This is a genomic window from Brevibacillus jepli (assembly GCF_047229145.1).
GTDB lineage: Bacteria > Bacillota > Bacilli > Brevibacillales > Brevibacillaceae > Brevibacillus.
In genome coordinates, this window is sequence record NZ_JBFEFW010000010.1 from 1 (window position 1) to 56,841 (window position 56,841).

Genomic DNA, 56,841 nt, shown 5'->3' on the forward strand with positions numbered 1-56,841 from the left:
TCTTAAGGATAGGTATTTTCTTTTACGTCAAACTTAGATGAACCGCCGTATACCGAACGGTACGTACGGTGGTGTGAGAGGACGGGGGTTAGTCACCCCCTCCTACTCGATTATTCCCAACAAATCGATTGCAAGCATTTGAAACGAAAGGCGTGTATCAGAAAGGTTTCCATCATGTTGTGCCGGACGTGCACTTCGAAGGAACCGTCTTCCTGTGAAAAAAACAGGACATCTGTATAGTCTTTGTTCCCCTCAAAATAACGGCGAACCTCTTTGACGCGTTCTCGCATGGAATCCGATTTGACAATAATCTGGTAGGTAGCACCTTGCTCAGCAATGCGTTCCTTTATGGCGATTTCTTTTTCATCATAGGTGTAATGGAACAAGAAGGATTCCTCCTCACCAAATAAAATAGCGTAGATATACGTATACATGAGCAATCATGATAGAGAGGATCATCAACGGGAAAGCGACTTTCATAAAGCTGAAAAAGCCGATATGATGTCCTTCTTTTGCAGCCAAACCAGCGACAATCACATTGGCACTGGCACCAATCAAAGTACCGTTCCCGCCTAAACACGCACCTAGTGCGAGGCTCCACCAGAGAGGCTCCAGGTTGGTGATCCCGAGGGCTCCCATTTCCTTGATCATCGGAATCATGGTGGCAACGAACGGGATATTGTCAACAAAGGCAGATGCGATCGCACTCAACCAGAGGATCAACAGGGAGGTCTTCATTGAATCTCCACCCGTCAGATTCATCGCTTCAGTTGCGAGTTTTTTGATCACGCCTGTCTCCACTAGACCAGAGACGAGAACAAACAGGCCAATGAAGAAGAAAATCGTATTCCACTCCACTTTGCTGATCGCGTCTTCTAAATAATGCTCTCCAGTAAGGAGGAGCAAAAGAAAAGCTCCAGTTAAAGCGATGGTTGCCGACTCCAAATGTAAGGCTCCATGGAGCATGAAACCAATAATGGTCAACCCCATCACCGTCAAAGACTTTTTCAATAAACGGCTGTCGGTAATTTCATCACGCTCATTTAACTGCATGATTTTTGCACTCAGCTCAGGCGACGTTACTAATTGCCTCCGATAAATAAGGACCAGGCAAACAACGGTTACCGCCAAAATCACGATGATAACAGGGCTCAAATTCACGAGAAACTTCATAAAATCAAGCTCCGGTACAGAACTGCCAATCATGATATTCGGTGGGTCACCGATCAACGTAGCGGTTCCCCCAGTATTTGAGGCGATAATTTCACTGATTAAAAAAGGTATCGGATTAAGTTCGAGCTGGCGGGCGATGCTAAACGTCACAGGTACGATGAGAAGTACAGTGGTAACGTTGTCCAGAAAGGCGGAAGCAAAGGCCGTGATCAAGCTCAGGTAGACGAGAATTCGAATCGGTTTGCCCTTTGCGACCTTAGCCGCACGGATGGCCACATACTTGAAAACGCCGGTCTGCGCCGTAATGGCAACTAAGATCATCATTCCAATGAGTAGACCGAGCGTGTTAAAGTCGATGTGATGAATGGCTTGATCCTGTGAGACGATCCCAAACAAGACCATGAGAATGCCGCCAGACATGGCGACAATGGTACGATGTAGCTTTTCACTAATAATAAATGCATAGGTAACTAAAAAGACAGAAATTGCCAATAATGCCTGGTTCGTCATAAGAAGCTCCTTCCTTGGTGTATAAGATTATCTTGTCCCATTATAGCTCTAACCAAAATAAGGGTAAAGAAAAAGACCCGGCACATGGCCAGGTCTATAAATAGGCTTACAGCTCAATTTGTGTAACGCTTTTCACTTCAGCCAGCTCGCCCATCGTATCCAGAAGCTCTGGGGTCAATGGTTTGTCGACGGAGAGCATCATGATCGCATCCCCACCGATGTCACGGCGTCCTACCTGCATCGTTGCGATGTTCACGCTGTTTTCACCCAAGATGGAACCGACACGTCCGATCACACCTGGTCGGTCATTATGGTGAATGTAGAGGAGGTAGCCCTCCGGCGCCACGTCAATGGCAAAGTCGTCAATTTTTACGATACGCGCACCGTATCCATTGAGTCGCGTTCCAGCAACAGAACGAGTCTCTTGCGTTGTTTTCAGGCTAACGGTGAGTAAGTTCGTAAAGCCTTTGTTTTGGGCTGTCTTTTGCTCGGTTACCGTAATATCACGTACTTTTGCCAAAATCGGGGCGTTCACATAATTTACTTCTTCGCCCAATCGGAAGGACAGTACACCTTTGAGCACCGTGCGAGTCAGAGGGGAGGTGTCTACATCCGTCAACTCACCGCTATATTTAATCGAAATCTCCGAAATGGAACCTACCGTCACTTGGGCAAGGAAATGTCCAAGCTTTTCACCCAATGTAAAGTATGGCTGAACTTTTTCCATCACGTGTGCAGGGATGGATGGCAAGTTCACTGCGTTTTTGAATGGCTCGTTACGTAGCACCTTCAGGATTTCTTCCGATACGTCTACAGCCACGTTTTCCTGTGCCTCAATGGTCGAAGCACCCAGGTGTGGTGTTGTTACCACTTGCGGTAGACCGACGAGAGGGTTGTCTACAGGTGGTTCTTCTTCGAATACGTCCAAAGCTGCCCCTGCGACTTTTCCAGCCGTAATTGCCTCGTAGAGAGCTTTCTCGTCGATGATTCCACCGCGTGCGCAGTTAATCAACCGAACGCCATCTTTCATCTTCGCGAATTCACGTGTGCTGAGAATATGACGGGTTTCCTTTGTCAGTGGAGTATGAACGGTAATAAAATCCGCTTTGCGGCAAATTTCGTCTACGGTTGCATTGATAATACCCATTTTTTGCGCGCGTTCCTCAGTCATAAAAGGATCGAAGCCCATGACAGTCATTCCAAATGCCTTTGCACGCTTGGCAACCTCAGAACCGATTCGGCCCATTCCGATGACGCCGAGTACTTTCTTGTTCAACTCTACCCCTTGGAAGCTTTTGCGATCCCACGTACCGTCTACCAGCTTCTTGTGAGCTTGGGGGATGTTACGAGCGACTGCCATGAGCATCGCGAACGAATGCTCTGCGGTAGAAATCGTGTTACCGTCTGGAGCGTTGATGACGGGAATACCTGCTTGCGTCGCAGCATTAATATCAATATTATCGACCCCAACACCCGCACGACCGACTGCCTTCAGCTTTTTGCCGGCAGTGAGTACTTCTGCTGTTACTTGTGTTTGGCTGCGCACGAGCAGTGCATCGTAGTCGCCAATCACCTCGATCAATTCGGCAGGGGAGAGATTCGTCTGGCGAACGACTTCTACATCAGAGGCGTCCAATAGTTGTTGAATTCCAAATTCGCTGAGTGGGTCTGTAATGAGTACTTTATACATGTGCAATGAGCACCTCCTGAGCAGCTTTTACACCGGCACCCAATTCAACAGGGGCACCGATTTGGTGAAGCGACATCTCGATTGCAGAAATGACTTGCAGGACATCCAGTGGCTCGCAATAGCCCATGTGACCGATACGGAAGATCTTGCCCTTCATGTGCTGCTGACCGCCAGCAATTGTAATGTTATATTGCTGTGTCAACATTTTGCGGAGAGCTTCTGCATGAAAGGCACCATCAGGATCGCAAGAGGTCACTGTCGTCGAAGCGTACTTGTCTTCCGCCATCAGTTTTATGTTCAGTGCTTTCATCGCTGCGCGCGTCATGTCTCTCATCAGCTCATGACGCTTCACGATAGCTGGAATGCCTTCTTCGTCCATCATATCCAATACCTCGGCAAGGCCGAAAATAAGCGATACAGCCGGTGTATACGGCGTTGTTTGCTCTGCTAGGCTCTTGCGATATGCTTTAAGATCCAAATAGAAGGCGAGTGATTTGTTTTGTTCGATCACATTCCAGGCACGCTCACTCGCAGCGAGGAAGGCAAGGCCGGTTGGCAGCATAAAAGCTTTTTGCGAGCCAGTGACGATCATATCGACACCCCAAGCGTCCATTTCGCATGCAACCGCACCGAGGCAGCTTACAGCATCCACAATGAAGAGGGCGTCCGAATGTGCGCGAATGACTTTCGCCAATTCAGGAATCGGGTTTTCTACCCCAGTTGATGTTTCACAGTAGGTGGCGAATACGGCTTTTACTTGCGGCTTTTTTTGAATGAATGCTTCAACCAGCTCCGGTGTAATGGCTTCGCCCCAAGGTACTTCCAAGCGATGAGCGACTACTCCGTATCGCTCGCAAATTTTTGCAAAGCGTTCACCAAACGCGCCGCTGACGAGGACAGCCGCTTCATCGCCTGGTTGGAGTGTGTTTACGACACCCATCTCCAGTGCGCTCGTTCCGCTACCCGCCAAGATATATACGTCCTGTGTGGTGCCGAAGTAAGGCTTTAGTCTCTCAGCTGTACGAGCGAAGAGAGCGGAAAATTTGCCGCTGCGGTGTCCAATCATCGGTTGGCTCATCGCCGTTTGGACTCGTGCTGGGATAGGGGTAGGGCCAGGGATTCTCAAAATCATTTTGTCTGCAAACATGGTTCTCTCCTCCTAAATAAGTGCATATCAAAAAAACCTCCCGTTCTCACACTGCTCCTATTACAGAACAGTGAGGGACGAGAGGCTTTGCTTCGCGGTGCCACCCTCATTCGCTCTTTTTTTCTCAAAAAAGAGCCTTGGTAGGTACATGACCTAAAAGAGATAACGGATCTACCGTTTGCGTCTACTGGGATGGTGAATCCACTTTTCAACGCAGCAGCTCTGAAGTGCTTAACCGTGGGAGAAACCGCCGATTCGCAGCAACCATCGGCTCTCTGGGGATTTCTCGATCACAGCGTTTCTTCGTCATCGCTGTTGATTTATGTGGTGTTTCGTAAGATTTGTACTTACGATATCACGTCAAAATAAGACCGTCAAGAAGAAAAACAAGAAAAAATGAACATTAATAATTTTATTCCGTTTATCGTTCGTGAATATTAGTTAATTGGTTAGTGAAAATACCAGAAAAACAACCAAAAGACGAACGTTAAGATATTATCCTCACAAAAACTGGGAAAAACGCGATTTAATGTTCGGTTTTTGCTGTCGTTTTTATCTTACCGAAAAAGCACAAAAGAAGGAATGGGAAATTGCCGATCATTCGTTCAGTGTAGGGAAGAGAAGAGAAAAGGGGAAATAATGAAAAACCTCTTACATACCGAAGTACGTAAGAGGTTTCTTCCATTAGTAGATGGAATACTATTCCACTTTAATAGAGTCGGTCGGGCATCCTTCAGCAGCATCACGAACATCGTCATGCAGGATATCCGGGATTTCAACACTGTTAGAGTTGTCATCCAACTTGTTGAACGCAAGGCCCTCATCGTCGTAATCAAAGACGTCAGGAGCCGTGGCGCCACAAGCACCGCAAGCAATACAAGTATCTTTATCTACCCATGTAGTCATCGTGGTTTCACCTCCCATACCGAAGTGGTACGTCCACTATCATAGACCATTGTATGCTCTTGTTGACAAGATTTCAAGATTGAATCAGTCTAAAAATGTACGACTACTTATAAAGAGGGATTTCAGGTGCTTTTAACACGGAGTAGAGCTGTGTATTCAGTCGTTTAAAATCTCCGGCGGAAACAGCATCTGTAGCGTTCAAAATTTTAACCGCCGCTGACAAATCCTTGATTCCAAGCGCTTGAACTTCATTTGAAGCGATGAGCAAGTCAAGTCTCGCAGTCAGATCCTCAGGACTGTAACCGCTCCATTGGTTGCTTGCGGACATGGCAACAGCCGCGAGATAGGTGCGGTAGTGAAAAGGATACTGCTTCCACTGCGTGGTGTTGACGTTCGCTGGGACTTGCTTCGGCATTGGTTGTTTCACCACATAGGCAGATTCCCAAGCAGCGATGGAGTGATACACCTTTTCCTGTGCGGTAAGCCAGTTGTTTTGGAAAAGCGTCAAGCTTGCTCCAATGGAGGCTGGCGTAAGAGCATTACTATTTTGATCGGAACGAATCTGCTCCATACTATCCAAATACGCCCGTACACTGTTCGTAAAAGTGGCGTGGGCTTGTGTCAGCAGGGGAGATGTCGGCAAAGGAACGGTTTTGTCCAGCTCTTTGAGTGTTTGATCAGCTTGCTTGCTAAGCTGCTTCAAGCTATCCGACTGTTCGTTCTTGTCCATTTGATTCCATTTATCCATCGTATCAAAGTGAGCTTGCTTTAGCTCAAGCATCGGTGCATAAACGGCATAGTAAAAACGGATAAAGTCCTGTTCGTTGTACAGCTTTTGCTCGCGTAACAGCTTTTCTTTTTCTGCTTCCTTTTTCTCTGCTTCCAGTACTGCGGCTTGTTCGGACTCCAATTGTGTCTTCATATAATGTGCCCCGAAAAAAAATCCACCAACTGTGCAGGCAAGTGTTATGATGATCATATACGCCATCATAAATTCTGACTTTTTCAATCGTTTTGTCATACCATCCTCCAAATCCAATGATGCAGTTTACTTCGCTTACCAAGCGTAGAAAATATAGAATAATGTAAGGAGTACCAATGAACAGTCGGAACAGTGCGGCAGAGGAGCAGGACCTTTTATGTGCGGTCGCCTTGAATGCCATGATTCCTCTGGCCAATGAACGAACGCTACAGTCAGCCTACTACATCCTGCGTGGCAGAAAAGCCAACCAGACACTGCAAGATGTACATTTGTATACCCTTTATCCGTATTATCGGATGTTTTCCCGTTTTCCGAGAGAGGATTGGGAGAAAATAGTGTCAACTTTATTTCAGGAAGGCTGGATTGTACCTGTAGATGCAGCTGGAACGAATTCGAAGCCTACATTTACTGTTTCGGATACAGGCTTGCAGTATGCACAACAGACCTACCAAAAGTATCGATTTGATGTGTGGTTCGCACCATTTACTCAATCCGATTTGTCGGAGAGAATCGAACCGTTTTGGAGCAGGCTCCATCTTATGGTCCAAACAATCTCGCAAATGCTTCAAGGCGATCTCGGCTTCATTCCGGTCGTATCGGATAAAGCTGCCCAGCGCTTTGTAAAAACGCAATTGTCTGAAGCGTCTATGCGAATCGCTTGGAAGGAACAGTTGGCGGACGAGCTATTTCGACTCTGGGAGCCTTTGGAGGAAGACGTGCAGGAGCTCTTGTTCAGTCAACTTTCAGGAGTGGGACAAGTCGGTAAAACGATGGGGCAATTAGCTGATGCCAGGCAAACAAGCCGTAGCTATCTCATGCTGCAATTTCGATTTGGGCTTGCCGCGTCTATTCAGGGGCTACTTGAACAGAGCGATCAGTTCCCTCTTTTAGCAAATCTCGTCACGCAAAGCCACAAGCTGGATCCACGCTTAACTGAAAGTGCAGCTCGAACGTACGCACTGCTTCAGATGGGCTGTGAGAAAAAAGAAATCGCGGCGAAAAGGCAGATGAAAGAGAGTACGATTGAGGACCATTTGGTTGAGATTGCCTTTCGTTGCCCGGAATGGGATGATTCATCGTATTTGCCAAAAGAGCTTGCAAAAGTGATTATAGAGACGAGCGAGCGTCTAGGTACGAGTAGACTCCGGCTGATTAAGGATCAATTGGGGGCCGAAGTGACCTATTTGCAAATCCGTTTGGCATTGGCACGGGCGACGAGGGGGGCGGAATGAATAAACAGCTAATGTACGACAGGTTCAAGCAGCATTTTGGATACGATTCATTTCGTCCCGGTCAGGAGTCCATTATCGAGCGCCTAATGCATGGTCGCAACGTACTTGGACTTTTGGCTACGGGCGGCGGGAAATCCGTCACATACCAGCTGCCAGCATTGCTCTTGCCGGGTCTAACTATCGTGGTTTCCCCGTTGATTTCGTTGATGGTCGATCAGGTGCAGCAGCTGCGGGCACGAAAAAAAATCCCTGCCACCTATTTGAACAGCATGCAGGATGCAACAGAGTCGCGAGAAATCTTAAAGGGAATATCGGAAGGCGCGTACAAGCTGTTGTATGTCTCTCCCGAAAAGCTTCAGCAGCCTTATGTTCAGCATGTGTTGAAGCGGGCCAAGGTGTCTCTGATTGCGATTGATGAAGCACACTGCATCTCACAATGGGGACATGATTTTCGCACGGACTATTTGCGTTTGCCAGAAGTCGTGAAGCAATTGGGAGCCCCGCCTGTTCTGGCTGTGACGGCAACGGCGACGACAGCTGTACGCGAGGAAATTTGTCGTTTGTTTTCCATAGAAAAGGAAGATGTCGTCATAAAGTCCCTCAATCGATCCAATATCGCCTATGATCTGATGGAAGTAACCGATGAAAGTGAAAGACGTTCGTTTGTATTTGATCAGATCGATCGACTACAGGGCCCTGGGATCGTTTATTGCAGCACGCGACAAGCGGTAGATGTATTGGCGGCGTCTTATCAGCTCGACGGAAAGAAACGCGTTCACGGCTACCACGGGGGTATGAACAGTATGGAGCGCATGCTGATTCAGTCCCAATTTCTCGCAGGAGAGCTGGATGTCATCATAGCAACGAATGCATTTGGGATGGGAATTGACAAGCCAGATATTCGCTACGTCATCCATTATCAAATGCCAGCAAGTCTGGAGGCATATGCTCAAGAAATCGGGCGGATCGGCCGGGACGGTATGCCGGGATATGCCTTGCTTTTATTTTCGTGGGACGATTTGCAGATTCATCACCACATGCTGGACAAGGAGTACCCGACACAAGCGCAGGTCCAAAAATACGAACAGTTATGCAATTCCGGGGTTCCGTTGACCAGCGAAGCATTAGCGATGATGGATATATCTGAAGAAATGAGTGCACTTCTTGCTTTTTACACGGAAAGAGTGCTTTCCACATACGAAGTGGCTGCTACGGGGGAGTCCTACCCGAAGGCCCAAATCATTTGGCAGGAAACGGAAAAGAGAAAAAGCTTCAAGCAAAAAAAACTGGCAGAAATGGTGTCTTACGTAAGAGGAGAAAGCTGTTTGCGCACGAGCATCAATACGTATTTTGGAGAAGCAGATAAACGGTTTGATCGATACTGCTGCACGCGATGCGGCCTATCAAAAAATGCGTATTTCCAAACAAACGACAAGACTATTGTAAAGAATGATCAAAGCAAATGGAATTTGCGGCAGGCGTTAGACACTCTTTTGCCGAACAAATAAAGGAGAGAAACAACAAGTGAAGCAAGATCGGCAAGAGTTGGATGAAGCCACTCTTCGGCTGAATCTTTGGTTAACACAAGGATTAGTTATGGGAGCAGCGGCTGCAGGCAGCTTATTGGTACTTGGATGGGACGCGACACTGTCCTTATTCACTTTGCCAGGTTGGGAAGCTATGCTGTGGGCTCTATGTGTAGCGGCAGGTATTATTGTTGCGAGTATTGCCATGGATCATTACTTGCCTAAGCGTTGGCAAGATGACGGCAGTATCAATGAAAAAGTTTTTGGAGCCATGTTACCGTCAACGACAATTTTCGTCTGTATGGTAGTAGGGGTAGGAGAGGAATGGCTTTTTCGGGGAGTTATTCAAACATTGACCGGGAATTTTTGGAGCAGTCTTATTTTTACACTGATTCACGTGCGATATTTGAAGAAACCGCTCATGGTGATTAGTGTGTTTGGGACAAGCTGGCTGTTGGGGCTGTTATTTCACCAGTATCAGTCCCTATGGCCCTCTATCGTCGCCCATATCTCCATCGATGTCATGTTAGCCTTTTATTTACAAAAAACAATCAAGAAAAAGGGGGAGGAAGAGTGAATCTCGAGCAAAATCCATTACCACCTCGACGCTCCCGTCATACACGCCCCAAAGCGTCGTTCTCGATAAAAAAGTGGATTCAGCCTGGACTGCTCTTGTTTGGCTTCGTTTTTTTCGGGTTGATTGGTCTTGAACTGTACAGGGCCAATGCGCCACATGAGTCAGCGGCTTCTGGTACTGTTGAGTTTAACGAAGTAGGGAAATCGAATGTAGCAGCGAATACACAAGGAAAAAACGCAGGGGAAAAAGAGCCGGCTTCAGTCGTCCTTCCTTCTACACCAGATCCTAATGCAAGTGTGGATAACACGCCTGCAAAAACCAAAACAACCGAATCGAATCAGGCTGAGCCTGTGGTGAAGGCGACAGCAAGCACCGAGAAGCCTGCTATGAGCCAAACAACAAGTACAGCACCCACAGGTACGAATGTAAACAAAACCAGCCAGACAGCGAAGTCGTCTAGTAGCAAAGAGGCTACACCGGGAAAACAGGCTACGATGACCCCTTCTGCAAAAGCGAAGGTCGTCAAGCATGTGGTGAAGAAGGGTGAAACCTTGTTCATGCTCTCACGACAGTATTATGGGAACAATTCGAATGTAGCGAGAATAGCGAAATACAACGGGCTTCATGCAGAATCTGGGCTCACGGAAGGAAAAGTTGTTCTTGTTCCCCTCACTCAGTAATGAGTTTAGGCTCCACTGGCAATGCTACCTAAGAAAAGGGTAAGCAGGTGGGTGCGAGTGGAGTATGATACGGTCATTGTCGGTGGTGGGATTGCTGGGCTTCAGACGGCAATTCAGCTTGCTAGATGCCTTCGACGCGTTGTGGTCATTGATATGCCAGGTGGTAGATCAGCAGTCGCCAAAACCTACCGAAACATTCTTGGATTTTCGGATGGGGTTAGTGGCGACTTTTTGCGTCAAGAGGGCAGGAAACAAGCAGAAAAATACGGAGCAACGTTTATTGCAGATGTGGTCACGAAGCTTGCTTCTGACCCCAGTGGTTCATTTCTGGTAAGTACGAAAAACGGAAAACAGACACTAACTGCCCGAACACTCGTATTGGCAACTGGCATTCGTGATCCGTTTCCCACGATTCCTGGCTTTTCGGACTGTGTAGGCGTATCGATCTTCCTATGTCCCGACTGTGATGGGTATGAAACAGTTGGGAGGGACACAGCAATCATTGGAGCAGGCCCGCAAGCAGTTTCGATGGCAGACGAACTCATTTATTATACGAACAAGCTAACTATCATTAATCATGCAAAAGCACAAGTTGATGTGCAAGACCTAACAGCTTTGAGTGAGCGGGGGATATTGTATCGTAATGAAACCGTACGCACACTCCATCATACCGCTGGACAATTGCACGAAATCGAGCTCGCGTCAGGTGAACGTTTGTCTGCTGCAAGAGCATTTCTTGCTTTTCCCGGCGCACATGCGTTGACGGGACTTTTAGATGATTTTTCCGTGCAAATTCATGAAAAGGGCCACATACATACGAATCCCCGAACGAAAGAAACTGACCATCCTAACATATGGGCTGTTGGAGACATCAACGAGCATTCTCAACAGGTTTCGATTGCGATGGGGGATGGAACACAGGCGGCAATCTGGATTCAAAAGCGGCTACGTGAATATGAGAACTAGAAAAAACGCCTGTGCTGGGCGTTTTTTGCGGTATCAGGAACCCGAACTAGCAGGGTTCAATATAAATGAGAAAGAAGAACAAAGGGTGCAACTTTTCCTGGGAAAGCGCAGGAATTGACAGGCAACAACAAGGTTACCTTTTCCGTGACTTCATTCGACATGTATAGGCGAATACTGCGTAGGTGTTATGGTAGCTTTGTTCCGGTTACTAAATGTGATATGATAGGACTACCCCGTATTTTCCAGTCCATAAAAAAATGGATGAATGCCAACTGGTATTCGCCGGAGAATGTGGAGAACTCTTACAGGCTTACCATCATATTTTGTAGTACGACTGGATGGCGAGGAGGGACAGTCATGCGTGTTGAACGCCTTGGTCAAGATAAAATACGAATCTTTTTAACTTTTGACGACCTCTCGGAGCGCGGGATAGAAAAAGAAGACATGTGGCGTGACATTCCTAAAGTACATGAACTGTTCAACGACATGATGGAACAGGCTTATCACGAATTAGGATTTGAGGTATCAGGGCCTGTTGCAGTTGAAGTGTTCGCCTTGCCAGCTCAGGGAATGGTCGTAATCGTTACGCGCGGCAAGACTGGCTCAAAAGACGGAAAAGAAGAAGAATTCGAAGACGAAGATGTATACGAGCTAGAGGTTACCTTGGAAGAAAGCGATTTGATCATGTATGCCTTCCGGGACTTTGAGCATATGGTTGAAGCCGCACACCGCATAAACGCTCTTTTGACCAATGGAGGGGCTGCCTACTTCTATCAGGGGAAATATCATCTGGTACTGGAGGAAGTCGAACTGGATCAGGAGCGTTATCACAAGCTAATTGCGATCCTCTCTGAGTACGGAGAAGCGACGCCGATAACGATTTATGTGTTGGAAGAATACGGAAAAGTAATCGTTGCCGACGATGCTGTCAAGGAAATATGCAGACATTTCACCTAATTGAACAGGAATGTCTGGGAATATAAAACAGCACCTAGTCAACCAACTAGGTGCTGTTGCTGTCTGTACCTATCCATGTAGGCCATCAAAAAAATCTGCCTCTTTACTCTGAATGGTGTAGTTCGGCAGGTTATGCCAGGCTAAAATATAGTAATCGCTTGGCGGGACAGATGTGGATACGCCATCGTTTACTCCGGGAAATACTCGATCGATCGATAAATGCTGTGTTTTGTGCGCGCGCAGTGCTGCCGCAACCTGATCCCTATATTTCGGACCATTTATGATCGTCGTAATGCTTGTCATCGGGTCTGTAAATGGTGGTTTCAAGGCACCTAGTGATCCTTCGGTCGGAGTGGTCGCATAATAGAGCTTTCGCACGCTCGTATCTGGGTCTAAAGATAGGACAGCCTGGGTAGTCGCATGACTAATGGCCAGGTGGTCAGGATGGCCGGAGATGCCGTGCGGCGCAAAAGTAACCACGACTTCCGGTTTAATCTGCCGGATCGCTTGGTGAATACGATTGACGAGCTCATCTACCGGAACTATGTTTAGGAACTTATCTTGGTACTCCCAGACGTCTACACTTTGCAAGCCAAGTATGGCGCAAGCGTCCCGAAGCTCTTGCTCACGAAAGCGGGGGAGTTCTTCCGGTGTGCATAACGGTGGTTCCCCCGCTTTTCCTGCTTGCCCTTTTGTTGCGCATAATAAATGGGTGCTGGCAGTTTGAGTGTCGGTATATTTAGAAATGGTAATCCCACAAGCAAACGTTTCGTCATCAGGATGAGCAAAAACAAACAAAATAGGCTTATTTTTCATAAAAACACCTCCATGTATAAACTTCCACCTTTACTTTTTCCATTATGGCATAAATTCACTTATTGCGTAATGAAAGAAGCAAGTTTGGGGACAATACAACCATGATTGACGTGCGTTTGAAGCTGTTTGTACAAAATGTAGCTTCGTAAAAGCGTTACCAAATTGGATGGTAAAATATTGAATGATTATGCAAAACAAGGCACGAAAACGTTTTCGAAATGGAAAAAAAACATTTTTAAGCTTCTCATAAATGATACAAGCGTGTATACTAAAGGCGGCATTGACCGAAAACATTTTTGAGGTGGTAAGTAATGGGTAATCAAGACGTGGTAACCGAAAGCACCGAAGGGAAAGAAAAGCAAGAATCATTGAACTTGCTCCATTCAACTCAAACGGTGATCAAGGAAGCACTGGAGAAACTAGGTTACCAAGAATCGATGTTTGAACTCTTGAAGGAGCCGCTACGCGTTTTGACCGTACGCATTCCGGTTCGCATGGATAACGGCGAAGTAAAGGTGTTTACGGGCTATCGTGCACAGCACAACGATGCAGTAGGTCCGACCAAGGGGGGCATTCGTTTCCACCCGGAAGTTACTGAGGATGAAGTTAAAGCACTTTCTATCTGGATGAGCCTCAAAGCCGGTATCGTTGACCTGCCATATGGCGGTGGTAAAGGCGGTATCATTTGCGACCCGCGTGAAATGTCCTTCCGTGAACTGGAAAGACTGAGCCGCGGTTACGTTCGCGCAATCAGCCAGCTTGTGGGCCCTACTAAAGATATTCCGGCTCCGGATGTCTTTACGAACTCACAGATCATGGCGTGGATGATGGACGAATATAGCCGTATCCGTGAATTTGACTCGCCTGGTTTCATTACGGGTAAACCAATTGCGCTGGGTGGTTCCCATGGCCGCGAAACAGCTACTGCAAAAGGGGTAACCATTTGCATCCGTGAAGCAGCGAAACGTCGCAATATCGACGTAAAAGGTGCTCGCGTAGTTGTTCAAGGTTTTGGTAACGCTGGTAGCTACTTGGCTAAATTCATGCACGATGCAGGCGCTAAAGTTGTAGGTATCTCTGATGCTTACGGTGCGCTGCATGATCCGAACGGTTTGGATATCGACTACCTGTTGGATCGTCGTGATTCCTTTGGTACAGTTACAAAACTGTTCAACAACACGATTTCCAACAAAGAGCTTCTTGAACTGGAATGCGACATCTTGGTTCCGGCAGCGATCGAAAACCAAATCACAGCTGCAAATGCTCACAACATCAAGGCGCAAATCGTAGTAGAAGCGGCAAATGGCCCAACTACACTGGAAGCGACTAAGATTTTGACTGAGCGTGGAATTCTTCTTGTTCCAGACGTTCTGGCTAGTGCTGGTGGTGTGACTGTTTCCTACTTCGAGTGGGTACAAAACAACCAAGGCTACTACTGGTCTGAAGAAGAAGTAGAAGAGAAGCTGGAAAAAGTAATGGTTCGTTCGTTTGAAAACGTATACTCCATGTCTCAAACTCGTCGCATTGACATGCGTCTGTCTGCTTACATGGTTGGTGCCCGTAAAATGGCTGAAGCATCTCGCTTCCGCGGTTGGGTATAATTTTCAAGCAACCCTCCATATATTGAGAAAACATGGCTTCGCCAGCTTTGGCGGGGCCTTTTTTTATTGTAGGTATGTGGCTGCGGTGGGGAGAAGAATATTTCCAGACTAGGCTCAGTGCTCCGTCCCACGGGGAAGCTTGCACTGCCCGCTCCGAAGGGCTTAGCGGGGAAACGCAAAAGTGGTAGCCGCTACGTAGCATGGGCACGGTTGCGTTTCTGTTGCCCGCTAATCCCTTCTCCGCTTGGTAGGACTCCACAAGTCGCTACGTCTGGAAATATTCTTCTCTAGCGTTACTAATTACGTTCTTCAATCTTTTAAGGATTTAAAACCCGTTTAACACGGAAAGCTCGTAGAGGAAACAGGAGAAATAAGCGAAGATCTTAGGGACACCGACCGAGACGCAATGCAAAAAGCGAAACACGCTTTTAAGCGTCCACCTCTGAAACACATCTGGAATGGACCACTTTGGACGCGGTTTCGCTTTTTGCATGGAGTCGTGCAGTCAATCCCTCAGGGGGTGGCCCTAGAAGCTGAGCGTTTTCTCCTTTTTCCTCCCCACCACAACAGCATCGTACAAGATGGTTATAATGGACGAAAAAACCTCCTGATGAGCAGGAGGTTTTAGTCCTTTTATTTACTGATCGAACAACTGCTGCAGCTCTTTGAAATCCCGTGTTTTTTGTAAGGTAACGATTAACTTGAGACGAGCCTTTTGCCCATTCAAGCCATTGGAGAAGATGATACCCATCTCTTTTAGCTTGCGGCCTCCGCCTTCATAATCGTAGATGTCCTGCACCTGGCCGTTATAACAGCGCGAGACGAGCACAATCGGCACGCCCTTGTCCAGTAATTGCTGGAGGATAGGGATGATGATGATAGCGGGAGGTAGATTTCCTAATCCGAACGCCTCTACGACAAGTCCATCAATGGATTGCTCCAACAAAAACTGCAACCAGGCGGGCTCCATGCCAGCAACTGCTTTCATTAGCGGCACATTCGCATCAGCATGGGTAATCGTATAATGCTCTCGATCCAATGGAGCATGGTGATATTGCACACTTTTCTTGGCGATCGTTCCAATTGGTCCGTATTGTGGGGACTGGAAGGTTGCGACATTGCTTGTATGTGTTTTGGTTACGTGACGTGCTGCGTGAATTTCGTCATTAAAAACAACGAGAACACCTTTGTTCAAACTGTCGGGGTCAGCGGCTGCACGAACGGAAGAGATGAGGTTAACGGGACCGTCAGCCCCGAGCTCATTGCTACTGCGCATGGCGCCGGTTACAACAATAGGGACGTGTACCGATAAAGTCAAATCCAGGAAGTAAGCAGTCTCCTCTAGCGTATCGGTACCATGGGTAATGACAATGCCATCATAGTGATCATGTGTAAACGCTTCTTCGATGTCGAGTCGCAGCTGATTCATGATCGCAGGAGTCATGTGAGGGCTTGGCAGGTTGAGCACATTTTTCATGGTGACGTCCGCGTATTTTTCTAAAAAAGGAAGATTTTTGTTGACTGCTTGATCATCCAATGGCTTTACGCCTTCTGAGTCATCGACAGACATGGCAATCGTGCCACCTGTATTCACTACCAAAATTTTTTTTGACATGATCTCTCTCCTGTAGCGGGTTTTCATCAACCAGTATTCATGGTACGATGAACAATAGTCTTGTGTAAAGGAGTAATAAAAGATGATTGCTTTGATCGGCGCGGCAGTTGCCCCCGGTATCGCCATCTTAAGTTACTTTTACCTGCGTGACAGTCTCGAACCGGAGCCGATTTCGATGGTGATCCGGTCGTTTATCTTTGGTATGCTACTGGTTGTTCCGATTATGGTGCTCCAGTACATCATGCAGAATGAATGGAACTGGCGGGACGGCATTGTCGCGGAAGTTTTCCAATCCGCTGTCGTTGAAGAATTTTTTAAATGGATGGTTATTTATTTTACGGTTTATAAACACTTGGAATTTGATGAGCCCTATGATGGAATAGTTTATGCCGTTGCGGTATCACTTGGTTTTGCTACATTGGAGAATTTGTTCTATCTCATTATCAATGGAATGAATATCGCCATCTGGCGTGCATTTCTCCCTGTATCCAGCCATGCGTTGTTTGCAGTATGGATGGGCTATTATCTGGGGCGTGCGAAATTTTCCAAGGACGCCAAGCATGAGCGGCTTTTTTTATGGATGTCCATTTCCTTGCCGATTGGCTTGCATGCACTGTATAATGCGATCTTTTTGTCGGTTCAAAACTGGCTGATCGTGATTGTGCCGTTCATGCTGGTTTTATGGTGGCAAGGTTTAAAAAAGGTGCAAAGAGCACACGATTATGGTTCTAAAAACCTCTCTTCACGTCCACAATAGACGGTAAGGAGGAGACGTGCGTGCTAAAAACGGAACGAGCAAAAGTGACAATTCAATGCAATGTATGTGGTGAAAAGTTTACCCTCCGTGGTCATCGAGAACCAGGAGGGCAAGTAGAAACAGGGTTCAAGCAGTGCCTGTGTGACAATGATCAGCATTTTAAAATTGATGAGTCCTGAACTTTTCTATTCACAAATGAAAAAGCGTTAAATCCTGCGTAGGCCGATGCGAGTAGCATCGGTCTTTTTCTATATCCAGATTTACATGCATAATCCATTCTTCCTCCACCAACACTATGCAAAGATTTCAATACATGCCAAGGAGGATTCAGCCGTGAGAACAATCTGGATCGCAGGTGTGTTGGTGATGTTGGTAACAGCGGGTTTGTCTGGGTACAAGGTTTTCTGGAAGGAAAAAAATGTGGCGGCTGCACAAGACACGCAGATGGCTGCACCTGCAGCGAAAAAACAAACCGCCAAAACCAAAGCCAGCTTTCATCCTTCACGGATCTCTAACAATGATATGAAAATCATGGCGAACGCTGTTTACGGGGAGGCAAGAGGTGAGCCGTTTGAAGGGCAAGTAGCTGTCGCAGCTGTCATTTTGAACCGCGTCAAGAGTCCTTCGTTTCCTGATACACCCTCGGCTGTGATTTTTGAGCCACGCGCTTTTACGGCAGTAGCTGATGGTCAAATATGGCTAACGCCAAATGAAAGTGCGATGAAAGCAGTGAAAAACGCATTAAGCGGCTGGGACCCATCGGGAGGCTGCACGTACTACTTTAATCCGGATACAGCAACGTCTGGTTGGATTTGGACCAGGCCTCAGGTCAAAAAGATCGGGAAACACATCTTCTGCAGGTGATGGATGCGTATTAAAAGGAGGAGTGGCAAGGGATGGTATATGGAGCAACAGCACGCGTCTTATTTCCCGTTGCCCTGGTCGCCTTGATAGGCGCTGGCGTGTGGGGATATCAGGAGCATAATGAAAAAAACTCGGTCCTGATTAAAGCGGAAAACTCATACCAACGAGCTTTTCACGATCTCACTTATCATGTGGACAAGCTACACGATGAGCTTGGCAAATCTCTGGTGGTCAATTCCCGTAGACAAATGACCCCGATCCTGACGAATGTGTGGCGCCTTTCCTATGCGGCACAAGCAGATGTCGGCCAGCTCCCATTGACCTTGATGGCGTTCAGTAAAACCGAAGAAATGCTGTCGAGGGTTGCTGATTTTTCCTATCGCGTTGCCGTGCGTGATCTGGACAAGGAGCCACTGACACAGAATGAATACAAGACGTTGAAGAGCCTGCATACCCAAGCAAAAGATATCCAGGATGAGCTGCGCAAGGTCCAAACCCTCGCGATGGACAAACAATTGAGATGGATGGATGTCGAGACGGCCTTAGCGAACAATGATAGCAAAGAAGACAATTCCATCATCGACGGCTTCCAAACCATTGAGAAAAAAGTGCAAGAGTATCCTGATTTGGACTGGGGAGTCGGGATTCAGAGCTTGGATAAGAAAAAACAACAACGAATAAAAGGAATCGATGGGAAAGCAGCTACGAAAGAGGAAGCGCAAAAAAATGCGCTGGAGTTTCTCGGGATCAAACCAGGAGATGCTAAAGTCGAAGTGAACGAAAACGGGAAGGGCCAAGAGTACTCAGCGTATAGTGTACGTGTGATACCAAACGGACGTAAGGCGGCCATTAATCTTGATGTGACAAAACGCGGTGGGAAAGTCGTCTGGATGATGGACGAGCGTGGTGTTGGTGAAGAGAAGCTGGACATGAAGCAGGCGGAGGCGAAGGGCCAAGAGTTCTTGCGCAAGCACGGATTTGACAATATGCAGGTCTCCGAGATCGACAGCTACGATCGCAATGCACTCTTTACGTTTGTGCCTGTTTCGGATGGCGTCCGTATTTACCCTGATTCTGTAGTCGTAGAGATCGCATTGGACAACGGAGACATAACCGCTTATAACTCTACAGAGTACCTGTTTAATCATAAAAAGAGAATGCTCAGCAAACCACGTCTTTCCAAAGAAGAGGCAAGGAAAAAAGTAAATCCAAGCGTCAAGGTTACCGATCAACGACTTGCCCTCATTGAAGGGAAAAACGATGGGAAAGAAGTGCTGACGTGGGAAATGACAGGAAGCTTCGAAGGGAATTCATACATGGTGTACATTAACGCCATGAATGGAGAAGAAGAAGAAGTTGTCAAAATGGAAACGGGCGCAGGACAGAACGAAGGACAATAGCGTTCAAAAAACAAGGGGAAAGCTAGTTTTTTAGCGGCTTTCCCTATTTGCTGATTCGAAACGAAAGGGTATATAATGGAAAGTGTGAAAGGGAAGGGGAGGAACATTTACACTATGATGCTTCCACGAATAGGACAAACCATACGATTAAACTTCATGAGTTCCTCTGAGGAAACCGAGCTGCAAACTTTCAAAAGCCGCGTGACGGATATGAAGGATGATGTAGCATCTATTGAGCTGCCGACCAGCGAAAACACTGGACGAACTGGTGTATTCCAACCGGGGACAGCATGCTCGGTTTGGTATGTGGGTGAGGATAGCTCAAGGTATGAATTCCGTTCTGCGATTGTAGGCAGACAAAGCAATGACATTCCTGTACTGCTATTGCAACTGCCTGCAAAAGAGGAGATTGTACGGACGCAACGCCGAAATTACTTGAGAATTGACACCACGGTAGACATCGCAGTTAAGCTGGATGATCCGATTCGTCGCTATCATTTTTTGGCGCGGACATTGGATATTAGTGGTGGAGGGTTGTCATTTAGCTGTGACGAAAGCTTTCATTTAAAGGAAAAAGACAACTTGCACGTCTGGATTTCCCTTCCGAACAAAAATGGACAGATCCAACACGCTTTTGTCGTCATGGAAATCGTGAGACAAAAGCCAGCAGAAGAAAAAGGATTGCATCAGTGGGTTTCTGGCAAGTTCACCCAAATTAGTGAGCAAGATCGGGCAAAAGTGGTTAGAGCGTGTTACGAGAGACAGCTAGAGCTTCGCAAAAAAGGCGTCGAGGACTGACGCTTCATCTGAGGAAGTGACCCTATTGACCAGTCAATACAATGAGCGTTTTCGCAGCTTTTCCAAACGGATTGAAAAAGGCATCATGATTGGAATTGTCGTATGCGCGATTGTACTGACTGTAGGCGAAATCCTCATTCAGTACGTACCTGCACGGTTGTTTTTTATCGAAACAGAGCGCTTGGAAGGCGTGCCCAGAGAGCCCTAAGGGTTTGCGCATGCTTCCATACTATGGTACTATAATAGATAACATAGATAACTTTTTTCATCACACAAAGAATTGGGAAAGGGCTTCGACAGAAGCTTTTCTTGTTTTATTCCCATTCGAACTAACGTACATAGCAGGTGAGAAGTAATGAACATTGCCATTGATGGACCAGCGGGAGCAGGCAAAAGCACTGTCGCCCAAAAAGTAGCGGGACAACTGGAATACGTGTACATTGACACGGGTGCCATGTATCGAGCGCTTGCTTGGGCTGTCCACCATCATCAGCTCCCTATCAACGATGAGCCCGCAGTTTCCGAACTTTTGCAAAAAAACAAGATTCAACTGGTTCGAGATAGCGGACAGCAGCATGTATACTGGAATGACATCGATGTCACAGGCTGGATACGTTCCACAGAAGTGAGTCAGTACGCTTCCATTGTAGCGAGCTATGGTTCCGTTCGTGAACAAATGCTTGTGCTTCAGAGACGCTTGGCAAGTGAAGGCAATGTCGTCATGGACGGCAGAGATATCGGTACACATGTTCTGCCTGATGCAGATGTGAAGATTTTTCTGACGGCCTCCAGTAAGGAGCGCGCAGAACGCCGCTGGAAGGAACTGCTCGCAAAAGGTACCCAGACAGACTTGGCTGAACTGGAAAAAGAAATCGAAGAGCGAGATCGACGGGACATGCAGAGAGAAGTGGCTCCGTTGCGCCAGGCGGAAGATGCCGTTTTGGTAGATACAACAGGAATGACCATTGATCAGGTGGTCGATCGCATCTTGCAAATCTGCAAGCGAACGGGAGAGTCAACCCATTGAGTTACTATCGTCTATTCAGAGGTTTTTTTCGCATGATTTTTTCGCTTGTCTTTCGTTGGCAAGTGATCGGGCGTGAACATATACCTAAGGAAGGCCCAGTGATCCTTTGTGCCAACCATATTTCGTTGTGGGACCCACCGCTTCTCGGAAGTGGCATCGAACGACAGGTTTATTTCATGGCCAAAGAAGAGCTTTTCAAAATTCCGGTCTTATCTTTTCTCATTACCAAATTCGGCGCATTTCCGGTCAAACGGGGCGCAGGAGATCGTGCGGCAATCCGTACGACTCTCAAATTGCTGGAAGATGGAAAAATCTTTGGAATCTTTCCTGAAGGAACCCGGAGCATAACAGGGGAACCAGGAGAGGCGTTGCCGGGTGTGGCTATGTTTGCACTTAAGTCAGAAGCCGCTGTCATTCCGGTAGCAATCATCGGTCCATATCGACCGTTTCGTTCCATTAAGATCGTATACGGAAAACCGATCGATCTGACTCATCTGCGTGAGGCCAAATCGAGTGCCGATACGCTGAAGGAAACGAGCGATTTGATTATGGAGCATATCAAGCAATTACGGAACCAGCATCTCTCTTAGCAAACCGTATAGAATTGCGAAAGGGACGAATACTAAATCTGCTGGAACTTACTGGCTTCATCAGTACTAACTGCCAGCCATCAGGCGACAGTTAAAAATATACATGCTCCCGCTTCGTGTAGTGAGGTTGCACACAACCTGTACATAGACGGTTTGGGACTGGATGGTATTAAGGAGGTCTTTTGAATGATGGAAGAAACGAACGTAAGCTTGACGGATGCAACAACGATTTCTGTAGGGGATGTCGTAAAAGCAACCGTAACAAAAGTTGAGGACAAACAAGCGCTTGTAGATCTTGGCTACAAGTACGATGGTCTGATTCCTATCAGTGAATTGTCTCCACTGCATGTTGAAAAAGTATCTGATGTCGTAGCGGTTGGTGATACTTTTGAAGTAAAGGTCATCAAGCTAAACGATGAGAAAGAAGAACTCGTCGTTTCCAAGAAAGCCGTAGCGATGGAATCATCTTGGTCTGATCTCGAGCAAAAAATGCAAGCTGGTGACATCATCGAAGCAACTGTGAAGGAAGTAGTGAAGGGCGGACTGGTTGTAGATGTAGGCGTTCGCGGCTTCATTCCTGCTTCTATGGTTGAGCGTCACTTCGTAGAAGATTTCTCCGACTACAAAGGCAAAACGCTGGCTTTGAAAGTGGTAGAAATGGATAAGGAAAAGAACAAAGTGATCCTGTCCCACAAAGCGGTTTTGGAAGACGAAGTAAAAGTGAAAAAGCAATCCGTTCTGGATAAAATCCAAGTAGGCCAAGTATTGGAAGGAACTGTACAGCGCATGACTGATTTCGGTGTTTTCGTCGATATCGGTGGTGTTGATGGATTGGTTCACGTATCTGAACTAGCTTGGAACCGTGTAGATAAGCCATCCGATGTAGTGAAGGAAGGCGACAAGGTACAAGTGAAAGTTCTTAAAATTGACCGTGAAAACGAGCGTATTGGACTTAGCATTAAAGAAACACAAGCGGGTCCTTGGGCAAGTGTTGCCGAAGAATTCAAAGCGGGCTCCATTGCAACTGGTACTGTAAAACGTTTGGTGTCCTTCGGTGCATTTGTTGAGCTGGCTCCTGGAATTGAAGGCCTCGTACACATCTCCCAAATCGCAAATCGCCGTGTGAATACACCAGGCGAAGTGTTGAAAGAAGGGCAAGAGGTACAGGTGAAAGTTTTGGATGTTGTTCCACAAGAACAGCGCATCAGCCTCAGTATCCGTGCAGTTGAAGAAGACCGCGAAGAGCAGGCAGAGCGTGCGAGCAAGCGTGAACAACAACAATTCACGCAAGAAAACAACCAGCCAATGGGCGTGACGTTGGGCGAGTTGTTCGCTGATCTGAAAGACAAGTTCAAGTAAGATAGATAGCAGGATTCATGGGGATACGCTCTGGCGTATCCCTTTTTTCTGGAGTGAAATAGTCGAGGGGGATTACGATGGATCAACGTTCGAATCGAAAACTAGACCATATTCGAAATGCGCTCGTAACGGGGGAATACGGGGCCAATAGCTTTGATGATGTCAGCTTTGTTCCGAACAGCTTGCCAAATACAGCGTTTGCGGACGCCTTACTAGATACAGAAGTTGCTTCCTTGCGACTCTCATCGCCGATCATGATTAATGCGATGACGGGCGGAGCAGGCGGTACGACCCCCATCAATCAAAAGCTGGCGATAATTGCAAGGGAACGCAATTTGGCTATGGCGGTTGGGTCGCAAATGGCCGCCCTGCGTGATCCAGAAGTGATGGACAGCTACCGAATTGTAAGAAAAGAGAATCCGCATGGAATACTATTTGCAAATGTCGGAGCGGAGGCGACGGTGGATCAGGCCAAAGCAGCAGTGGATATGATTGAGGCAAACGGTCTGCAAATCCACCTGAACGTAATGCAAGAGCTGTTGATGCCGGAGGGCGACAGGGATTTTCGCGGCTATCTAGAGAGAATTCAAGCAATCAGGGAGAGTCTGGATGTACCCGTTATTGTCAAAGAGGTTGGCTTTGGCATGGCGAAGGAATCGATAGAGAAGTTGATACAAATCGGGATCAGAGCAATCGATGTGGGTGGGAAGGGTGGAACGAATTTTGCCCAGGTTGAAAATATGCGAAGCGACAATCCTCATAGCATGTTTGAGGACTGGGGGTTCACGACAGTAGAGAGCCTGCTGGAAGCTGATGGCGTTGGTCATTCGGGAATGTCGTACATAGCAACAGGTGGTGTTCGTCATGGGCTTGATGTTGTAAAAGCTGCATCTCTTGGGGCGTCAGCTGTTGGCGTGGCTGGAGCAATGCTGCGTTTAGTTCAAAATGAATCAGTAGAAGAATGTTTGTCTACCGTGGATAGATGGCATCTGCAAATACGGGTGGCAATGACGGCGCTTGGTATGAAAAGCTTGGCAGACGCTATTCAGACTCCAGTCATCATCACGGGAAAAACAGCGGAGCGTGCCAGGCTTCGTCATGGGCAGCTGGAGAGATTGGCACAACGTTAATGCTGGACGAGCCGTTCATTCATGAAATTTCCTTGGTTGAGGCATACTTTGGGGAGACAACCACAATTTTGAGGAGATGAACATGAACGAGGGAACCGTTGCGATTCTCATCCAGTGGTCTTTGCTCTGTTTTGTCTGGATGGGAAGCTTTGACTTGCCGCTGCGTAACATGAGGTTGGAACGCAAGCAAGTGCTCGCAGTCATCAGCGCGTTTTTAATCAGTTCTTTTGTCAGCTGGGAAATGTATTTTGCACCCATTCAAGTCAGTCTCAGTGGAACGATACTGCCCCTGATCGCAAGCATTGTGCTTTACACCAAGCTCATGCCCAAAATACGTCGGCTGTACTTGCTCAGTGCACTGGCAACGGCCGTCTTGTTATTTTGGTTGCGTTGGCTGTTTTTTACCGATCCGATCTTGTTGTTCTGGGATGAGAAAGTCATCGTGCCTACCGTTTGTGTCAGTGTGATTTTATTAATGAGCAGAACCAGTCTGGGACAATTGTTTCAACTCATGATCACATTGCCGCTGGCAGATGCGATTCATTCGCTATTTTTTTGGAGGCTGTCGGGTTCCTGTTATCTGGGAACGGAATATGCGCAGGACTTGATGTGGAGTGGCATATCGCTCTGGGTTCTCGTTAGCATCGTCTGGTTCGCCATTCGTCGTATCCTCGGCAGAAAAGAAACAGAGTCTTCCCATTCCGATACGGGCAGGTGACGCTAAGGTGTTGAAGGAGCTGCTAGCATATGAATACGTTTTTCCACTGATTCTGGGCTTTGTGTTCGGCATTTTGTGTCGAATTCATCTATTGCGTACTGATTATCGTCAATATCCGACCTACCCCCACGGAAAAATTATTCATGTTTCACTTGGGGTGATTGCATCCGCGCTAGGAGCAATAGCCGTCCCTGCCCTGCTAAAAGAGAATTACACGGCAGTTACGTTTTTGACTGTTGCTGCCCAGCAATTCCGGGATGTCAGGAACATGGAGCGCACTACGCTCACTGAGATCGATAAGCAGGAGCTGGTGCCCCGTGGAGGCCCGTATATCGAAGGGATCGCGATGGTGTTTGAAGGACGCAATTACATGGTGATGTTTACATCCCTGTTAACGACTACGGCTACGATTCTTTTTCATTGGTGGGGAGGTGTGATTGCTGGGATCATTGCCTTAATCATTTCTCGTAAGCTACGTTCTGGAAAAACATTATCGCTAATTGCAGAAATCGAGCCTGGCGAAGTAAGAGTGGACGGAAAAGACTTGTATGTGAACGACATTTACATTATGAACGTCGGGCTGACGGATGCCCAGGAGATTATCCGTGAGCAAGGTGTCGGCTTTGTACTTACACCGAGGGATGCTAACGCAAAAGTGACGATTGCTCACCCCGGACAGCGTCAAGCAATCCTGCACGATGTTGCGACGCAGCTTGGGGTATACACAGATACGGGAGAGCCGTCGCTTACGCCATTGGTGAAACGTGATATACAATCAGGAAAATTGGGTGTATTTATATTGCCGCAAGAAAAAGATTTGGAGAGGGCAGCGTCCGTCATTCGTGCAGTCCCGATTCTCGAAAGCGTCTTCCGAATGCCAACGAAGACCCGAATCGTGAAAAAGGAGATGTAGGTCATGACAGGATTGATCTTGGCTGTGATTACGACGAACAAAGACAGGATAGCCGGTGGCGTACCGATCTTTATCGAGTCTACTACGGAGAATATGCAGCAAACAGCTTTCACATTGGAAAAGATACTGGACGCAATGGTGCATGAAGTGAGCGCCGATACCCTTATCATTGTTCGGCATAAGTAGTGTATGGTATGATTAGCTAGTCAAAACGTAAACGAGAGAGAGTGTTGTTGATTATGGGATTACCAGTGGTAGCCATTGTGGGGAGACCCAACGTGGGGAAGTCCACGATTTTTAACAGATTGATTGGCGAGCGAGTCGCGATCGTGGAGGATATGCCGGGAGTAACCCGAGACCGCCTGTACGGGAAAGGCGAATGGTTAACCCATACTTTCCATGTGATTGATACCGGTGGAATTGAGTTTGGCGAGACCGACGAAATTCTTACACAGATGCGATACCAGGCAGAGCTCGCGATTGATGAAGCAGATGTCATCATTATGATTGCAGATAGCCGTACAGGTGTAACCGATGCGGACGTTGAACTATCACGTATGCTGAATCGTACAGGGAAGCCTGTCGTACTCGCGGTGAACAAAGCGGATAATCCGGAAATGCGCGCAGATATTTACGACTTTTATTCCTTGGGCTTGGGCGAGCCATACCCTGTTTCCGGTAGCCATGGTCTTGGCTTAGGCGATATGCTAGAAGAGGTTGTTCAGCATTTCCCGGCCGAGGATGACGAGGAAAGAAAAGAAGATGTCATTCGCGTATCCATCATCGGTCGTCCAAACGTAGGGAAATCTTCCTTGACGAATGCGATTCTCGGTGAAGAGCGAGTGATTGTCAGTGATGTTGCTGGAACGACCCGGGATGCGATCGATACGCCGTTTGAGCGTGATGACCAAAGCTACATTCTTGTAGATACGGCAGGTATGCGCAAGCGCGGCAAGGTGTATGAAACAACGGAAAAATACAGTGTGATGCGTGCGATGCGCTCCATTGAGGATTCTGATGTCGTTCTTGTTGTCATTAACGGTGAAGAAGGCATTATCGAGCAGGACAAGAAGATCGCAGGGTATGCACATGAAGCTGGTCGCGGCGTGATCATTATCGTCAACAAATGGGATGCTGTCGAAAAAGATGACAAAACGATGCAGCGTTTCACTGAGTTGATCCGCGAAGAATTTAAATACCTGGATTACGCTCCAATCATGTACGTTTCTGCAAAATCAAAACAGCGTGTCCATACGATTTTGCCAAAGGTCAATGAGGTAGCCCAAGCACATACAATGCGCATTCCTACCGCAGTTCTCAACGACTTGGTAACAGATGCGACGATCCGTACACCTCCACCATCTGATCGTGGTAAACGCTTGAAAATCAACTATGCGACACAAGCGACGGTGAAACCACCGACGTTCATTCTGTTTGTGAACGATCCAGAACTCATGCACTTCTCCTATGAACGTTACATAGAGAACAAGATCCGTGAAGCATTCGTGTTTGAAGGCACGCCAGTTAGAATCTGGACGCGGAAAAAAACGTAGGGAGAGAAAAACGCCATGGTGTTATTATCCTGGGTGCTTAGCTATTTAATCGGTTCTATTAGCTTTAGCTATCTTATCGCCAAAAAAGTCGCAGGAATTGACATTCGCTCTCATGGCAGCGGAAATGCCGGTGCAACCAATACTCTCAGAGTGTTAGGAAAAGGCCCCGGCATTGCCGTTCTCCTTCTTGATGCAATTAAAGGAATAGCTGCGATGGGAATGACTCACTTGATGACAGGGGACCCGGCAGCGTACGCAGTAGCCGGCTTGTTTGTTATCGCTGGTCACAATTGGCCGATCTTTTTTGGATTCCGCGGGGGAAAAGGCATTGCGACCACGCTAGGTGTCGTGTTGGGTTTTTCTCCCTTGGCATTTTTGATCGCTGCCGTGTTGGCTGTCATAGTCATTGCGATCACTCGCTTTGTTTCATTAGGTTCATTGATTATCGTAACGGTTATCCCAATCGCCATCTACTTGTTGGACAAACCTATTTCCTTTTTTTGGGCGAGCTTGGCGATCGCAATCTTTGCTTACATTCGTCATTATAATAATATCCGCAATCTTCTTGCAGGAAACGAACGGAAACTAGGAGACAAGTCCAACCGAAAGCTGGGATAATTTACGTACGGATATGAGAAAAGTGGAGGGGGACGTATTGGTTCAAAACGTTACTGTGATTGGTGCCGGAAGCTGGGGAACGGCACTTGCTACGGTCTTGGCGGACAACGGGCACCAGGTTACGCTTTGGGTACGTGATGCCAAGCTTGCGGAAGAAATCAATAGCAAGCACGTGAACGAGAAGTACTTGCCGGGTGAAAAGCTTTCTGCCAATATTGTTGCGACTACCAATATTCAAGAGGCTGTTGTTGGCAAGCGTATTGTTCTGCTGGTGGTTCCGTCACATGCCATGCGCCAAATTTGTCAGCAAATGGCTCCGTTTTTAGAGCCAGATGTACTTTTGATACATGCGACAAAAGGCTTTGAACTGGAAAGCCTGAAACGAATGTCAGAAGTCATTGCAGAAGAAGTGCCGCAGGAGATTTCGTCAAGATTGGCTGTGCTCTCAGGACCGAGCCATGCGGAGGAAGTGGTCAAACGGCAGCCAACGACAATTGTCATGGCGTCGGAATCGGAAGAAAGCATGCTGCGCTCCCAGGACCTGCTGATGAATACGAATTTTCGAGTGTACACCAACCCGGATTTGATTGGCGCTGAGATCGCCGGAGCGCTGAAGAACATCATTGCACTTGGTGCGGGTATGTCTGATGGATTAGGGTATGGGGATAACGCCAAAGCAGCCTTGTTGACTCGTGGTTTGGCAGAAATCAGCCGTCTGGGTATTAAGCTCGGCGCGAAGCCACTTACGTTTGCGGGTCTTGCTGGTGTTGGTGATTTGATTGCGACATGTACGAGCAAGCACAGTCGAAACTGGCGTGCAGGTTATATGCTCGGACAAGGTAAGAAGCTCGATGACGTACTGGCCCAGATGGGGATGGTTGTCGAAGGTGTTCGCACGACCAATGCAGCCTTTTCTTTAGCGCGACGCGAACAAGTCGAAATGCCAATCACATCCGTTCTGTACGGCATGTTGTTTGAAGGGAAAGAAGCTCGTCAAGGCGTAGAAGAACTGATGGGGCGAGGAAAAACCTTCGAGATGGCGTACCTCAATCCGGACGGAGAATAAATAAAGAGTATCACCTATTTAGGCTCTTGCACATACGATAGGGTGAAAGCCCATGTGCAGGAGGAGATTCATGATGAATAATATGTCACGACGTCTTTTTGAGCGACTGCAAGGAAAAGCGACAGAAAATGTGGATGAAGAAAAGCTCCGCTCACTCGCTGGTCAGGTCAAGCGCAGTGATTTTGAAGACGAGACCAAGCTTCGCCAAATTATTAAGACGCTCGCTACCCTTAGTGGCAAGCAGTTAACGCCTGAAAAGGAAGATAAGGTCATTGAAATGTTTCGCAATCAGGAAATTAACCTGAGTGACATGTCCTCGCTGACCAAGCTGCTCAAGTAAGAGAAATGGGCGATTATGCCCGTTACCTGCTACAAAAACCGTCATACAGTAAGACTAGGAACAATCATGGCTCTACAGGGACATGGCTGACCTACAGATAGCAAGAAAAAAAGAGGGATCTCATCCCTCTTTTTTTCGTTCCTTGGAGCTGCTTCCGACTTGCGTAATCAGGTTTTGGACCAAAGGTGATTGCAGGAGACCTAATAATTGACCGATATCGATATTGGCTAAAAGGTTGCTTAATCCCGATTCCTGTGGCGTTTCAGCTGCTTTAGGCGGCTCGGCAGCGGCTTTTTTCTTGCTAACAGGCTTTTCAGCGGCTACTTCAGGCTCAGCCTGGCGTTTTCCGAGATTCTCGATCATTTCCATCGCCCCGTACAACGAATCCATCGTGTCTTCGACTTGACGAATCGTGCTGCCGATCCCTTTGATGTTATGGCGCATTTTCGAAACAGAGGTGCGCAAATCAACCGCCGGCAGAATCCTTTTTGGTGTGATGGAAAGGGAGACCTCTTCGACCTGGTCGCTTAATTTTTTGCTCGGTATAGGTGCGTATGGATTCCGCCATTTTCGATTATTTACTTTATTACTCAACGTTTCATCCCTCCAATGGGCGAATTCATCACGATAGTCTATGCGAATGTCTAGTATTAGGTTCGCAAGCGTCAGACGAAGAGGGGGAAGTATGGTATAATAAAGCAAAAAATGCAAAGGATGCTGCAGTCCAGATGTATATTGATCCTATGACAAAGATGAACATTTCCTTAATTGCCATTGGGCTAATGTTCGTCTGTAATTTAATCATGATCTTTGCCAGAAAAATAAACAATTCGCTTTTACGGTTTCTTGTGAAAACGGTCGCATTTTTACTATTACTCGTCGTGCTTGTCATGATTTTGATTGTGATTTTTGTCTAGGGAGGGATAAGGATGTCGAAGATCACATTACTCACTCACTCAGGCAGTCATGAAGTTCCTCTCGAGATGAACGAATCCATTGTGTCAATTGCCAAGAAGAACAACGTCATATGGGGTCACGCATGCCAAAGAGGTGTATGCGCACAGTGCCGTACACATGTTGTGGAAGGTGCAGAGTATTTAAACGAAGTGACACAAGAAGAAAAGTTGCGGTTGCGCAAGGCAGAACGCGCAGAAGGCTTCCGATTAGGGTGCCAGACGAAGATTGTTGGATCAGGAACAATCAAGGTAGCTCATCGGCCGTATTAGCAAAGGGAGTGACGAGATGGGGAAAGTAACTTTTCTCCCGGGTAAGAAGAGTGTGAAGGCGCGGACTGGGCAAACACTTGTTAGTGTAGCAGCTTCGGCTCGTGTCGTAATCCCGCAGAGATGCGGTGGGCACGCTTCTTGTCTGATGTGCCGCGTAGTCGTGGAGGATGGCCTTCTGTGCCCGCCGACAGTGCTAGAGATGCGCAAGCTGCCTGAGAAGGATCTCGAGAAAGGGGTTCGTTTGGCTTGTCAGGCGAAAATGACAGAGAAGGATTGTACAGTCAGAATCCCGGAGAGCAAGCTGAAATCGGTGGTGGCGGCTGCCCTCGAGCGACAACGCAATGAAAATGAAGATGGAATATAAGAGGTGTGTACATAAGATGCGGCAATTATGGCGAAAATCGTTCAAGCTTGTCATCAGTTTGACGATTCTGTCTACCCTTTTATCTGGATGCTTGTATCCGGATGAGCGCAAAGCAGAGAATCAAATTCCTAGTACGTTTTTTGTAGAAGCTACACAAAAAGCGATTGAGCAATTTCAAAAAGACACAGCGGTGTTACCGATCGTAACGAAATCCCTCGATACTCCTATTTTTGAGAAATACGAGATTGATTTCCGCAAGATGATCCCGAAATACATGCCAGATGTACCTGGAAACGCGTTTGAAAAAGGCGGAGTTTACAAGTATGTATTAATTGATGTGGATACAAAGCCGACGGTTAAGCTCATTCATTTGACTGCGGTTAGTGCGGTAGCAGACGCACAGAGCGAGGTGGACCGATACAAAGGACATTTCGAAAAGCTTCCAGTCCTCGCTGATCTGGGTAACGGTTACTTCTCCATTGATCATGACAGGCTCGGTTTGAAAACGTGGCAGGTACCGTCTACGATGGGGAATTACTTATTGCCACTCGTTATGAATGCAGATGGGCAAGTCGGGATCGATTATGCGGCAGATATCGCGCAAATGCTTCGGGATACAAAAGCAACCGTGCCTGAAAAAACAGATCCAAGGTACGTACTAGCCCGCAACTCGATGTTCGTACCAGCGAAATCATTTCCATATGAAATGGTTGATGGTGAACCAAGGCTTCTCAAGCTAAATTAACATCAGCAACAAAACGACTCTGATAAGGGTCGTTTTTTTTGTTCTAGTTAACGCAAAAATACATATATTTGTACTGTCCACAAAACTAGTACGAGATTCCCTACGAAAATACTGGCGGTCAGGGATAATTCGGAAAATCGGTCATAGTGTAAAAATAGACAAATAGAAGGAGGTCATCGATGGTGGAACGAGTCGACATCTTTAAAGACATTGCCGAACGGACGGGCGGAGACATCTACCTCGGAGTGGTAGGCCCGGTTCGTACGGGAAAGTCGACCTTTATCAAGCGGTTTATGGAGCAAGTCGTAATCCCGAATATCAATTCTGAAGCGGAGCGGATACGAGCTACAGACGAATTGCCACAGAGCGCTTCAGGGCGAACAATCATGACTACAGAACCCAAATTTGTTCCGAACCAGGCCGTGAACGTACATGTAACAGAAGGACTCAGCATTAATGTCCGCCTCGTTGACTGCGTTGGCTATACGGTGCAAGGGGCAAAAGGCTTCGAAGACGACAATGGACCACGGATGGTGAATACACCTTGGTATGAAGAGCCTGTGCCATTTGAGGAAGCGGCCGAAGTCGGGACGCGCAAGGTTATCCAGGAGCACTCGACCATCGGGATTGTGGTGACAACAGATGGCAGCATCGCGGAAATACCGCGTGTAGGATACATCGATGCAGAAGAGCGGGTCGTGAACGAACTGAAGGAAGTCGGAAAACCGTTCGTGATCGTAGTGAACTCTACGCGTCCTCGCTCCGACGAAGCGCAAAACCTGCGCGTACAGCTCCAGGAAAAATACGATGTACCTGTCGTTGCATTGTCTGTCGATCATATGACAGAGCAGGAAATCTTGCTACTGATGAGAGAAGTTCTGTTTGAATTCCCAGTACATGAAGTGAATGTGAATCTGCCTAGCTGGGTGATGGTGCTTGAAAACGGGCACTGGCTGCGTCAGAACTACGAAGAAGCTGTACGTGAGACCGTGCAGGACATCCGCCGGTTACGCGATGTGGACCGTGTCGTCGGCTTCTTCAATGACTATGACTTCGTAGAGAGGGCCTCCCTTGCAGGCATGCATATGGGTCAAGGGATTGCAGAAATTGACCTCTACGCGCCAGATGAACTGTATGACCGTATCTTGATGGAGATTGTGGGTGTAGAGATAAATGGCAAGGATCACTTGCTGAAAATCATGCAGGAATTCGCCCACGCCAAGCGGGAGTTCGATCAGGTTGCAGAAGCGTTGCACATGGTCCGCAGTACGGGCTACGGTATTGCAGCCCCGTCGTTGCATGAAATGACCTTGGACGAACCTGAACTGATCCGCCAGGGACCGCGCTTTGGAGTGAGACTCAAAGCGACAGCGCCGTCTATTCACATGATTCGGGTGGATGTAGAGTCTGAGTTCGCTCCGATTATCGGAACAGAGAAGCAGAGTGAGGAGCTTGTCCGCTATCTCATGCAAGATTTTGACAAAGATCCGCTGTCCATCTGGAACTCCGATATATTCGGCCGCTCGCTCCATTCCATCGTGAGAGAAGGCATTCAGGCAAAAATTACCATGATGCCAGACAACGCAAGGTACAAATTACAGGAGACTTTGGGTCGAATCATCAATGAAGGATCGGGTGGCCTAATTGCCATCATACTCTGATAATTAGTTCTAAAGACCTATAAATTAGAAACAAAGGGAAGGCATCTGACATGACGAGATGCCTTTTTTTCTTGTATTTCGTTCAATTTCGACAGGAGGGGCTTGAATTTAAGAAATCGGTGTATTACTATAAGCTTGTCAGATCGGTAAAAACAACCAATCGTGTATAAAACGCTTCGTTTCGGTTAAGAAAAATAATAGCTAGGACTTGGTGTTCTTTGAGGGGAGGTGAATAAAATGAACAAAACAGAACTGATTGCAAAAGTGGCTGAAACCACAGAACTCACCAAGAAAGATGCAACAAAAGCAGTTGATGCCGTTCTCGACGCAATTGCAGATGCATTGAAAACTGGTGATAAAGTCCAACTGATCGGCTTTGGTAACTTCGAAGTTCGTGAGCGCGCGGCTCGTAAAGGTCGTAACCCACAAACTGGTGAAGAGATCGAAATCGCTTCCAGCAAAGTACCTGCGTTTAAACCAGGTAAACAACTCAAAGACTCCATCAAGTAGTTGTTTCTTTTGAGAACGAAGCACTTACATAAAAAAATCCACATTGATAAAATGTGGGTTTTTTTCTATGTACATACAGTTTGCCTATGAAAATACTGGCATATCTTTTTGTCTTTTTTATACCGATATGGTAAGATTGGCTTTGATCGCGAGCAGGCACTGAGTCTGACAGGATCTTGGAGCGGCCAGACAATAGTGGTGAGAAACAAGGCGGTATGCCGTTACGTAGGAGGTACAATGATGAACGTCGACTTGGATAAAATACAGCAAGCTGTTCGCATGATCCTAGAAGCAGTGGGGGACGATCCTGATCGAGAAGGAGTGCTGGATACCCCTAAGCGTGTTGCGAAAATGTACGCCGAAGTATTCGAAGGCATGCATATAGACGAGGAGCAGTATTTCGAGACGGTCTTTAGCGAAGAACATGAGGAAATGGTTTTGGTGAAGGACATTCCGTTTTACTCCATGTGTGAACATCACCTGGTTCCCTTCTTCGGGAAGGCACATGTGGCTTACGTGCCGCGTGGTGGCCGCGTGGTAGGACTGAGCAAGCTAGCGCGTGCGGTTGATACCGTTGCAAAACGTCCTCAGCTACAGGAACGAATTACAGCGACAGTAGCAGACGCGATTATGCGCAAGCTCGATCCGCATGGCGTAGTCGTGGTGGTAGAAGCAGAGCATATGTGCATGACGATGCGTGGTGTGAAAAAGCCAGGCTCGAAAACGATCACCTCTGCTGTTCGCGGGATGTTTGAGAAAGATGCGGCTGCCCGTGCAGAAGTATTTAGCTTGATTCGCACATAGTCATCGCATTTGTAAAGATGCAAAAATAAGGAAATTATATTGACTCTATAGGTAAAATATTGTATAGTACGGATGTACAGTCGGGATGTGGCGCAGCCCGGTAGCGCGCACCCTTGGGGTGGGTGAGGTCCAGGGTTCGAATCCCTGCATTCCGACCATCTGCATAAGACGATCAGAAGCCTGTTGCATAGGCTTCTTTTTTTATGATACTCATACGCTCCCATGTCGCGTCATTTTGCTATTGGCTTCCTGATATTTCTTTTTTATAATGATAGGTAGACAAGCTAGGGAAGGGTTGTTCATGCTATGAAGGTGCCTGTATCACTTCAGCCATATTTGCAAACAATGCCGCAATCTTATGATTCCTCCTCGCTTTCGAATGGAGAAGAGGGGCTTTTCTCGGACATATTGCAGTCCCAGTTAGCAACAACCGGCCAGCGGGTTATTAGTTCACAGGAGATTCTGGCCAAGCTAGATGGTACAAGGAACTGGAAGATTCCTGCCCATAATCAAAATGATCAGTCCCTGTTTTTTGAAAAAGGGCCATCTGTTCCTACCCCGGAAATCTTGGGCAAGATTGATCAGACAGCCAAAGCAATCGGAGTAGACGCTGATCTGGTGAGAGAGGTCGTCAGGGCCGAATCCAACTTCAATCCGAACGTAGAATCTCACGCAGGGGCGAAGGGCTTGATGCAGCTGATGGACAATACAGCAAAAGCTATGCAAGTCCGCAATGTATACGACCCTGATGAAAATCTTGCAGGTGGAACAAAATATTTGAAGTCGCTCTTGGATCGATATGATGGAGATGTAAAAGTAGCGCTTGCTGCTTACAATGCTGGACCAGGTCGGATGAGCCGTCTGGGAATCAGCAGTGATGAAGAGCTGGAAGCGAAGTTTGACCAATTGCCGCAAGAGACACAGCGCTATGTTGATAAAATCATGAGCCGACTGGAGTCCGAAGGGACATCATACTAGACGAAGCGCATACTGTATTGGTCAGGAGGAAACAAATTGGCACAACCATCGGGTTTTAATCAGGATTATTTCGTTGTCAAAGCAAAGGAAAATGGCGTTCATGTGATCGGGTTAACAAGGGGCACTGATACGCGTTTTCATCATACAGAGAAGCTCGATAAAGGCGAAGTGATGATTTTTCAATTTACCGAGCACACCTCTGCGATTAAGGTGCGAGGAAAAGCAGTGATTTACTCTCAGCATGGCGTCGTAGATACGACCGAATAAAGAGCGTCGTTTTGCTAAGAAGCAGGCATAGCCTGCTTTTTTTATTTGTACAATGGAGGAGAGGAGGGATGTCTATGCCACGCCAATTGTTGATGGCCATTGCTGTTTCCACTTTCTTGGCTCTTATGCTGTCGCTCGTTCCTACCAATCAGTGGATGCAAGCCGATATTCCGACGTTTCAGTCTGCCCGTGCGATTCACTTAAGCGAGCAAAATGCCCTTGATTTGTTTACAAGGATGTCGCCACATTATAATATTAAGCGTATAAAATGGGAAAACCCATCGATCTATGTCGATTTTGTGGTGAAACCTGCCGAAAAAGTAGAGTTAAACAATGTCTATCGTGATTTTTACCGTTTGACATATGATTTACATACCTATGCAGATAATGTTGGACCTGTATACTATCGCTTGCTGGAAGAGACGGACCCTCTAAAAGAATCGAGATTATTGATTGCCATACAAGCGACAACGGAGAATCTCGCAGAGCATGACAAACCTTTAACCGACGGCTCAGATATTGAGACCTTTGTTACGAGCACATTTCCGATTCGAATCGAGTCGTATTTTTATGAGCGAATTAGTCCCTGATGGAAGAAGTATGGTATGATAGTAAAGACGGCCTTTTGACCGGACGGCAGAGGAAGACCGAAGAGTAAGGAACAGTACGGAACAGGCAGACATCTTTAGGTTGTGCAGCTTGTGGAGGAGGACGCATGAGCAAAGAACTTTCCCCGAATGTAGAAGAAGTTCGGTCCATTATCGAACAAATCTACAAGAGAATTACCCATTCCTATGTAGAATATTATGTTGACGTTCCTTCCATGGCGGAAAATCGTCTCGAGCTGTTGTACCTATTTTTGCTGGAACAAGGTATGCCGAAGGAAAGGGCTTCGGTTTTATGTACAGCGACAGGGCTTGTCCAATTGGGCCTGGACACACACGAACTCGTGAAGAATGAGTATGACTCCTCACAGAATGCGGAGCGAAATCGACAATTGACGGTGCTTGCGGGTGACTACTACAGTAGTCGCTATTATCACCTCCTGGCTTCGACCGGTGAAATCCAAGCGATTCAAGTGTTGTCGGCAGCGATTCAACGAGTGAACGAAGCGAAAATGAAACTGTACATCGCAGGGCGCGATGGCAAAACTTTATCAGATGAAGAGTATTGGGATCTGCGTAATACGATTGATACGGGCTTATACGTGGCAGTTGTAGAGGAATATGCCGACTCGATTGAGCGCCGTCGCTTCTGGAGCGATCTCATGAAGGAAACAGCCAAGGTAGAGAGTGTTATCGGAGAATGGGAGCAACTCAAATGGCAAGAACAAGTTCCCTTTGGTTTTGCCCGTTTTTTGCTGCAAAAACCTGGGGCTACACTCGCCCAAGTACTGTCGGGTGTTGAGGTGAAAGCCATCGAATTGATCGGTTTGTGTGAGCAAATGGTGCGTACGCTGCATCCTGCAGAAACACGCAACATGCTTGCGTCAATTACGGCACGGTACTCCCATCGGATAAGTCGCCTGAAGAAGGTAATTGAGGAGATGTAGCCAAGTGAACCAGACACAAATGAAAGAGAAGGCAAAGTACGTTCACTCCGTATTCGAGAGCATTGCAAGCGATTACGACAAAATGAATAATGTAATCAGCTTTGGCAGTCATATTGCTTGGCGTAATTACACGATGAAGCAGATGAATATTCAGCCAGGGCATACGGCATTGGATGTTGCCTGCGGTACAGCAGACTGGACAATTGCTTTGGCCAAGGCTGTTGGAAAAGAAGGCAGTGTCGTAGGGCTTGATTTTAGTCAAAACATGCTGGATGTAGGGGCCTATAAAGTAGCGAATGCAGGTGTGAGCAACAACGTAAAGCTAGTAAACGCAGACGCGATGAACCTGCCCTACGAGGATAACACATTTGACTTCGCAACGATTGGCTTTGCCTTGCGTAATGTACCGGATGTTCAGCAGGTTTTGAATGAAATGGCTCGTGTTGTGAAGCCGGGTGGTAAAGTCGTTTCGCTCGAAGTGTCCAAGCCCCCATTCATTCCGTACCGCAAGCTATTTTACTTATATTTCTACAAAATTTTGCCATTGATCGCGAAGCTGACAGTCAATAAATACGAAGAGTATGCATGGCTGCCACATTCCCTGACCAATTTCCCAGACAGTCGCGAGCTGGCAAACATGTTTCAGAAAGCAGGCTTGGACCCGGTTCAGGTCAAATTGTTTATGGGCGGCGTATCAGCTCTTCATATCGGCACAAAGCCATAGCATTACTCTACAGTCACGTTATATGTGCGCGTAGGGGATTACCCGGTATTTCTTCAGTAGATAGGAAGTGTCATAGATGGGTCTACGTAAATTGAAAATCATCTTGGAAATGATAAAATTCGAGCACTCCCTTTTTGCCTTGCCGTTTGCTTTTATGGGAGCTGTTTTGGGAAGTATTGTAGTAGAAAATGCTTGGCCTACCTGGACGGAAATTTTCTGGGTGACGGTAGCCATGGTGGGTGCACGCAGTGCAGCGATGTCTTTAAACCGTGTCATTGATCGGGTTATTGATGCCAAAAATCCACGGACGGTCACGCGAGCTATTCCTGCTGGCCTCATTTCTATTTTGGAAGTCGTATTATTTATCGTGGTGTCATTTACAGTGTTGTTCATTGCTGCGTTCCAGTTAAATGATTTGGCTGTGAAATTGTTGCCGCTTGCCGTGTTTGTTCTTGTGCTATATTCCTATACCAAACGCTTTACTTGGCTTTGTCACTTTGTTCTAGGGGTTGCCATCGGCTTTGGTCCATTGGGAGGCTGGGTAGCCACGACGGGTCAAGTAGATGGAATCGGACTTCTATTGTTTGCATCTGTCATGTTCTGGACTGCAGGTTTTGATATCATTTACGCGTGCCAGGACGCTGAGTTTGACCGAAAAGAGGGACTCTACTCAATGCCTAGTCGCTTTGGAATTGCCAATGCGCTTCTGATTGCACGAGTATGCCATGTTCTTACTTTCGTGGGCTTGATGTCTTTGTATGTAGTAGCGGACTTGTCTATTTGGTTCCTGGTAGGCGTGCTGATTTCTGGTGCCATTTTGATCTATGAGCACACGTTGGTGAAGCCAACTGACCTGTCGAAGCTCGACATGGCGTTCTTCAATATGAACGGCATCTTGAGTGTCGTGATGTTTACATTTACGATGATTGATTTGGTGATTGCATGAGCATTCAAAAATGGGCTGTCGGGATAACGGGTGCAAGTGGCGCAATCTATGGTGTTCGAGTCGTCCAGGAGCTATTGCGTGCGGGACATATCGTACACTTGATGATTACAGAAGCAGGCTGGCAAGTGTTTCGTGATGAACTGGATTGGCACACCGATGACAGGGAAGCACTTTTGCAGGAGAAGCTGCAACAAGACTTTTCCGGTGAGCTTCATTATTGGGGACTGCGAGATTTCAATTGTCCCGCAGCCAGTGGTTCCTATCGTTGTGACGGTATGATCGTAGTACCGTGCTCGATGGGGACCGTGTCAGGTATCGCACACGGGGCGTCGGGTAATTTGCTGGAGCGTGTCGCTGATGTCATGATCAAGGAAGGTCGGCGATTGGTTATCGTTCCGAGAGAGACGCCGCTCAATGCGATTCAGCTCGAGAACATGCTCAAATTAAGCCGCCTTGGAGTCAAGATTTTGCCTGCCATGCCAGGCTACTATCAGAAACCGCAAACCATGGATGATCTGATCAATTTTGTTGTAGGGAAAACTTTGGATGCAATCGATGTACCACATTCGCTGTTCCGGCGTTGGGGGGAATAAACGCATGCAAAAATCTTTGCGCGTTGGACAAATTTTGTATACCAATGTATTGCCGGTTTACTTCTATTTTGATCAGGCGAAATTCGAAGACCGTATTGAATTCATCCGCCAGGTTCCTGCCCAGTTAAACCTGGCGATGGCGAATGGCGAGATTGACCTGGGTCCGATTTCTTCATTTAGCTATGCTGAGCATACTTCCGAATACGTGGCATTGGCAGACCTGTCTGTCAGTGCCAAGGGGAGAGTAGGCTCCCTTTTCTTGTTCAGCAAAAAGCCAATTGGACAACTAAACGGTGCCAAAATTGCGTTGACGAACACATCGGCTACCACGGTAAACCTTTTGAAGATCATTCTCCATAAGTTTTACGATTATGAGATTTCATACGTTACACAGGAGCCTATCCTGCGAGAAATGCTGGAGGATGCTGATGCAGCGCTCTTGATCGGTGATGACGCCATTTCTGCAGAAAGAACAGCGGGTGACCTGCACGTCTATGACTTAGGGGAGCTGTGGCACCAATTTACGGGTTATTCGATGACCTTTGCGATTTGGGCTCTTCGCCGAGCGGTTATTGCCGAGCACCATGACTTGATCGCAGAAGTCCATGCTTCCTTTTTAGAGAGCAAAAGGAAGAACAGAGCGAATACAGCCCCATTGATTGACTACGTTCACACTCATTTTGGTGGAGAAAAAGAACAATGGATCCACTATTTCCAAGGATTACAGCACGATTTCGGTGACGTTCAGCGGATTGGACTGGAGTACTATTACCGATGCGCAGCGGAGCTGGGACTTCTATCGGCACCTGCAACCGTCGATCTGTGGCAGGCTGGCGGCCGACAGACCAATACTACGTTGACGAGATAGGTGGAACGGATGAATCTAGTCGATATTTACTTCAAGATGAAAAAAGATGTCCAATACATAGAAGATGAACTGGAAAAATCAATTGATACCCCAGTTCGAGAGCTGTATCTATCTTCTACTCACTTACTCAAGGCAGGAGGAAAGCGGATTCGTCCCGTTTTTGTTTTGCTTGGCGGCAAGTGGGGGAATTACGATGTCAAAAAACTAAAGCATGTGGCGGTTCCGCTTGAGCTGATCCATATGGCCTCGCTGGTTCATGATGACGTGATTGATGATGCGGATAAGCGTCGTGGAAAAGATACCGTTCGGATGAAGTGGGATAATAAAGTAGCGATGTACGCGGGCGACTATATTTTTGCGCGGGCTTTGGCTATTGCCTCTCAGCTTCCCATTCCGCAATTGCATCAAATTCTTTCCAATGCAATCGTGGAGGTTTGTAAGGGAGAGATACAGCAAGTAAAGGATTTGAATAATTGGGATCAAAACTTCCGTACGTATCTGCGCAGAATCAAACGAAAAACGGCTCTGTTAATTGCGATTAGCTGTCAATTGGGAGCAGTTGCAAGCGGTGCAACAGAGGAAATGATTCGCAAAATGTACTGGTATGGCTACAATGTGGGGATGGCTTTTCAAATTACCGACGACATTTTGGATTTTACGGGTACAGAGAAACAGTTAGGGAAGCCAGCTGGAAGCGACCTGGTGCATGGAAACATAACGTTGCCTGCGCTTTATTCGGCTCATCATGGAAAAGCTCGCGAGCAATTCCAGAAATGGATCGCGACGAATACGTTCTGGGATCATGCGGATGAGGCGATTCGAATGGTTCGCGAGGATGAAGGCATTGCCTTCTCACAGCGCCTTGCCGAACGCTATATTGCACGTGCGCATGCGATTCTCGCAGATTTGCCTAACAATCAGGCGAAGACATCCTTGACAGGAATCGCCAATTTCATTGTCGATCGTAAATTTTAATGATATTTTGACGGTATACCTGTTGCTTGACCACCCTAGTTTTGATAAAATTTTCGTTGGTGTCCTATGCACCAATACATAGCTCTAATGGAGGCATACTTACAATGGAAAAAACATTCCTTATGGTAAAACCAGATGGTGTACAACGCAACCTGATCGGGGAAATCGTTTCCCGTTTTGAGAAAAAAGGCTACCAACTCGTAGGTGCTAAGCTGATGACAGTTAGCCGCGAACTGGCTGAAGAACATTATGCAGAGCACAAAGAGCGCCCGTTCTTCGGTGAACTGGTAGACTTCATCACTTCCGGACCAGTATTCGCTATGGTATGGCAAGGTAACAACGTAATCACAACTGCTCGTGCTATGATGGGCAAAACGAACCCAGTAGACGCTGCTTCCGGTACAATCCGTGGCGATTTCGCTACTTCCGTTGGCATGAACATCATCCACGGTTCTGACTCTCCTGAGAGCGCTGAGCGTGAAATCGGCCTGTGGTTCTCCGCTGAAGAAGTTCTCTCCTTCGAGAAAACTATCCAACGCTGGATCTAAGACTGATACAGAAAACCCCAGTAATTGGGGTTTTCTTTTTTTTGTCAAATTCTTTGTCAAAACAGATAGGATAATGACGAAATATAGCGAATGAAATGTAGGAAGTCTTCAAAGGGGGTACGATTCTGCATGGATGATAAAGACTTTCTCCAATTTATTGCTAGTGTTAAGAAAATGACCGGAATTGATCTTGCCCTCTACAAGGAAGCGCAGATGAAGCGCCGTCTAACCTCGTTGCGACAAAAGCGTGGTTACAACACATTTGCCCACTATTTCGATGCCATCGCCAAAGACAAGGAGCTTTTCTATGAGTTTCTCGACCGGATGACGATTAACGTATCGGAATTTTTCCGCAATCCGGGTCGATGGGAAGTTCTCGAGAATAAGATTTTGCCACGGTTGGCCAAGCAATCACCGCGGGTGAAATGCTGGAGTGCTGCATGCTCGACAGGGGAAGAGCCTTATACGCTGTCTCTCATTTTGCTGCGCAAGAAGATTGATGCGACAGTGCTTGCGTCTGATATTGATGAGGGTGCCCTAGCAAAAGCGAAGCAAGGGGTGTACACGGACCGATCGCTACAGGATTGTCCGAAAGACCTCGTAGCAAAGTATTTTGAAAAGGATACACTCAGCTATCGCATATCCGACGAAGTAAAGAGAAAAGTTACGTTCAAAAAACACAATTTGCTGGCGGACTCATTTGATTCTCAATTTGACTTGATTATTTGCCGGAACGTGATGATTTACTTTACCGAGGAAGCGAAGCATGAGCTGTATCATAAATTCAGCCGGGCACTCAAACCAGGCGGTGTTCTTTTTGTAGGAAGCACCGAGCAAATTTTTCAGCCACAGCAATATCAGCTGGAAACAGAGGATACTTTCTTCTATCGAAAAATGGGTTGATTCGAGTTGGCCTTGGTATATCTCTGCCCTTTTTTCCCAAGAATAAGAATACCTACTTTGCAAGAGGAGGCAGCAGATGGATAAACACAAGGTCATCGAAGCATACCGTCGAGGGCTGATCACGCTGCAGGAATGTGGTCAGATCTTAGGGGCGGAGAGAACGCAACTAGATGATTTGATACGCGTTGATCACACGCGCAAGCCGCTAAGCCCCAATCCTTTTTTCAACGTGTAGGAAATAATAACGATACGTACGCGATAGCGTAAAGAGAGCGCTTCTCCTTTAGGGAGGGGCGTTTTCCTGTAAGAAGAAAAGGTTTTTCATAGCGTTTGCCACTTTTGTATTTCCACGGCGTACTAGGTATGATATTATAGCGCTTAAAAGTGATAAAGGACAGCACCCCGAAAGGAGAACTTATCGGGGAGATAAGCTGCCTGGAGGATGGAGGAAGGATAGAGATGCGTTACTTGACAGCAGGGGAATCCCACGGGCCGCAATTAACAGCAATCATAGAGGGCGTACCGAGCAATTTGCCTATTTCCATTGAGGAGATTAATGAGCAGTTGGCACGTCGTCAAAAAGGCCATGGTCGCGGTAGAAGAATGCAGATTGAGAAGGATCAGGTGAAAATTCTTTCTGGTGTCCGTCATGGATATACAACCGGAGCTCCTATCACACTGGTCGTTGAAAATAATGATTGGACGCATTGGCAAGGAATCATGAGTGCTGAGCCAGTAGAGGAAGGCACGGAAGAAAAGCGTCGAGTTTCCCGTCCGCGCCCTGGACATGCTGATTTAAATGGAGCTATCAAATATCATCAACGCGATATGCGCAATATTCTGGAACGTTCAAGTGCACGTGAGACCACTGTCCGCGTGGCTGTAGGTGCAGTAGCTCGCCAATTGCTGGCTGCATTTGGTATCCGTCTGGGCGGACAGGTACTCCAGATCAATGAGATCGTGGCAAAGCGGCAAGAGGTGAGTCTGGACGAGCTCATTGCGCGTACAGAGGAATCACCTGTACGCTGCTTGGATAAAGAAGCAGAGCCACTGATGATGGCAGCGATTGACAAAGCAAAAGAAGACGGGGATTCACTCGGAGGAACCGTAGAAGTTATCGTTGAAGGTGTCCCGATTGGTTTGGGAAGCCATGTGCAATGGGATCGCAAGCTGGATGGACGTCTTGCTCAAGCGATTATGAGCATTCAGGCTTTCAAAGGTGTTGAAATCGGTATTGGCTTCGAGGCATCCGGTCTGAAAGGCTCCCAAGTACATGACGAGATTATTTGGAACGAAGAGACAGGCTACAGCCGAAAAACGAACCGAGCAGGTGGACTGGAAGGCGGAATGACGACAGGGATGCCTGTAGTCGTACGCGGTGTCATGAAGCCGATCCCAACTTTGTACAAACCGTTGATGAGTGTGGATATCGACTCCAAAGAGCCATTCTCAGCGAGTATTGAGCGTTCCGACAGCTGTGCTGTTCCAGCGGCAAGTGTGGTTGCGGAGGCAGTTGTAGCGTGGGAGATCGCGAATGCAATGTGCGAAAAGTTCCCATCTGATTCTCTCGACGATATGGTAGAAAACGTGCGTCAATACCGTGCGTACACGGAGAAGTTCTAATGAGTGCAGAGAATCTGACTGTTGAGCTGGGAGAGCGTTCCTACCAGATTGTGATTGGCGACGGTCTTTTGCACCATGCAGCAGCGTTGCTAGTAGAGGCAGGAATTGCTTCTACTAGCAAACTGATGATTGTCACAGATGAGAATGTGGCTGTTCATTACTTGGAGCCATTACTCGATGTTCTGCGGCAGAATGGGTATCAAGCCCACTCGACGGTCATCACGGCTGGAGAGCAATCGAAGAGCCTTGCTGTCTATGAACAATTGATGACAGAGGCAATTGAAGCAGGCTTGGATCGGAAGTCCGCTGTATTGGCTCTCGGTGGCGGCGTGGTTGGAGATTTGGCGGGATTTGTGGCTGCAACTTACATGCGGGGCATTGATTTCGTTCAGCTCCCAACTACCTTGCTCGCTCATGATAGCTCGGTTGGGGGAAAAGTAGCCATCAATCATCCACTCGGAAAAAATCTCATCGGTGCTTTTCATCAGCCAAGGGTCGTCATCTACGATACAAAAGCATTGCATAGTTTGCCTAAGCGCGAGGTCGCAGCCGGATTTGCAGAGGTTATCAAGCATGGACTCATAGCCGATGCTACCTTTGTCGATTGGCTGGAGGAAAACGCAGAGTCGTTATGGCAACTCGATTCAGAATTATTAGGGAAAGCCATTCAAAAAGGCTGCGCAGTCAAAGCGGGAATTGTCTCTCAAGATGAGACGGAGCAGGGACAACGTGCGCTGCTTAATTTGGGGCATACGTTTGGTCATGCTTTTGAAGCGTTGTCTGCCTACTCTACCTTGAATCATGGGGAAGCCATCTCAATTGGGATGTGTTTGGCAGCGAAGGTAGCGGAGCGGATTGGATTTGCCGAGAAGGGTGTATACAATCGCACGAAACGGATGCTGGAATTGTTTCACTTGCCAACTGCTTGGCCGGGTAGCCTCTCACCAGAAGCTGTGCTGGAAGCTATGAAACGAGACAAAAAGACGATAGGCGGAAAGCTGGCATTGGTTTTGCCGAGGACTATCGGGCAGGTTGAAGTCGTCAAAAACATAGAGGAAGAACTCATACTGGGAGTTATGAGAGAAGAAGTGGAGGGATAAGGATGGGAATGAGAGGAATCAGAGGCGCGATTACGGTGGAAGCCGATACTCGTGAAGAGATTGTCTCCTCAACCAAATGGTTGCTTACGGAAATGGTAAGCCGCAATGAAGTAAACCCTGAAGATATCGGCAGCATCATCATCACGACGACGGAGGATCTCTGTGCGACCTTCCCTGCTCAAGCTGCGCGCATGCTGGAAGGGGAAGCCTGGCAATATGTACCGCTTATGTGTGCAAGAGAAATCCCTGTGCCAGGTGGCTTGCCACTTTGTGTACGTATCATGATGCACGTAAATACAGATAAGACAGCCAAAGATATTCATCACGTCTTTTTGCGTGACGCAGTAAAGCTGCGCCCAGATTTGACAAATCGCGGTTGACAATTAGGGCGCTCTCTTTTACCATAAGTGAAACGAGAGCGCCTCGTTTTTCCGGTAATAAGCAAAAGCCGGCTGAGAGCAGAGTATGAGTAGAGCAGAGTTGAGATGAGTTAGGTTGAGGAGAGAAGAGAAGGCTGGGTACATATTGACGCCCAATCCAGGTCTCTTTGTCTGGATTTTTTTGTATATGAATATTTTTCTCCCCCTACCTCTCGCTCTAGAAAGCGGGTGTAGAAAAGGTGGATTTATCGTCCTCTTTTCACTCCCACTAATAAGGAGATGAGAGTCCATGTATGTCCCTTCCCTTGCCGAGGTTCAGTCCCTCTCGGCGTCGTATTCCCTTATCCCTGTAAGTATGAAGCTGTTAGCGGATCAGGAGACACCGATTCGCTTGTATCAGAAGATTCGCACGAGTGATTCTTTTTTACTGGAGAGCGTTGAAGGCGGAGCTCGCTGGGCCCGTTTTTCGTTCATAGGCATGAACCCTTTTCAAATTGTCGAAGCCAGTGGAGAAGAAATCACCGTTTCTTATCGCACTGGTGGGCAAGTCGTTCAAACAGGAAACCCCGTGTCCTTTTTGCGTGAAGAAACAGATCGTTACAAAAGTCCAAAGCTTCCAGGGTTGCCTCGTCTCAGTGGTGGTGCCGTAGGCTTCTTTGGTTATAATACGCTGCGCTATTTCGAAAATTTGCCAGCACATCGCAAGGAAGCTGTGAGAGTGCCGGATATGCGCTTTCTCTTCGTTGACGAGATGATTGCGTTTGACCATTTAAAGCAGGAGATTCAACTGATTGTGAACCTCCATGTAGAGCCAGGGGACACCGCAGAATCCATCGGCGAAAAATACAAGCAAGTCTGCGAAAGAATCGAGCAGCTGGCTACAAAAGTATCGGCTCCGCTTGAAATGGACCAACGAATTCAAGTAGCGACACATACTCCAGCGCCATTGACTGTTCAACCAAATATGACGCGTGAGCAATACGAGCAGCTAGTCGTGCAGGCAAAAGAATATATCGCAGCAGGAGATATTTTTCAGGTCGTATTGTCCCAACGTTTTTCCGTGAAGACGGATGTTGATCCGTTTGCGGTGTATCGACTGCTCCGTACCTTGAATCCATCACCCTATATGTACTACCTCGAATACGAAGGCGAGACAGTTGTTGGGACGTCCCCAGAGCTGCTCGTACGTGTGGAAGATGAAAAAGTAGAGATGCGGCCGATTGCAGGAACGAGAAAAAGAGGAGCGACTCCCCAAGAAGATGCTGCGCTGGCGGATGATCTTTTGGCAGACAAGAAGGAGCGGGCAGAGCATTACATGCTGTTGGATTTAGGTCGCAACGATGTTGGAAAGGTCGCTGCATACGGAAGTGTGAAAGTAGAAGAAGCGTTGGTGATTGAAAACTACTCCCATGTGATGCACATGGTTTCGCATGTGACGGGCAAGCTTCGCGAAGGGCTGCACGCTTTTGACGCATTGCTGAGTGCGTTTCCGGCAGGTACTGTATCTGGTTCACCGAAGCTGCGGGCAATGGAAATTATCGCAGAGCTCGAACCTGATGCACGTCATCTGTATGCTGGGGCGATTGGCTACATCTCCTTTGATGGCTCCCTGGATAGCTGTATTACGATTCGAACCTTGTTCTTTCAAGATGGTTACGCACATGTACAGGCAGGTGCAGGCATCGTAGCAGATTCGGTTCCTGCGAGTGAATATCAAGAGACGGTGAACAAAGCAGCTGCGATGCTGTCTGCTCTGGAAAAAGCAGAACAGCTCTTTGCCAGAAAGGTGGAGTTGTCATGCTAACATACGCACTGGAGCAAATCCTGCTAGGCAATCACTTGACGCGGACGGTTGCAGAAGAAGCGATGGGCGAGATTATGGACGGAAAGGCAACACCAGCTCAAATTGGTGCATTTTTAGCGAGTCTTCGATTGAAAGGCGAACAAGCGGAAGAGATCATCGGCTTTGCCAAGGCCATGAGAGCGCGAGCGATGAGCGTTCCGATCGATATAGCAGGTTTGGTTGACACATGTGGAACAGGTGGCGACGCAAGTCATACCTTTAACATTTCGACAGCGAGTGCCATTGTCGCAGCGGCTGACGGTGTACGCATCGCCAAGCACGGTAATCGTGCGGTATCGAGTAAAAGCGGCAGTGCAGACGTATTGGAAGCGCTGGGAGTGCCAGTCAATTTGTCCCCAAAAGACGCAGCAGATTGCCTGCGTGCGACGAATCTCTGCTTCCTGTTCGCGCCCCTGTATCACCAAGCGATGAAGCATGCGGCTGGCCCGCGAAAAGAATTGGCAATTCGAACTGTATTTAATCTGCTGGGGCCATTGACGAATCCAGCAGGTGCCAGCCATCAGTTAATGGGCGTTTATGATGCCAAGCTGCTTCCGACTGTTGCGGCAGTTCTACATGAGCTGGACGTAAAAAGAGCATTAGTCGTGGCAGGATCTGATGGTCTGGATGAATTGACGGTCACAGGAACGAGCCATATTGCTGAACTGCGAGATGGCAGCGTTTTGACTTATAAAATCGAGCCGGAGCAGTTTGGTCTGCGCAGACATGAGAAGGATGCACTGCGCGGCGGGGATGCCAATGAGAACGCCAAAATTATACATGAGGTATTTTCGGGTGTGCGAGGGGCTGCTCGAGACATCGTTTTGCTGAATGCTGGTGCGATTCTGTACCTCGCTGATCGGGTTAGCTCGATAGAAGCAGGGGTCATACGTGCAGCGGAACTGATCGACGACGGACTTGTTTTGCGCAAGCTGGAGCACGTTCGTCAAATCGCAGGAGGAATGATTCATGCTTCGTAAAATCGTAGAGAAAAAACGTGAAGAGATCGCGCTTCTTCAAAGAGAAACAACCGTTTCATCATTGCTCACAGCAACGAAAGAAATACAGCGTCCACGCGGATTTCGACAAGCATTGGAGACGAGTGTACGGCCTGTCAGCGTGATTGCCGAAGTGAAAAAAGCATCGCCATCCAAAGGGCTGATCCGACCTGATTTCCACGCAGTAGCCATAGCGGAGGCTTACCAAGCTGCTCGTGCAGAATGTTTGTCTGTTTTGACCGATGAGTCATTTTTTCAAGGGAGCCTATCCTATCTACGGCTAATTCACGAGGCAGTCGAACGCCCATTGCTCAGAAAAGACTTTCTCATCGATGAAATACAAGTAGTGGAAGCAAGAGCAGCTGGAGCAGATTGTGTGTTGCTTATTGCTGCCATACTCGACCGGGATACGTTGCGACACCTCGCGCAAACAGCCGAGGAGTTGGGCATGGATGTATTGGTAGAGGTACATGACAAGCGTGAATGCGAGTTAGTTTTTCAAGCAATGGAACCAAAATTGCTCGGGATCAACAACAGGAACTTAAATACGTTTCAAACCGACCTGGCTGTTACACATGAACTCATTGCAGAACTGCCAGCATCATTGACAGTCGTCAGCGAAAGCGGCATTTCCACACCGGCAGATATTGAGCATGTAAGAAGAGCAGGAGCCAGAGCTGTGCTGGTTGGCGAGCATTTTATGCGTCAGAAAGACGTAGAGAGCGCCGTCATTGATCTCGTCGGAGAGGCAGCTACACCGGGGGTGAGCTTGTGACTCGTTTGAAAATATGCGGGATTAAACGTGCGGAAACACTTGCGCTGTTAAAAGAGCTCGAAGTGGATTACGTAGGTCTAGTATTTGCTCCGAGTAAACGACAAGTAGATCCTCAGACAGCTGGAGAATTGCTTGCGGCTGTCCCAGGTCATCCCCCTGCTGTCGGTGTGTTTGTGAATCCTACGCTGGAAGAGCTGGAGGAAGTGCTTAGCAAAGCACCGCTATCCGTGATCCAGCTGCATGGACAGGAGTCGCCGCACTTTTGTCAGCAGGTTCGGGAGCGTTTTGCTATTCCTGTATGGAAGGCTCTCGCAGTAGGCGGCGAAGAGGATGCCGTACAAGCAATCCAATCTTATCAAGGCATTGTCAGTGCCTTTTTGTTCGATACGTATGACCCCAGTCAAGCAGGAGGTACAGGGAAAAAGTTTTCGTGGGAGCAAATCCCCGCACTACAAGCTGCATGCAAGGAAGCAGCTTGCATGATCGCTGGAGGAATTCATGCGGAGAATGTAGGGGAGTTAATCGGTCAGTACCAGGCGGGGATGGTCGATGTGTCCAGTGGAGTAGAGACGGATGGCGAAAAAGACGCCGAGAAAATAAAAACATTGGTGGAGAGGGTGAAGGCGCATGAACAACATTCAAACAACTACGCGAGTCGTGCCTGACGAAAACGGACGATTTGGTGCATTCGGAGGCAAGTTTATTCCGGAAACCTTGATGAATGCAGTGAAAGAGCTAGAGACCGCTTTTGAAGAAGCACGTCGAGACCCGGAGTTCGTTGCTGAATTGAACGGACTGCTTAGCGAGTATGCAGGACGTCCAACACCGCTCACCTACGCAGAGCGTTTGACGAAAGCACTCGGCGGCGCACAAATCTATTTGAAAAGAGAAGATCTCAATCATACAGGCGCACATAAATTGAACAATGCTTTGGGCCAAGCACTGCTTGCGAAACGAATGGGTAAAAAATCAATTATTGCAGAGACAGGTGCTGGTCAGCATGGGGTTGCCAGTGCAACTGTCGCAGCAAAGCTGGGACTATCGTGCAAAGTGTTCATGGGGGAAGAAGATATTCGTCGCCAATCGCTGAATGTTTTTCGGATGAAGCTTCTCGGCGCCGAAGTTATCCCGGCTGTATCCGGCTCTCGCACACTGAAGGATGCGACGAACGAAGCGATTCGTCACTGGGTCTCACATGTAGAGGAAACCTTTTATGTAATCGGCTCAGTCGTTGGCCCACACCCGTATCCGTACATCGTTCGTGAATTTCAGAAAATTATCGGGGAAGAGACGCGCAGTCAAATCCTGCTAATGCTCGGTAGGCTTCCAGACGAGGTGGTTGCTTGCGTCGGTGGCGGCAGCAATGCGATTGGCATGTTTTATCCGTTCATTCAGGATAAATCTGTTGCACTCAGGGGAGTAGAGGCAGCAGGAAAAGGAATTGATACCGACAAGCATGCAGCAACACTGACACTTGGACGTCCCGGAGTCATTCACGGCTCATTAACATATTTATTGCAGGATGAGTACGGACAGGTACAAGAAGCCCATTCTATTTCGGCTGGTCTGGATTATCCAGGTGTGGGGCCTGAGCATTCATATCTCAAAGACAGTGGACGAGTGACCTATACAGCGGTTACCGATGTGGAAGCACTAGAAGCGGTTCAAGTGCTTTGTCAAACAGAAGGCATCATTCCTGCTTTGGAGAGCGCGCATGCGATTGCTGAGGCGATGAAACGAGCAAAAGAGCTGTCCCCAGACAAAATCTTGGTCATTTGTTTGTCCGGTCGTGGAGACAAGGACGTGTTGACCATTCAAGAAGCGCTGACAGCAGAAGGGGGAGAGTAAACATGACGACAGCCTTGAACAGAATCGATCAATTATTCGCGGATCGAGACCGCAAACGCTTTATTCCATTTCTCACGGTAGGCGATCCTTCGATAGAAGCGACCTTCGAGCTCGTAAAAGCGATGGTCGAAGCGGATGCTGATCTCATTGAGCTCGGCGTCCCTTATTCAGACCCTTTGGCTGATGGCCCAACCATTCAGCGTGCTTCACAGCGGGCACTGGAAAATGGCGTGACGATCTTGGACGCTCTGAAATTGGTGAGAAGGCTCAGAGAGTCAGAAATTGAGGTTTCGGTGGTCTTATTCACTTACGTAAATCCGGTACTGCAATATGGCATCGATCGCTTTTTTGCCGATCTCGCAGTCTATGGCGCAGATGGTGTCGTGATTCCCGATTTGCCGATTGAGGAAAATGGTCCAGCAGTAGCTGCGGCGAAGCAACATGGCATTCATGTCATTTCGCTCGTGGCACCAACCTCCAGTTCCAGGATCAAAACGATCGGCGAGCAAGCTACCGGATTCCTTTATTGTGTATCCTCACTCGGTGTGACGGGAGCACGTGCGGATTTGCGAGAGGATTTGGCAGATTTTCTCGTACGAGTAAAGGAGAGTACGACTGTACCTACTGCGGTTGGCTTCGGAATCTCCACACCAGATCAGGTACGAGCTGTTGCTCCTCATACAGATGGCGTGATTGTAGGAAGTGCTATCGTACAACAGATCGAAAGCCATGTTGAGCAACTGAAAGACCCGAAGCAGATGCCGGAAGCTGTAGAAAAAATAAAAACCTTTGTACATCAGTTAGCCAGTGCGCTACAATAGTGGGAAAAATGTGACTGGAGTGAACGTGGATGCAACCGAAACAACGCATACTCAATGCCCCGGTATATCAACCTGGCAAGCCCATTGATGACGTCAAACGTGAATATGGTTTGACTGAAGTGATCAAGCTGGCGTCCAACGAAAATCCGTTCGGTTCCTCACCAAAGGCGAAAGCAGCAATTACGGAACAGTTGGATAATTTGGCACTTTATCCAGACGGTGCAAGCCTGAATCTGCGCTGGGATCTTGCTGAATTCCTTGGAGTCAAACCAGGTCAGCTGTTTTTCGGGAACGGGTCTGATGAAATTCTTTTGATGATCTCTCGTGCTTTTTTAGGCGAAGGTACGAACGCGGTAATGGCGACGCAAACATTCTCGCAATATCGCTCGAATGGGATCATTGAAGGAGCAGAACTGATTGAGGTGCCGTTGAAAGATGGCGTTCACGATCTCGAAGCGATGGCTGCTGCTATCAATGAACAGACGAAAGTCGTATGGGTATGTAACCCGAATAATCCGTCTGGAACGATTGTAACCACATCCGACTTGGAAGCTTTCCTGAAAAAAGTTCCAAAAAATGTCCTGGTCGTGATGGATGAGGCGTACTACGAGTATGTTGTTGATTCAAATTACCCACAAACAGTACCGATGCTCACTGAGTATCCGAACCTGATCATTTTGCGCACCTTCTCCAAAATTTACGGTTTGGCCGCGCTTCGTATCGGCTATGGTATTGCATCGGAGGAGCTTATTTCCTCTCTCGAACACGTACGTGAGCCGTTTAATACGGGTACACTGGGCCAAGTAGCGGCACGAGCAGCACTGAAAGACCAGGAGTTCGTGAAAGCTTGCCGCGATCGTAACCGTGAAGGTATGAAGCAATATACCGATTCCTTTGATGAATGGGGACTTTCCTACTATCCATCCGAGACCAACTTTATCTTGGTTGATCTGAAAAGGGACTCCGATGAAGTATTCAAGAAGCTGCTTTCCCAAGGCATCATTGTGCGCTCTGGAAATGCACTAGGCTTCCCAGGCTATCAACGGATTACGATCGGAACAAAAGAGCAAAATGATAAGATTCTTTCTGTACTTAAAGAAATCGTGACTGGAGCATTGAAATAATCGACGAAGATGCCGGGCGTGCCTCGGCATCTTTGTGTAAGAAAGACAAGGAAGGATAGAGAGTGGAGATGAAAAAAACCACCATTACTGTAATCGGCGTCGGCTTGATCGGCGGCTCTATAGCGCTGTCCATGCGACGCGATCCAAATATCCGGGTAGTTGGATACGACGTACGTCAGGATAGTTTGGATAAAGCATTAACGCTTGGTGTCATTCATGCTGGGACAACAGATTTGCAGACGGCAGTTCGAGAGGCAAATGTCATTTTCCTCGCATCGCCTGTAGAGCAAATCGTTGATACCATGCACAAGCTTGCAGAAATGGTGCTGCAGTCAGAAGTCATCATAACAGACGTTGGTAGTACGAAATCAGGCATTGTAAGACAAGCTGTAGAAATCATTCCGAGCCACGTAACGTTCATTGGTGGACATCCCATGGCAGGTTCGCATAAATCTGGCGTCGAGGCAGCTTCTGACCGACTCATGGAAAACGCCTACTATGTTCTGACACCAGCTCCGGGAACACCGGAAGAAAAAGTACAGCATTTGACGGAACTACTCGCACTGACACGTGCTAAGGTTGTGCAAATGGACGCAGACTCGCATGATCAGGTCGTAGGCGCCGTCAGTCATTTCCCGCACATTCTCGCTTCTGCTCTGGTCAATCTGGTAGCAGGGTACGATGAAGACAACGCTTGGCATGCAACTCTCGCAGCAGGAGGCTTCCGTGATATTACGCGCATTGCATCGAGTAATCCTCGCATGTGGCGTGACATTTTGCTGCAAAACCGCGATCCTATCTTGAAAATCGCAAAAGATTGGGCTAACGCTCTGGAGGATGTTGTTGAACTCGTCGAACAGGGAGACCCAGAAGGAATCGAGCATTTCTTCAAAACAGCACGAGAATTCCGCGACAGCTTGCCAGAACGAAAAACGGGTGCCTTGCCTCCATTAAACGATTTGTATATCGATATTCCAGACAACCCGGGCGAAATCGGACGAATCACGACACTATTGGGAGCAAGACAAATCAACATCACGAATCTCCAAATCAGAGAGACACGAGAAGACATTTATGGAGTGCTACGCATTACGTTCCATTCGCAACAAGAGTTGGAAAAGGGAGAGGAAGTTCTTCGCTTTTTCGATTACAATGTATACAAGCGCACATAAGTTTTTTTATACAAAAACACTTTACAACGAAGACGCTTCACAGTGCGACTGGTGATCTGGGAGAGCGTGAGAGAGAAAAGGAGTGGAAGGAATGCTTCGCGTACAACAAGCCAAACAAATCAAGGGTACCGTTCGCGTGCCTGGAGATAAATCCATTTCCCATCGTGCCGTCATGTTTGGGGCTCTAGCTGAAGGAACAACAACGATCGAAGGCTTTTTGCCTGGAGCAGATTGCTTGAGCACGATTAGCTGCTTCCGCCGGATGGGGATCGAGATTGAACAGCAAGGAGATGCCGTAACCGTTCATGGAAAAGGCTGGTACGGATTGCAGGAGCCATCTCAGCATTTGGATGTGGGGAATTCCGGTACGACCATTCGTTTGATGGCAGGCATTATGGCGACACAGCCGTTCCATGTGGTAATGGAGGGGGATGAGTCCATTGCCAAAAGGCCAATGCGTCGAGTGATCGGACCACTTCGACAGATGGGTGCCAAAATCGATGGAAGAAAAGACGGGGAGTACACACCGCTTTCCATCCGTGGTGGAGAGATGCAAGGCATCGCGTATGAGTCGCCGGTTGCAAGTGCACAAGTGAAGTCAGCGATTTTGCTGGCGGGCTTGCAGGCAAAAGGTGTGACTAGTGTTACCGAGCCGCATTTGTCCCGTGACCATACAGAGCGTATGCTGCAAGCATTTGGTGTACAGGTTGTCCGTGATGGCTTGACGGTTTCGGTGGAAGGCGGACAGAAGCTGCAAGGCCGTGCTATTTCGGTTCCTGGAGATATTTCATCTGCTGCCTTTTTGATCGCAGCTGTTATGGTCGTACCAGGTAGCTCTCTACTGATTGAGAATGTTGGTATCAACCCGAGCCGCACAGGCATCATTGATGTTGTCAAGGCGATGGGGGGAAGCCTGGAGCTTCTGAACGAACGAGTCGTGAATGAAGAGCCAGTTGCAGACCTGCTCGTGACACATTCTGAGTTGCACGGTATCGAAATTGCTGGAGATATCATTCCACGTCTCATTGACGAAATCCCGGTAATTGCTGTCATGGCTACGCAGGCAAAAGGGCAAACCGTTATCCGTGATGCCGAAGAGTTGAAAGTGAAGGAAACAGATCGGATTGCAACGGTGGTTAGCCAGCTGTCCAAGTTTGGCGGTCGAGTGACTCCTACTGATGACGGAATGATTATCGAAGGAAAGACTGCATTGACTGGAGCTGTCATCGACAGTATGGGGGACCATCGAATTGGTATGGCGATGGCCATCGCAGGACTTATTGCCGAAGGTGAGACTACGATCGAGAATGATGATGCGATTGATGTATCGTTCCCGGGCTTCCATAACTTGCTCGTGAAAATCAGCCAATCGTAAAGGAATGAAAGAGGAGCCTGTGCCTTTCTTGGGTAGCAGGCTTCTTTGTTTTGAAATGAATGATGCATGAGTCAAATAAAGCGTTCCGAATTTTAGCAAAAATGATTTGACAAGCGCTTACATTCCGCTTATTATAAAAGTACAGTATGGTTTCTCTCCACTCCTATCCAATATAAGAAAGCACATGTGTGCTACCGTCGTTTGAATGCGCTTACATCAACGGCGGTCTTTTTTTGTCTAAAAATGCGTTAGGTCCTCTTTATGTACTTTTTTTACTTTCCCTGCATATGCTCGTACAAGAGTAACGATCTATACGAGAAGCGGGAGGGGGACGAGCTATGCTGGAGCGGGGGATGGTTGTTCGCGGAGGCACGGTTGTCACAGCATTAGGAATGAAAGAAGCCGATGTCTGGATTCGTCATGGGAAAATTGTACGAATTGCAAAAGATACCTTGACGAAAAACCCCTCTAACGATTTGTATGAAGAAATAGATGCTGAAGGCATGTATCTTTTGCCTGGATTCGTCGCATTCCCGACACATTCGTTGTATAAAATCAAAGATGTGAATGTTTATATAGAAGCAATGCGTAATCTAGTCATCAGCGG

Annotated in this window: 65 protein-coding genes, 1 tRNA gene and 1 other annotated feature (1 of these 67 only partly in view); of the genes, 57 read left to right on the top strand and 9 right to left on the bottom strand. The window is 47.6% G+C overall.

Going from position 1 to position 56,841, the window contains the following annotated elements; translation table 11 throughout:
• Positions 1-110 precede the first annotated feature (110 nt).
• The 6 genes from AB1L17_RS12445 to AB1L17_RS12470 all read right to left on the bottom strand — a co-directional run bounded on the left by AB1L17_RS12445 (position 111) and on the right by AB1L17_RS12470 (position 6,447).
• The gene (locus AB1L17_RS12445) at positions 111-386 is read right to left on the bottom strand and encodes a hypothetical protein (RefSeq protein ID WP_412845160.1); all 276 of its coding nucleotides are present in this window, start codon (positions 384-386) and stop codon (positions 111-113) included.
• A 13-nt stretch (positions 387-399) separates the two neighbouring features.
• Positions 400-1,683 (bottom strand): ArsB/NhaD family transporter, encoded by a 1,284-nt coding sequence (locus tag AB1L17_RS12450; protein WP_412845161.1) that lies wholly within the window; start codon positions 1,681-1,683, stop codon positions 400-402.
• 106 nt (positions 1,684-1,789) lie between these two features.
• A complete protein-coding gene (gene serA / locus AB1L17_RS12455; protein ID WP_412845162.1) occupies positions 1,790-3,373 on the bottom strand; it encodes a phosphoglycerate dehydrogenase in 1,584 nt (527 codons plus the stop codon).
• A complete protein-coding gene (locus AB1L17_RS12460; RefSeq protein WP_412845163.1) occupies positions 3,366-4,520 on the bottom strand; it encodes a pyridoxal-phosphate-dependent aminotransferase family protein in 1,155 nt (384 codons plus the stop codon). The genes serA and AB1L17_RS12460 overlap by 8 nt, the downstream gene beginning before the upstream one ends.
• Before the next feature lie 70 nt (positions 4,521-4,590).
• Positions 4,591-4,839: a binding site (T-box leader), on the bottom strand.
• Positions 4,840-5,219: 380 nt separating this feature from the next.
• A complete protein-coding gene (locus tag AB1L17_RS12465; RefSeq protein WP_047068940.1) occupies positions 5,220-5,426 on the bottom strand; it encodes a ferredoxin in 207 nt (68 codons plus the stop codon).
• 103 nt (positions 5,427-5,529) lie between these two features.
• Positions 5,530-6,447 carry a hypothetical protein gene (locus tag AB1L17_RS12470; protein WP_412845164.1) on the bottom strand — a complete coding sequence of 306 codons (918 nt, stop codon included), beginning with the start codon at positions 6,445-6,447 and terminating at the stop codon, positions 5,530-5,532.
• Positions 6,448-6,524: 77 nt separating this feature from the next.
• On the opposite strand from AB1L17_RS12470, the gene AB1L17_RS12475 reads away from it, so the two are divergent.
• The 6 genes from AB1L17_RS12475 to AB1L17_RS12500 all read left to right on the top strand — a co-directional run bounded on the left by AB1L17_RS12475 (position 6,525) and on the right by AB1L17_RS12500 (position 12,346).
• Positions 6,525-7,640: a YpbB family protein gene (locus AB1L17_RS12475; protein ID WP_412845165.1), complete on the top strand. Its 1,116-nt coding sequence runs from the start codon at positions 6,525-6,527 to the stop codon at positions 7,638-7,640.
• Positions 7,637-9,148, top strand: coding sequence for a RecQ family ATP-dependent DNA helicase (locus tag AB1L17_RS12480; RefSeq protein ID WP_412845166.1), 1,512 nt, complete (start codon positions 7,637-7,639; stop codon positions 9,146-9,148). Before AB1L17_RS12475 ends, AB1L17_RS12480 begins: the two co-directional genes overlap by 4 nt.
• 16 nt (positions 9,149-9,164) lie before the next feature.
• Positions 9,165-9,743: a CPBP family intramembrane glutamic endopeptidase gene (locus tag AB1L17_RS12485; RefSeq protein WP_412845167.1), complete on the top strand. Its 579-nt coding sequence runs from the start codon at positions 9,165-9,167 to the stop codon at positions 9,741-9,743.
• Positions 9,740-10,423, top strand: coding sequence for a LysM peptidoglycan-binding domain-containing protein (locus AB1L17_RS12490; RefSeq protein ID WP_412845168.1), 684 nt, complete (start codon positions 9,740-9,742; stop codon positions 10,421-10,423). Before AB1L17_RS12485 ends, AB1L17_RS12490 begins: the two co-directional genes overlap by 4 nt.
• Positions 10,424-10,474: 51 nt before the next feature.
• Positions 10,475-11,389, top strand: coding sequence for an NAD(P)/FAD-dependent oxidoreductase (locus AB1L17_RS12495; RefSeq protein ID WP_412845169.1), 915 nt, complete (start codon positions 10,475-10,477; stop codon positions 11,387-11,389).
• Between the two features lie 357 nt (positions 11,390-11,746).
• On the top strand, positions 11,747-12,346 hold the full coding sequence (locus tag AB1L17_RS12500; protein ID WP_412845170.1) for a genetic competence negative regulator: 600 nt from the start codon (positions 11,747-11,749) through the stop codon (positions 12,344-12,346).
• Positions 12,347-12,415: 69 nt separating this feature from the next.
• Here AB1L17_RS12500 and AB1L17_RS12505 read toward each other — a convergent pair whose 3' ends face one another.
• The gene (locus AB1L17_RS12505) at positions 12,416-13,162 is read right to left on the bottom strand and encodes a PIG-L deacetylase family protein (RefSeq protein WP_412845171.1); all 747 of its coding nucleotides are present in this window, start codon (positions 13,160-13,162) and stop codon (positions 12,416-12,418) included.
• 311 nt (positions 13,163-13,473) lie between these two features.
• Between AB1L17_RS12505 and AB1L17_RS12510 the strand changes: the two genes are divergently transcribed.
• The gene (locus AB1L17_RS12510) at positions 13,474-14,763 is read left to right on the top strand and encodes a Glu/Leu/Phe/Val family dehydrogenase (RefSeq protein ID WP_412845172.1); all 1,290 of its coding nucleotides are present in this window, start codon (positions 13,474-13,476) and stop codon (positions 14,761-14,763) included.
• Positions 14,764-15,400: 637 nt separating this feature from the next.
• Here the strand turns inward: AB1L17_RS12510 and AB1L17_RS12515 are convergent.
• Positions 15,401-16,378 carry an asparaginase gene (locus AB1L17_RS12515; RefSeq protein ID WP_412845173.1) on the bottom strand — a complete coding sequence of 326 codons (978 nt, stop codon included), beginning with the start codon at positions 16,376-16,378 and terminating at the stop codon, positions 15,401-15,403.
• 82 nt (positions 16,379-16,460) lie between these two features.
• Here AB1L17_RS12515 and prsW point away from each other — a divergent pair, with 82 nt between their 5' ends.
• From prsW to AB1L17_RS12600, 17 genes are all read left to right on the top strand, one after another.
• Complete coding sequence (prsW, locus tag AB1L17_RS12520; RefSeq protein WP_412845174.1) at positions 16,461-17,135, top strand: glutamic-type intramembrane protease PrsW; 675 nt, start codon at positions 16,461-16,463, stop codon at positions 17,133-17,135.
• Between the two features lie 20 nt (positions 17,136-17,155).
• Positions 17,156-17,314: a hypothetical protein gene (locus AB1L17_RS12525; RefSeq protein WP_412845175.1), complete on the top strand. Its 159-nt coding sequence runs from the start codon at positions 17,156-17,158 to the stop codon at positions 17,312-17,314.
• Positions 17,315-17,360: 46 nt separating this feature from the next.
• Complete coding sequence (locus tag AB1L17_RS12530) at positions 17,361-17,999, top strand: cell wall hydrolase (protein ID WP_412845176.1); 639 nt, start codon at positions 17,361-17,363, stop codon at positions 17,997-17,999.
• A 32-nt stretch (positions 18,000-18,031) separates the two neighbouring features.
• Positions 18,032-19,399, top strand: coding sequence for a germination protein YpeB (gene ypeB / locus AB1L17_RS12535; RefSeq protein ID WP_412845177.1), 1,368 nt, complete (start codon positions 18,032-18,034; stop codon positions 19,397-19,399).
• Positions 19,400-19,513: 114 nt separating this feature from the next.
• Complete coding sequence (locus tag AB1L17_RS12540) at positions 19,514-20,197, top strand: flagellar brake protein (RefSeq protein WP_412850736.1); 684 nt, start codon at positions 19,514-19,516, stop codon at positions 20,195-20,197.
• Positions 20,198-20,213: 16 nt separating this feature from the next.
• Complete coding sequence (locus AB1L17_RS12545; RefSeq protein WP_412845178.1) at positions 20,214-20,405, top strand: hypothetical protein; 192 nt, start codon at positions 20,214-20,216, stop codon at positions 20,403-20,405.
• Between the two features lie 147 nt (positions 20,406-20,552).
• Positions 20,553-21,224, top strand: coding sequence for a (d)CMP kinase (gene cmk / locus AB1L17_RS12550; RefSeq protein WP_412845179.1), 672 nt, complete (start codon positions 20,553-20,555; stop codon positions 21,222-21,224).
• Positions 21,221-21,814, top strand: a complete 594-nt coding sequence (locus AB1L17_RS12555; RefSeq protein WP_412845180.1) for a lysophospholipid acyltransferase family protein — start codon at positions 21,221-21,223, stop codon at positions 21,812-21,814. The genes cmk and AB1L17_RS12555 overlap by 4 nt, the downstream gene beginning before the upstream one ends.
• A gap of 186 nt (positions 21,815-22,000) precedes the next feature.
• Positions 22,001-23,173, top strand: coding sequence for a 30S ribosomal protein S1 (gene rpsA, locus AB1L17_RS12560; protein WP_412845181.1), 1,173 nt, complete (start codon positions 22,001-22,003; stop codon positions 23,171-23,173).
• Between the two features lie 77 nt (positions 23,174-23,250).
• Positions 23,251-24,303, top strand: coding sequence for a type 2 isopentenyl-diphosphate Delta-isomerase (gene fni / locus AB1L17_RS12565; RefSeq protein ID WP_412845182.1), 1,053 nt, complete (start codon positions 23,251-23,253; stop codon positions 24,301-24,303).
• Positions 24,304-24,385: 82 nt separating this feature from the next.
• Positions 24,386-25,021, top strand: a complete 636-nt coding sequence (locus tag AB1L17_RS12570) for a YphA family membrane protein (RefSeq protein WP_412845183.1) — start codon at positions 24,386-24,388, stop codon at positions 25,019-25,021.
• 7 nt (positions 25,022-25,028) lie between these two features.
• Positions 25,029-25,934: a YIEGIA family protein gene (locus AB1L17_RS12575; RefSeq protein ID WP_412845184.1), complete on the top strand. Its 906-nt coding sequence runs from the start codon at positions 25,029-25,031 to the stop codon at positions 25,932-25,934.
• Positions 25,935-25,937: 3 nt separating this feature from the next.
• Positions 25,938-26,120 (top strand): capping complex subunit for YIEGIA, encoded by a 183-nt coding sequence (locus AB1L17_RS12580; RefSeq protein WP_412845185.1) that lies wholly within the window; start codon positions 25,938-25,940, stop codon positions 26,118-26,120.
• 53 nt (positions 26,121-26,173) lie between these two features.
• Complete coding sequence (der, locus tag AB1L17_RS12585; RefSeq protein ID WP_412845365.1) at positions 26,174-27,487, top strand: ribosome biogenesis GTPase Der; 1,314 nt, start codon at positions 26,174-26,176, stop codon at positions 27,485-27,487.
• 15 nt (positions 27,488-27,502) lie between these two features.
• Positions 27,503-28,105 (top strand): glycerol-3-phosphate 1-O-acyltransferase PlsY, encoded by a 603-nt coding sequence (plsY, locus tag AB1L17_RS12590; protein ID WP_412845186.1) that lies wholly within the window; start codon positions 27,503-27,505, stop codon positions 28,103-28,105.
• A 13-nt stretch (positions 28,106-28,118) separates the two neighbouring features.
• Positions 28,119-29,171, top strand: coding sequence for an NAD(P)H-dependent glycerol-3-phosphate dehydrogenase (locus tag AB1L17_RS12595; RefSeq protein ID WP_412845187.1), 1,053 nt, complete (start codon positions 28,119-28,121; stop codon positions 29,169-29,171).
• A gap of 70 nt (positions 29,172-29,241) precedes the next feature.
• Entirely contained in the window at positions 29,242-29,511 is a 270-nt protein-coding gene (locus AB1L17_RS12600) for a stage VI sporulation protein F (RefSeq protein WP_412845188.1), read from the top strand.
• 120 nt (positions 29,512-29,631) lie between these two features.
• Here AB1L17_RS12600 and AB1L17_RS12605 read toward each other — a convergent pair whose 3' ends face one another.
• A complete protein-coding gene (locus AB1L17_RS12605; RefSeq protein WP_412845189.1) occupies positions 29,632-30,105 on the bottom strand; it encodes a hypothetical protein in 474 nt (157 codons plus the stop codon).
• A gap of 134 nt (positions 30,106-30,239) precedes the next feature.
• Between AB1L17_RS12605 and AB1L17_RS12610 the strand changes: the two genes are divergently transcribed.
• The 33 genes from AB1L17_RS12610 to AB1L17_RS12770 form a co-directional block, all read left to right on the top strand.
• The gene (locus AB1L17_RS12610; RefSeq protein ID WP_412845190.1) at positions 30,240-30,428 is read left to right on the top strand and encodes a DUF2768 family protein; all 189 of its coding nucleotides are present in this window, start codon (positions 30,240-30,242) and stop codon (positions 30,426-30,428) included.
• A 12-nt stretch (positions 30,429-30,440) separates the two neighbouring features.
• On the top strand, positions 30,441-30,737 hold the full coding sequence (locus tag AB1L17_RS12615; protein WP_412845191.1) for a 2Fe-2S iron-sulfur cluster-binding protein: 297 nt from the start codon (positions 30,441-30,443) through the stop codon (positions 30,735-30,737).
• Between the two features lie 16 nt (positions 30,738-30,753).
• A complete protein-coding gene (locus tag AB1L17_RS12620; protein ID WP_412845192.1) occupies positions 30,754-31,101 on the top strand; it encodes a 2Fe-2S iron-sulfur cluster-binding protein in 348 nt (115 codons plus the stop codon).
• A gap of 16 nt (positions 31,102-31,117) precedes the next feature.
• A complete protein-coding gene (locus tag AB1L17_RS12625; protein ID WP_412845193.1) occupies positions 31,118-31,846 on the top strand; it encodes a YphF family lipoprotein in 729 nt (242 codons plus the stop codon).
• A gap of 182 nt (positions 31,847-32,028) precedes the next feature.
• A complete protein-coding gene (gene spoIVA / locus AB1L17_RS12630; protein ID WP_047069484.1) occupies positions 32,029-33,507 on the top strand; it encodes a stage IV sporulation protein A in 1,479 nt (492 codons plus the stop codon).
• Positions 33,508-33,744: 237 nt separating this feature from the next.
• Entirely contained in the window at positions 33,745-34,017 is a 273-nt protein-coding gene (locus tag AB1L17_RS12635; protein WP_005831316.1) for a non-specific DNA-binding protein Hbs, read from the top strand.
• Between the two features lie 237 nt (positions 34,018-34,254).
• Positions 34,255-34,821: a GTP cyclohydrolase I FolE gene (gene folE, locus AB1L17_RS12640; protein ID WP_412845194.1), complete on the top strand. Its 567-nt coding sequence runs from the start codon at positions 34,255-34,257 to the stop codon at positions 34,819-34,821.
• 81 nt (positions 34,822-34,902) lie between these two features.
• Positions 34,903-34,979: transfer RNA gene (locus AB1L17_RS12645), tRNA-Pro, on the top strand.
• A gap of 148 nt (positions 34,980-35,127) precedes the next feature.
• On the top strand, positions 35,128-35,799 hold the full coding sequence (locus tag AB1L17_RS12650; RefSeq protein WP_412845195.1) for a lytic transglycosylase domain-containing protein: 672 nt from the start codon (positions 35,128-35,130) through the stop codon (positions 35,797-35,799).
• 36 nt (positions 35,800-35,835) lie between these two features.
• The gene (gene mtrB / locus AB1L17_RS12655; RefSeq protein WP_007716531.1) at positions 35,836-36,066 is read left to right on the top strand and encodes a trp RNA-binding attenuation protein MtrB; all 231 of its coding nucleotides are present in this window, start codon (positions 35,836-35,838) and stop codon (positions 36,064-36,066) included.
• Between the two features lie 74 nt (positions 36,067-36,140).
• Positions 36,141-36,656, top strand: a complete 516-nt coding sequence (locus AB1L17_RS12660; RefSeq protein ID WP_412845196.1) for a hypothetical protein — start codon at positions 36,141-36,143, stop codon at positions 36,654-36,656.
• A gap of 125 nt (positions 36,657-36,781) precedes the next feature.
• On the top strand, positions 36,782-37,618 hold the full coding sequence (locus tag AB1L17_RS12665; protein ID WP_412845197.1) for a heptaprenyl diphosphate synthase component 1: 837 nt from the start codon (positions 36,782-36,784) through the stop codon (positions 37,616-37,618).
• 4 nt (positions 37,619-37,622) lie between these two features.
• Positions 37,623-38,342: a demethylmenaquinone methyltransferase gene (locus AB1L17_RS12670; protein ID WP_412845198.1), complete on the top strand. Its 720-nt coding sequence runs from the start codon at positions 37,623-37,625 to the stop codon at positions 38,340-38,342.
• A 76-nt stretch (positions 38,343-38,418) separates the two neighbouring features.
• A complete protein-coding gene (locus AB1L17_RS12675; protein ID WP_412845199.1) occupies positions 38,419-39,288 on the top strand; it encodes a UbiA-like polyprenyltransferase in 870 nt (289 codons plus the stop codon).
• Positions 39,285-39,881, top strand: coding sequence for a UbiX family flavin prenyltransferase (locus AB1L17_RS12680; RefSeq protein WP_412845200.1), 597 nt, complete (start codon positions 39,285-39,287; stop codon positions 39,879-39,881). Before AB1L17_RS12675 ends, AB1L17_RS12680 begins: the two co-directional genes overlap by 4 nt.
• 4 nt (positions 39,882-39,885) lie before the next feature.
• On the top strand, positions 39,886-40,749 hold the full coding sequence (locus AB1L17_RS12685) for a menaquinone biosynthesis protein (protein WP_412845201.1): 864 nt from the start codon (positions 39,886-39,888) through the stop codon (positions 40,747-40,749).
• Positions 40,750-40,758: 9 nt separating this feature from the next.
• Positions 40,759-41,724, top strand: a complete 966-nt coding sequence (locus tag AB1L17_RS12690; protein ID WP_412845202.1) for a polyprenyl synthetase family protein — start codon at positions 40,759-40,761, stop codon at positions 41,722-41,724.
• Between the two features lie 104 nt (positions 41,725-41,828).
• Positions 41,829-42,272 (top strand): nucleoside-diphosphate kinase, encoded by a 444-nt coding sequence (ndk, locus tag AB1L17_RS12695; protein WP_007716560.1) that lies wholly within the window; start codon positions 41,829-41,831, stop codon positions 42,270-42,272.
• A gap of 129 nt (positions 42,273-42,401) precedes the next feature.
• Positions 42,402-43,175: a CheR family methyltransferase gene (locus tag AB1L17_RS12700; RefSeq protein ID WP_412845203.1), complete on the top strand. Its 774-nt coding sequence runs from the start codon at positions 42,402-42,404 to the stop codon at positions 43,173-43,175.
• Between the two features lie 76 nt (positions 43,176-43,251).
• Entirely contained in the window at positions 43,252-43,410 is a 159-nt protein-coding gene (locus AB1L17_RS12705; RefSeq protein ID WP_007716564.1) for a hypothetical protein, read from the top strand.
• Positions 43,411-43,634: 224 nt separating this feature from the next.
• Positions 43,635-44,798, top strand: coding sequence for a chorismate synthase (gene aroC, locus AB1L17_RS12710; RefSeq protein WP_412845205.1), 1,164 nt, complete (start codon positions 43,635-43,637; stop codon positions 44,796-44,798).
• Positions 44,798-45,898, top strand: coding sequence for a 3-dehydroquinate synthase (aroB, locus tag AB1L17_RS12715; RefSeq protein WP_412845206.1), 1,101 nt, complete (start codon positions 44,798-44,800; stop codon positions 45,896-45,898). Before aroC ends, aroB begins: the two co-directional genes overlap by 1 nt.
• 2 nt (positions 45,899-45,900) lie before the next feature.
• Positions 45,901-46,278: a chorismate mutase gene (gene aroH / locus AB1L17_RS12720; RefSeq protein ID WP_412845207.1), complete on the top strand. Its 378-nt coding sequence runs from the start codon at positions 45,901-45,903 to the stop codon at positions 46,276-46,278.
• A gap of 289 nt (positions 46,279-46,567) precedes the next feature.
• A complete protein-coding gene (gene trpE, locus AB1L17_RS12725) occupies positions 46,568-48,082 on the top strand; it encodes an anthranilate synthase component I (protein ID WP_412845208.1) in 1,515 nt (504 codons plus the stop codon).
• On the top strand, positions 48,076-49,101 hold the full coding sequence (gene trpD, locus AB1L17_RS12730; RefSeq protein ID WP_412845209.1) for an anthranilate phosphoribosyltransferase: 1,026 nt from the start codon (positions 48,076-48,078) through the stop codon (positions 49,099-49,101). The genes trpE and trpD overlap by 7 nt, the downstream gene beginning before the upstream one ends.
• Positions 49,091-49,894: an indole-3-glycerol phosphate synthase TrpC gene (trpC, locus tag AB1L17_RS12735; protein WP_412845210.1), complete on the top strand. Its 804-nt coding sequence runs from the start codon at positions 49,091-49,093 to the stop codon at positions 49,892-49,894. Before trpD ends, trpC begins: the two co-directional genes overlap by 11 nt.
• The gene (locus AB1L17_RS12740) at positions 49,891-50,559 is read left to right on the top strand and encodes a phosphoribosylanthranilate isomerase (protein ID WP_412845211.1); all 669 of its coding nucleotides are present in this window, start codon (positions 49,891-49,893) and stop codon (positions 50,557-50,559) included. The genes trpC and AB1L17_RS12740 overlap by 4 nt, the downstream gene beginning before the upstream one ends.
• Complete coding sequence (trpB, locus tag AB1L17_RS12745) at positions 50,522-51,742, top strand: tryptophan synthase subunit beta (protein WP_412845212.1); 1,221 nt, start codon at positions 50,522-50,524, stop codon at positions 51,740-51,742. The genes AB1L17_RS12740 and trpB overlap by 38 nt, the downstream gene beginning before the upstream one ends.
• Before the next feature lie 2 nt (positions 51,743-51,744).
• Positions 51,745-52,563 carry a tryptophan synthase subunit alpha gene (gene trpA, locus AB1L17_RS12750; protein WP_412845213.1) on the top strand — a complete coding sequence of 273 codons (819 nt, stop codon included), beginning with the start codon at positions 51,745-51,747 and terminating at the stop codon, positions 52,561-52,563.
• Between the two features lie 29 nt (positions 52,564-52,592).
• Entirely contained in the window at positions 52,593-53,687 is a 1,095-nt protein-coding gene (gene hisC / locus AB1L17_RS12755) for a histidinol-phosphate transaminase (RefSeq protein WP_412845214.1), read from the top strand.
• Between the two features lie 68 nt (positions 53,688-53,755).
• A complete protein-coding gene (locus AB1L17_RS12760) occupies positions 53,756-54,859 on the top strand; it encodes a prephenate dehydrogenase (protein ID WP_412845366.1) in 1,104 nt (367 codons plus the stop codon).
• 91 nt (positions 54,860-54,950) lie between these two features.
• Positions 54,951-56,234 (top strand): 3-phosphoshikimate 1-carboxyvinyltransferase, encoded by a 1,284-nt coding sequence (gene aroA / locus AB1L17_RS12765; RefSeq protein WP_412845215.1) that lies wholly within the window; start codon positions 54,951-54,953, stop codon positions 56,232-56,234.
• A gap of 338 nt (positions 56,235-56,572) precedes the next feature.
• Positions 56,573-56,841 carry the 5' end (the start) of an amidohydrolase family protein gene (locus tag AB1L17_RS12770; RefSeq protein ID WP_412845216.1) on the top strand. The gene runs 853 nt beyond the window's last position, so 269 of the gene's 1,122 nt are visible here — the first part of the coding sequence; it begins with the start codon at positions 56,573-56,575; its stop codon lies off the right edge, out of view.

Coding starts and splice junctions, on each gene's coding strand:
- AB1L17_RS12650 (WP_412845195.1), top strand. CDS start 35,128: ATGAAGGTGCCTGTATCACTTCAGCCATATTTGCAAACAATGCCGCAA.
- AB1L17_RS12515 (WP_412845173.1), bottom strand. CDS start 16,378: ATGTCAAAAAAAATTTTGGTAGTGAATACAGGTGGCACGATTGCCATG.
- AB1L17_RS12500 (WP_412845170.1), top strand. CDS start 11,747: ATGCGTGTTGAACGCCTTGGTCAAGATAAAATACGAATCTTTTTAACT.
- plsY (WP_412845186.1), top strand. CDS start 27,503: ATGGTGTTATTATCCTGGGTGCTTAGCTATTTAATCGGTTCTATTAGC.
- ypeB (WP_412845177.1), top strand. CDS start 18,032: ATGGTATATGGAGCAACAGCACGCGTCTTATTTCCCGTTGCCCTGGTC.
- trpA (WP_412845213.1), top strand. CDS start 51,745: ATGACGACAGCCTTGAACAGAATCGATCAATTATTCGCGGATCGAGAC.
- hisC (WP_412845214.1), top strand. CDS start 52,593: ATGCAACCGAAACAACGCATACTCAATGCCCCGGTATATCAACCTGGC.
- AB1L17_RS12505 (WP_412845171.1), bottom strand. CDS start 13,162: ATGAAAAATAAGCCTATTTTGTTTGTTTTTGCTCATCCTGATGACGAA.
- trpB (WP_412845212.1), top strand. CDS start 50,522: ATGAACAACATTCAAACAACTACGCGAGTCGTGCCTGACGAAAACGGA.
- AB1L17_RS12660 (WP_412845196.1), top strand. CDS start 36,141: ATGCCACGCCAATTGTTGATGGCCATTGCTGTTTCCACTTTCTTGGCT.
- AB1L17_RS12530 (WP_412845176.1), top strand. CDS start 17,361: ATGCGAGTAGCATCGGTCTTTTTCTATATCCAGATTTACATGCATAAT.
- AB1L17_RS12470 (WP_412845164.1), bottom strand. CDS start 6,447: ATGACAAAACGATTGAAAAAGTCAGAATTTATGATGGCGTATATGATC.
- AB1L17_RS12610 (WP_412845190.1), top strand. CDS start 30,240: ATGTATATTGATCCTATGACAAAGATGAACATTTCCTTAATTGCCATT.
- AB1L17_RS12480 (WP_412845166.1), top strand. CDS start 7,637: ATGAATAAACAGCTAATGTACGACAGGTTCAAGCAGCATTTTGGATAC.
- cmk (WP_412845179.1), top strand. CDS start 20,553: ATGAACATTGCCATTGATGGACCAGCGGGAGCAGGCAAAAGCACTGTC.
- AB1L17_RS12635 (WP_005831316.1), top strand. CDS start 33,745: ATGAACAAAACAGAACTGATTGCAAAAGTGGCTGAAACCACAGAACTC.
- AB1L17_RS12700 (WP_412845203.1), top strand. CDS start 42,402: ATGGATGATAAAGACTTTCTCCAATTTATTGCTAGTGTTAAGAAAATG.
- AB1L17_RS12705 (WP_007716564.1), top strand. CDS start 43,252: ATGGATAAACACAAGGTCATCGAAGCATACCGTCGAGGGCTGATCACG.
- rpsA (WP_412845181.1), top strand. CDS start 22,001: ATGATGGAAGAAACGAACGTAAGCTTGACGGATGCAACAACGATTTCT.
- der (WP_412845365.1), top strand. CDS start 26,174: ATGGGATTACCAGTGGTAGCCATTGTGGGGAGACCCAACGTGGGGAAG.
- AB1L17_RS12475 (WP_412845165.1), top strand. CDS start 6,525: ATGAACAGTCGGAACAGTGCGGCAGAGGAGCAGGACCTTTTATGTGCG.
- AB1L17_RS12540 (WP_412850736.1), top strand. CDS start 19,514: ATGATGCTTCCACGAATAGGACAAACCATACGATTAAACTTCATGAGT.
- aroH (WP_412845207.1), top strand. CDS start 45,901: ATGGGAATGAGAGGAATCAGAGGCGCGATTACGGTGGAAGCCGATACT.
- AB1L17_RS12460 (WP_412845163.1), bottom strand. CDS start 4,520: ATGTTTGCAGACAAAATGATTTTGAGAATCCCTGGCCCTACCCCTATC.
- trpC (WP_412845210.1), top strand. CDS start 49,091: ATGCTTCGTAAAATCGTAGAGAAAAAACGTGAAGAGATCGCGCTTCTT.
- AB1L17_RS12510 (WP_412845172.1), top strand. CDS start 13,474: ATGGGTAATCAAGACGTGGTAACCGAAAGCACCGAAGGGAAAGAAAAG.
- AB1L17_RS12685 (WP_412845201.1), top strand. CDS start 39,886: ATGCAAAAATCTTTGCGCGTTGGACAAATTTTGTATACCAATGTATTG.
- serA (WP_412845162.1), bottom strand. CDS start 3,373: ATGTATAAAGTACTCATTACAGACCCACTCAGCGAATTTGGAATTCAA.
- AB1L17_RS12580 (WP_412845185.1), top strand. CDS start 25,938: ATGACAGGATTGATCTTGGCTGTGATTACGACGAACAAAGACAGGATA.
- AB1L17_RS12665 (WP_412845197.1), top strand. CDS start 36,782: ATGAGCAAAGAACTTTCCCCGAATGTAGAAGAAGTTCGGTCCATTATC.
- ndk (WP_007716560.1), top strand. CDS start 41,829: ATGGAAAAAACATTCCTTATGGTAAAACCAGATGGTGTACAACGCAAC.
- aroC (WP_412845205.1), top strand. CDS start 43,635: ATGCGTTACTTGACAGCAGGGGAATCCCACGGGCCGCAATTAACAGCA.
- AB1L17_RS12680 (WP_412845200.1), top strand. CDS start 39,285: ATGAGCATTCAAAAATGGGCTGTCGGGATAACGGGTGCAAGTGGCGCA.
- aroB (WP_412845206.1), top strand. CDS start 44,798: ATGAGTGCAGAGAATCTGACTGTTGAGCTGGGAGAGCGTTCCTACCAG.
- AB1L17_RS12620 (WP_412845192.1), top strand. CDS start 30,754: ATGGGGAAAGTAACTTTTCTCCCGGGTAAGAAGAGTGTGAAGGCGCGG.
- AB1L17_RS12615 (WP_412845191.1), top strand. CDS start 30,441: ATGTCGAAGATCACATTACTCACTCACTCAGGCAGTCATGAAGTTCCT.
- AB1L17_RS12465 (WP_047068940.1), bottom strand. CDS start 5,426: ATGACTACATGGGTAGATAAAGATACTTGTATTGCTTGCGGTGCTTGT.
- trpE (WP_412845208.1), top strand. CDS start 46,568: ATGTATGTCCCTTCCCTTGCCGAGGTTCAGTCCCTCTCGGCGTCGTAT.
- AB1L17_RS12625 (WP_412845193.1), top strand. CDS start 31,118: ATGCGGCAATTATGGCGAAAATCGTTCAAGCTTGTCATCAGTTTGACG.
- AB1L17_RS12595 (WP_412845187.1), top strand. CDS start 28,119: ATGAGAAAAGTGGAGGGGGACGTATTGGTTCAAAACGTTACTGTGATT.
- aroA (WP_412845215.1), top strand. CDS start 54,951: ATGCTTCGCGTACAACAAGCCAAACAAATCAAGGGTACCGTTCGCGTG.
- prsW (WP_412845174.1), top strand. CDS start 16,461: ATGATTGCTTTGATCGGCGCGGCAGTTGCCCCCGGTATCGCCATCTTA.
- AB1L17_RS12450 (WP_412845161.1), bottom strand. CDS start 1,683: ATGACGAACCAGGCATTATTGGCAATTTCTGTCTTTTTAGTTACCTAT.
- AB1L17_RS12600 (WP_412845188.1), top strand. CDS start 29,242: ATGATGAATAATATGTCACGACGTCTTTTTGAGCGACTGCAAGGAAAA.
- AB1L17_RS12760 (WP_412845366.1), top strand. CDS start 53,756: ATGAAAAAAACCACCATTACTGTAATCGGCGTCGGCTTGATCGGCGGC.
- trpD (WP_412845209.1), top strand. CDS start 48,076: ATGCTAACATACGCACTGGAGCAAATCCTGCTAGGCAATCACTTGACG.
- AB1L17_RS12675 (WP_412845199.1), top strand. CDS start 38,419: ATGGGTCTACGTAAATTGAAAATCATCTTGGAAATGATAAAATTCGAG.
- AB1L17_RS12570 (WP_412845183.1), top strand. CDS start 24,386: ATGAACGAGGGAACCGTTGCGATTCTCATCCAGTGGTCTTTGCTCTGT.
- folE (WP_412845194.1), top strand. CDS start 34,255: ATGATGAACGTCGACTTGGATAAAATACAGCAAGCTGTTCGCATGATC.
- fni (WP_412845182.1), top strand. CDS start 23,251: ATGGATCAACGTTCGAATCGAAAACTAGACCATATTCGAAATGCGCTC.
- AB1L17_RS12690 (WP_412845202.1), top strand. CDS start 40,759: ATGAATCTAGTCGATATTTACTTCAAGATGAAAAAAGATGTCCAATAC.